Here is a 57,671-nt window from a genome sequence, read left to right as displayed (position 1 = left end):
CGCGCAGCTCGGCGCCCAGCGCCTCGAGCATGTGCGCGCGCTCGATCTTGACTGCCGACGGCACCTGGTCTCCGCGTGCGGCAGCCGGCGTGCCGCGTCGCGGGGAGTATCTGAACACATGCAGCTTCGAGAATCCGCACGTGCGCACAACATCGCAGGTCGACGCGAAATCCGCATCGGTTTCCCCGGGAAACCCCACGATGACGTCGGTGGAAAGCGCGATACCGGGAATCCGCGCGCGCAGGCGGTCGACGAGGCCCGCGAAGCGCTGCGCCGAATACGGCCGCGCCATCTGGCGAAGGATCCGCGTCGACCCCGACTGGAGCGGAAGGTGGAGATGGCGGCACACGCGGCCGCCCGACGTCGCCATCACCTCGATCAGCGCGTCATCCACGCTCTGAGGTTCGATGGACGAGATGCGCAGACGCGTTTCGGGCGCGCATGAGAGCAGGCGCTCGGCGAGCGTTGCGAGCCCCGCATCGCCGCATCGGTACCGACCGAGGTTGATGCCTGAAAGCACGATCTCGCGCACGCCCGCCGCCCCGAGCGCCGAGACCTCGCGCTCGACGGCCGCGGCGTCGCGGGAACGGGACCTCCCGCGCGCGACATGCACGATGCAGAACGTGCAGGCGTTGTCGCAGCCATCCTGGATCTTGACGGGAACGCGCGTCGAAAACGATCCTCCGACGCGCGCCGCCGCGGCATCGGAAAGCGCGAAGGACCGGTCGGCTTTCGCGGCGCATGAAGCGGGCTCGCGATCGCCTTGCGCGCCATGCGCGCCGATGCCTGTGAGATAGTCATGCAGGGAAAGCCTCGGCACGACATCGACGCGTTCGCCCATGGCTTCGTACGTTGCCGGATCGATCGCGGATGCGCACCCGGTCACGACGACGCGGGCGTCGTCGGATGCCCGTAGGGCATGGCGCACGGCCTTGCGGGTCTTTTTCTCGGCCTCGCCCGTCACCGTGCAGGTGTTCACGACGATGAGATCGGCCGAAGACGGATCGGCTTCGATGCCGCCCGAGCCAAGGAGCATGGACGCGACCTCGTCGCTTTCGACACGGTTGACCTTGCACCCCAGGTTGACGATCGAAAAGCGCAGGCCAGCCTCGAACGCGTCAGTTGAATGCATCGCGCAGCTTCTGCAGCGGCGTACGCGGGGCGGCGACGTCTTCGCCGAACTCCTGGGCCACCGACTCGAGCATCTCGCGCTGTTTGCGCGTCACCTTCTTGGGAATGGTGACCGAAACGTGCGCATACAGATCGCCGCGCATATCGCTGTTCAGGCGCGGCATGCCGGCGCTCTTCACGCGGATGACCTGATCGTTCTGGCATCCTTCGGGAATGCGGACCTTGACCTTCTCGCCTTCGAAGATGCCCGATATCTCGACATCGGCCCCGAGTATGGCCTGGATGAAGCTTGCGTTGATGCGCGCATGCAGGTTGTCGCCGTCGCGCTCGAAGAACTCGTGCGGCTGGATGCGGCAGGTCACGATAAGGTCGCCCGCCGCAGCGCCGCGGATGCCGGCCTCGCCGAACCCGCTCACACGCAGCTGCTGCCCTTCGCGGATCCCCGCAGGAACCTCGACGCTCACGTGCTGGCGGTCGGGCACGCGTCCCTGGCCGCCGCATTCCTCGCAGGGATTGTCGATGATGCGGCCCGTGCCGCCGCAGCGTCCGCAGGTCGTTTCCGTGCGCATGTCGCCGAGGAAGGTGCGCTGGACCGTGGTCACGCGCCCGCGGCCGTGGCAGTCGGGGCAGTCGACCTCGTGCGAACCCTCGGGACGGCCCGTGCCGCCGCAGGCATCGCAGGGCGCAAGGCGGTCGTAGACGATCTCCTTCTTGACGCCCGTCGCGACCTCCTCGAGCGTCAGGCGCAGGCCGACGCCCATGTCGCGTCCCTCGCGGCGCGTCGTCGTGCGTCCTCCCGCAGCGCCTCCGAAAAAGGTCGAGAAGATATCGCCCATGCCGAAGCCGCCGAACATGTCGTCGAAATCGACCGTGCCATAACCGCCCGTGCCCGAAGCGCCCGGAATGGTGCCGAAGCGGTCGTACTGGGCGCGCTTCTGCGCGTCGGATAACACGTCGTATGCCTCGTTCAGCTCTTTGAACTGCTCTTCCGCATTGGGTGCCTTGTTGACGTCGGGATGCAGCGTGCGCGCCTTGCGACGAAACGCCTTCTTGATCTCGTCGTCGGTGGCCCCCTTGGAGACACCGAGCACCTCGTACAGGTCTTTTGCCATGTCAGGCATACCTTTCTACAGATCTTGCAGGGCGCGCTTCGCGGAGCGAACGGCCTTGATCACATTCGAATAATTCATGCGCGTCGGCCCGATGACGGCGACGATGCCCTGCGAGGGGCCCGACCCGTACGGCGCGGCGACGACCGAGACGCCCGAGAACGCTTCGTCCCCGTTTTCCGACCCGATCGAAACGCTCACGTCATCGAGCGCGTCGGAACGGTCGAACAGCCTCATGAGGACGGTGTCGTCCTCGAGCACCTGGAGAAGCGGCAGGGCGAAGCTCGTCCGGCTGAACTCGGGCTTGCGCAAAAGGGACGACAGCCCCAGGCTATGCAGGCGCGCGGAATCCTCTTGATGGAGGCAGACGACGATCTCGTCGAGGATCGTCCGGCCGAGCGCCTCCGAAAGCACGCCCGACCCCGTCGGGGCCGATGCCTTCATATCGACGACCGACCGCCCCGCAATGGCGGCGTTGATGGCGTTCTGCACGGCGGCAAGGTCGCCCGCGTCCACGTCGGAAGCGAAATCGACCGAACGGTTGAAGACCTGCCCGTCGTCGGTCACCACGACGACGAGCGCGCAGCGGGCCGACATCGACACGAGCGACACCTGCTTGACGCGGGCACCGATCACGGACGGCGCGAGCACGACGGACAGCGAATCGGTCAGATGAGACAAAGCCTCGGACACTTTGTCCATAAGGCCGTCGGCCTCGGCGGCCGCATGCCGAAGCTCGTCGAAGACAGGCAAAAGCGCCTCTTCGCCGTATTCGCGCTTGAGAAGGTCGTCCACGAGGGCGCGATAGCCGATGTCGGTCGGGATCCGCCCGGAAGAGGTGTGGGGGGAGCGGAGATACCCCTCGCCTTCGAGGACCGAAAGCTCGTTTCTGACCGTTGCAGGAGAAACCCCCAGCTCGTAGCGGTCGACAAGCGTGCGCGAGCCGACGGGCTGGGCATACGCGACGTATTCCTCTATCAGGGCTTCGAGAACCCTCTGCCTTCTGCTCGACAGCATGCCTGCACCCCCCTTGCTCCGTACGGCGTCCGATGATACATCCGCGCATGGCGCCGATGCCGGCCCATGCGTGCATGGGTGATTCTAGCAGCCGAATGCCGTAAGTGCTAAAGAGAGCATCAAAAGTTACGGTTCCGACACCGATGCGCCACGTCATGCTCGAAAAGCCGCGCGAACCGGCCGTTCGGCCCCGAGGGGGCCGGCCTCTCCTCAGACGTCGCGATACGCCCGGTCTTCTTCCTCGATGCGCGCGGCATCGGCGAGCAGCTCGTCGAGCACGCGGTCGAAGTCGTCCACGGTGACGCAGGCGTTCAAAGCGGCCCGCGCGCGCGACGCGCCCGGCACGCCATGGAGATACCACATCACGTGCTTGCGCATGTACACGACCGTGTTGCCGAGCCGGGACGAGAGCAGGTGAATGTGCCTGCGCGCCATCTCGACGCGATCCTGCCGCGTCGGATCGGGCGCGGGCGGCATCCCGTCGAGCACCCGTCGGACGTCCGCGAAGATCCAGGGATTGCCTTGGGCGCCGCGGGCGATCATCACGCCGTCGCAGCCGGTCGCCCGGACCATATCCGCCGCCGAGGCGCCGGAGACGATGTCGCCGTTGCCGATGACGGGAACGGACAGGGCCGCTTTGACGCGCGAGACGCATTCCCACTCCGAAGGACCGCGATACATCTGGGCCGCCGTGCGCCCGTGCACGGTGACGGCGGCCGCCCCGGCGTCTTCCATGCGCAGGCCGAAATCGACCGCCGTTTCCTCCTCGGCGCCGAATCCGCGACGGAATTTGACGGTGACCGGGCACGATACGGCGCAGGCGACATCGCGGACGATCGAGGCGGCCAGGTCCGGATCGCGCATGAGGGCGGAACCGTCGCCCTTCTTGACGATCTTATGCGCCGGACATCCCATATTGATGTCGATGAGCGCGAGCGCGTCTCCGAGCTCGTCTTCCACCCAGGCCGCCTCGCGCGCCATGACCTCAGGCTCATGGCCGAAAAGCTGTATGGCGACGCGGCGCTCCCCTTCCGCGAGATCGAGCAGATGACGCGTCTTCTCGTTGGCGAAGGAAAGCGCCTTGGACGAGATCATCTCGGTATATGTGAGATCGCAGCCTTGCTCGAGGCAAAGCCGGCGAAACACGATGTCATTGACGCCCGCCATGGGCGCAAGGAGCGCAGGCGTGCGTCCTTCGAAGAGAAACCGCAGGCCGGGATGCAAGCGCGCGGATCTCGCCGCGCAGGCGTCAAGGTGCGAGCTCGTAGATTCGTCCATAGACTTCGTTTCCTAACAGCCACCCGCCGAGGGTCGGCCTGTATCGTCCTTCTTCCTTGCGTACGAGCCTGTCGCGCACGAGGGAATGGAACACCTCGAGCGCACGCGGCACCAGGAGCGCGGCGGCGCGCAGCTCTTCTTCCGACACGCCCTGGGCCATGCGCATGCGCATCATCAGATCCTCCACGACCATCTGGCGACGGTCGAGCTCGTCCACGACGGCGCCGTCCTGCACGCGCACGCGATGCGAGGCGTCCTGGTCCATCGTGACGGCGGACACCCCCAGTCCGAGATACGGCACGCCTGTCCAGTAGGCCTTGTTGTGCCGGCATTCGAACCCGTCGCGCGCGTAGCTCGCGACCTCGTAGCGATGGAAGCCCGCAGGCTCGAGCACGTTGGGCGCCATGCCCATCATGAGGGCCTCTTCATCCTGGTTCGCATCGCGCATGCGGCCCTCTTCGACGAGTCGGTCGAAGGGCGTGCCTTCCTCTATGGAAAGCGGATAGACGCTTACGTGCGCCACGCCCAGGCGCACGGCCTCGGAAACATCGGACAGGAACATATCGGGCGTCTGGCCGGGGATGCCGCACATGAGGTCGATCGACACGTTGTCGAACCGTTCGCGCGCCATGGCGACGGCCGCGCGGGCCGCCTGGCCGTCATGGACGCGGTCGACGGTGCGCAGGATGCCGTCGTCGAAGCTCTGCACGCCGATGGACAGGCGGTTCACGCCGAGCGCGTAGATATCGCGCACGAGCTCGGGCGTCAGGCTCTCGGGATTCGCTTCCATCGAGCATTCGACCTCGGTCGTCAGGTTCATGGACACGCCCAGCGTATAGAGCAGGTTCGACAGGTGCTTCGAGCCGACATGGCTCGGCGTGCCGCCGCCGATGTAGACCGTCTCGATGGAAGCGAGGTCGCCCGCCTTCGATGCGCGCCGGATGTCGAGGATGAGGCGCTCGATGTATTCCCCCACCTCGGCAGCGTCGCCCGGCACGGCTGACGTCGCGAAATCGCAGTACGCGCAGCGATGCGCGCAGAACGGTATATGGATGTAGAGCGCCCGATACGGATCGTGTTCGATCATTCGTCGACCTTCAGGATCGCCATGAACGCTTCCTGCGGGACCTCGACGTTGCCGATGGCCTTCATGCGCTTCTTGCCCGCCTTCTGCTTCTCGAGCAGCTTGCGCTTGCGCGAGATGTCGCCGCCGTAGCACTTCGCCAGCACGTCTTTGCGTTTCGCGCGGACCGTCTGGCGGGCGAGGATGCGGCCTCCGACGGCGGCCTGGATCGGCACCTCGAAGAGCTGGCGCGGGATGATGTCCTTCAGCTTCTCGCAGAGCACGCGCCCGCGGTCGTAGGCTTTGTCCTTATGGACGATGAACGACAGAGCGTCGATCGGCTTGCCGGACAAGAGGATGTCGAGCTTCTGCAGCGCCCCCGACTTGTATCCGGCGTATTCGTAATCCAGGCTCGCATAGCCTTTCGTGCGGCTCTTGAGCGTGTCGAAGAAGTCCATGATGAGCTCGGATGAAGGAATCTCCCAGGTCATCTGGACCGTGGTCTGAGAGAGGTATTCCATGGTCTTGAAGGTGCCTCGATGGTCGACCGTGAGGTCCATGACGGCGCCGACGTAATCGGGCGGCACCATGATCGTCGCGTTCAGGTAGGGTTCTTCCACGCGCTCGATCTCGGAAGGATCGGGCATGTCCTGCGGGGAGTGCAGGCTTTCCATCGTGCCGTTCGTCTTGTAGACGCGGTATTCCACGGAGGGAGCCGTGGCGATGAGGTCGAGCCCGAACTCACGCTCGAGGCGCTCCTTGATGACTTCCATATGGAGCAGCCCGAGGAACCCGACGCGGAAGCCGAAGCCGAGCGCGTGGCTGGTCTCGGGCTCCCAGATGAGCGCGGGATCGTTCAGGGCGAGCTTCTCGAGCGCCTCTTTGAGGGGCTCGTACTGGTCGCTGTCGATCGGGAACAGACCGGTATAGACCATGGGCTTGGCCTCGCGGTATCCCGGCAGGGCATCTGCCGCCGGGCGGGATGCGAGCGTCACCGTGTCGCCGACGCGCACCTGCGAGACATCCTTGAGGCCTGTGACCAGAAAACCCACCTCACCTGAGGAAAGCCCCGACATGGAAACCTCGGTCGGACGGCGCACGCCGATGTCCTCGACCAAGAAATCGAGCCCGTTGGCCATCAGGCGCACGCGATCGCCCTTCGCGATGGCGCCGTCCACGACGCGGATGAGCGCGACGACGCCGCGGTAGGCATCGAAATACGAATCGAAGATGAGCGCGCGCAGAGGCGCCTCGGCATCGCCCGTCGGCGCGGGGATGGATGCGACCACGGACTCCAGCAGGTCATGGACGCCTTCTCCGGTCTTTCCGCTCGCGAGGACGGCCTCGTCGGCCGGAATGGCCAGACCGTCTTCGATCTCGGCTTTCACGCGCTCGGGCTCGGCCGAGGGAAGATCGATCTTGTTGATGAGGGGGATGATCTCGAGCTCGGCGTTCATGGCCATCATGGCGTTCGCGACCGTCTGGGCCTCGACGCCCTGGGTGGCATCCACGACGAGCACCGCGCCTTCGCATGCGGCCAGGCTGCGGCTCACCTCGTAGGTGAAGTCGACATGCCCCGGCGTGTCGATGAGATTGAGCTGGTAGACGTTGCCGTCGTCGGCCTCGTAATCCACGCGCACGGCCTGGCTCTTGATCGTGATGCCGCGCTCGCGCTCGATCTCCATGCTGTCGAGCAGCTGCGCGGTCATGTCGCGCTTGGCGACGGTGCCGGTGAGTTCGAGGATGCGATCGGACAGCGTCGACTTGCCGTGGTCGATATGGGCGATGATGCTGAAGTTGCGGATGCGATCGGGATTCGTAGGCATTGATGCTCGCGTTTCTGGGATAGGGGCGGTCGTGGACGCATCGAAGCGGACGTGAGGATTATACGCGGTCAGAGCCGCCGCGAAGCCTTCTCGTCATGCACGGAGTCCTGCATGAGCGCCTTGAGGGCATCGATGCCCGTGCCCTTCTCCGACGAGCACGCGATGACGGGGATGTCGGCGCCGAGACCGAGCTGGCGGCGAAGGGCGGACACGGCGGAGAAGGCCTTGCTGCGGCTGAGCTTGTCGGCCTTCGTGAGCACGATGACGAACGGCAGGTCGTAACGGATGAGGAATTCGATCATCTGGACATCGAGCGCGGTGGCCGGGTGACGTATGTCGACGAGCGAGACCACGAGCGCGAAACGACGGTCGGATTCGAAATAGGCGCTCATGAGACGGCGCCAACGTGCGATCTCGGCCTTCGAGACCTTCGCGAAGCCGTAGCCCGGCAGATCGACGAAGTCGGCGTCTTCGGCGGTGAAGAAGTTGACCGCGGCCGTCTTGCCCGGCGTCTGGGATACCTTCGCAAGCCTCTTGCGATTGAACAGACGGTTGAGAAGCGACGATTTCCCCACGTTCGAACGCCCGGCGAAGACGATCTCGGGGCGAAGCGATAAGGGAATTTGATCAGGCGTGGCGTACGACGCCTTGAATTCGACCGTGTTGAAATTCATGGTATCCTCCGTCTATGCGCGGCGGGCGCCCGCCCTCGGGCTTCGGCCGCAGCGGAATCAGCATGCGCGTGTCCGATGGTGTCGATGTAGTGAATCGCGAATATCGGCGCACCTACCATAGCAAAGCATCTTCCCCTATGGTAGAATCGCTAGGTTTTCGCTGAGAGATTGTACTATTCATATATCGGAGGAATGAACTGTGGCGAATATCAAAAGTCAGAAAAAGCGTATCCTGACCAACGAGAAGGCTCGTATGCGCAACAAGGCCGTCAAGTCCGAGCTCAAGACCGCCGTGCGCGCCGCGCGCGAAGCCGTCGAGGCCAAGGACGGCGTTGCCGCATACAAGACCGCGCTGCATGCATGCCGCCTGCTCGACAAGGCCGCCAGCAAGGGCATCATTCACAAGAACCAGGCCGCCAACCGCAAGAGCGGCGTCATGAAGCTGGCGAACACGATCGTCACCGACGCCGATCGCGCCGCAGCCAACGACTAATTCCTCGCGCGCTTTCATTGAAAGCTCGGTTCGACGCACGCCGAACCGCATGGAAGATATGCTCGATACCTGAAAAGCCCCGCGTTCGCGGGGCTTTTTTCACGTTTCACGCGCAAAGAGCGTTCATCCTCGCCCGTATCGAATGCCTTACGATCCGACGATCGAGGATTCCACCCAGTCGAGGAACGCATCGTCCTGGTCGGCGCCCGACTTCATGGCCCTATCGGCATCACGGGCGGCGATAAGCGCTTCTTTCAGTTCTTCGGCGGTCCACAGGCGCGTCCACGAGGCATGGTTCTTGAGCTTCCACGCCGGCACGCCGAGACGCTGCACAAGATCGTTCGGCAACGATCCGCCTCGTGCCGCAAGCGCACGCCACATGATCAGTTCGCGCAGGCGCGCGACGCACCGCGCGAGCATGATGATAGGCGAATCGTCGAGATGCGCATAGAGGGCGAGGCATCGGGGCAGATCGCGCGAGGCGAAAGCGTCCACGAAATCCCAATATTTGGTCTTGGACGTATGGGCGACGAGCGCCTCGATCGCAGATGCGCCGATCGGGGCCTTGGAAGGATGCGCAAGGGCGATTTTATGCAGCTCGGCATCGAGGGCGACGGTATTCTCCCCCACAAGCTCGACGAGACGCGTCGCCGCTGCGAGGGAGATGGCGATTCCGTGCGTCGCGGCCATATCCCGCACGCGGGAAGGAAGCTCGCGCCTCTTCAGGGGGGCGCAATCGATGACCGCGCTCTTCCCCAGCTTGGAAGCGGCCTTGTAGAGCGCGGCGCTCTTGGGAATCTTCGCGCCTACGAGGGCCAGGACCGTCGACGGCGACGGGTTTCCCAGATACTCGACGAGAGCGGAGACCGACTGCTTCTTCATGGCATCCACGCCGCGCACGAGCACGAGGCGGACGCTGCTCGCGAACGGAAGGGTGTTGCACGCCGCGATGACGTCTGCGCCTTCGGCCGTAGATTCGAAGACGTCGAGGTTGAAGTCTATGTCGCCGCGCGCGGCGACGTTCGCCTGGAGACGTTCCAGAACGCGTTCGCGCTTGAGTTCGTCCTCGCCGACGATGAGATATGCAGGAAGCAGTTCAGCCATGCGCACAAGTCTATCGCATGCCCGACGCTTCGATGCCATCGCGCGTGAACCTGCATGAGACGTCCCCGTCCTCGTCGGTGCGCCAGACTTCGCATCCGATCGACGCGAGCGCCTCGAGCGCCTCGCGCGTCGGATGTCCGTATCGATTGCGCGCCCCGACGCTGATAAGCGCGTATTCAGGTTTCAGCTCGCGACAGAGCTCTTCCGTCGTACCGGCGCGGCTCCCATGATGGCCGACTTTCAGCACATCGATATCCCCAACCAATCCCCGATCGATCAGTCCTTCTATCTGAGGAGCCTCGGCATCGCCGGTCAGAAGCGCGCTCGCTTCGCATGTGCCGTCCCCCTCGGCATCGTATTCGACGAGCATGCAGACGCTGTCGGCGTTGCCTCCGCCATCCGTGAATTCCTGCGGACCGACGACCGTGCATCGGAACCGACCGACGCGCAGGACATCGCCCGGCTCCACCCCCTTGACGCCCCGGGAGCCGACGATGCCGCGCGCCGATTCTATAAGCGCCTTGTTCTTATCGTCGCGCTGCGTGAACGTATCTTCGGCCAGATACACCTCGCCGCGTGCCAAGACCGACGAGAGCATTGGAAGCGACCCGCAATGATCGTCGTCATGATGCGTGATGACAAGCGCGTCCAGATGGGAAACCCCGGCACGCCCCAACGATGCCGCAAGGAGGGAATCCTGGTTTCCCGTATCGACGAGCAACGCGCTTCCCTCGCTCTGCACGAGGATCGCATCGCCCTGCCCTACGTCGAGCGCGACGATGCGATCCCCTGCGAACCGACCGGGCACGAGGACGAGAAGGCAGCAGGCAAGCGCGATGCCGCCGCATATGCATGCATTCCTCCGAGTCGGGAGAGGCCAAAGCGTCCAGAGCGCGCAGAACGCGCCGATGCTCGCCGCGGCCGAAACGCCGAGAGGAACCGAGCAGAACACGCTCGCGTACGGCAGGTGCGAAAGCACGCGCATGCCGGAAACGAACAGCTCCGCCGCATACGAGAGGGCATGCAGCATCATATGCCCGAGACGAGGAAAGACGGCATCGACCGCAAGCGATGCCATTCCGCCTACGACCAGGAAAGCGAAGACGGGGGCCGCAACGACGTTCGAGAGCGGGGAGATCAGCGGCGCGCGATGGAACAGCGATGCGTTCGCCGGCATCACGAGGACGTTCGCGCATGCCGTGAGGGCGATGGCATCGGATGCGCCTTTGAACCGCCCCTGAAACACCGTATCGATCCACGAGGACGCGAGCGGCATGAGAACGATGATGCCGAGCGTGCTTGCCGCGGAAAGATAGAGGGACAGCGACGTCGCGCCGTAGGCGTCCGCCGCCAGCATGATGCAGATCGCCGCGGCGAGCGACGAGAGGGATGACGGACGCCTGCGGACCCAAACGGAGCTGCATCCGACGATCGCCATGAGTCCGGCGCGCACGACGCTCGGCTGCATGCCCGTGCACAACGCGTACGCGACGATGAAGAGCGCTATGAGAATCGGCATGCCGCGGCGCGAAACGCCGCATCGGAGGGCGATGCGGGACACGAGCGCCGAAACCACGGCAAGATGCGCGCCGGATACCGCAACCAGATGCGCAAGGCCCACGGCCTTCATGTCCTCGTATGCGCCGCATGCATCGAGCCTGGTCCGATCGCCGAGCACGACGGCAGAAAGCAGCGCCGATCCTTCCCCGCCCACGCATTCCAGCTCCTTTTGCGCCCAGGCGCGCAGCGAAAGAAGGATCCCGGGCACGCCCGTTCGTTCAAGGACGCTCACGTCGGATGCCTTGGCCTGGACGAATACGCCTTCTATTCCGAAACGCGACCTCTGATGGTCAGGAATTTCGGAAAACGAGAGGTGCGCTTCGATGCGATCGTGCGCGAGGACGCGGATATCCCCGTCATACAGAACGCGCACCTTGACGCCGCGGCCGTCCTCGCCCTCAAGGCGCATGATGCAGTGCGCGCCGAAATCGTTCGATGCCCCGTCCTGCAACGCGACGAGCCGACACGTTCCGCCATAGGCTTCGGCGAGGGCGTCCACGTCGGCAGATGCATGGTCGGCCGTCCACCATGCCCACGCCGCGAGGACGACCCAGGCGCAGAGCGCGACCCAGAGCGCAGGCGGGATGCTAGGGCGCACAGCCGTGGTCGAATCCGCCGCCGATTCTTCATCCGTCCGCCCGTCGATGCGGGATCCGCCGGCCGTCCATCCGTCGCGCAGCCAATCGATCGCATCCGCCGAGACGCCGGCTACACGCATAGGGAATCACGCATGCGTTCGAGCTTCTTCTTCCCTATCCCTTCGACGCGCGTGATGTCGTCGACTGAAGAGAACGGGCCGTTCTTCTCGCGTTCCTCCACGATTGCCCGAGCCGTCGCAGGGCCGACGCCCGGAATCCGATCGAGCGCCGCCTCGTCGGCGGTGTTGATGTTCACGGGACCCGATTGCGACGAAGCGGACGGTACGGCATCGGCGCCGGATGCCGATGCCGCAGACGGATTCGCCTGCGCCTCGCCCTGAGCGAGAACCCGGACCTGCTGGCCGTCCGTCAGAGCGCTCGCGAGATTCACGGAATCCTGGATCGCATCGTCGGAAAAGCCCGAGGCGGCGGCGATGGCATCGTTCACGCGCGCCGATGCGGGAAGCTCGTACATGCCGGGATCGACGACGGCGCCTGCCACGTGCACGTGAACGCGTGCGTCCGAAGACGTCTCGGCCGCATCCGTCGCGGATGGCGCCGGCGCAGCGTTCGCGGCATCCGAAGATGCGCCGCCCTCCTTCGGAACCGAGGCGCCGCCTTCGCGATCCTCGTCGCGCCCTTCGCTATCGGACGCATCTCCCGATCCAGCCTCCTGCGCGGACGCGTCCTCGAACGTGAACGACGGGACGGCGGCGCCGTAGGCCGAACGCAAAGCAAAGGAAAGCGTCAACGCGAGCAGAACCGCCGCACCTATGAGCGCAGGGCGCGGAACATGGGATAGATGGGCTTTGACGAGCAGCTTCTCGGCGGAATCATTGAATGCCATGCGATCACCTCGCCGTGCATTCTTGCAGCCGAGCCTTGCGCGGATCCAACCGGATCCTTCTCGGACGGACAATCGGTTCCTCCCGTATGCCAGACCGAACCCGGCCGCGTGCGCATCCGATTCTTACTGCATGCGCGGCTCATCCTGCTCGCCCGCGGCATCGGAAGCAATCGACGCGTTCCTGCGGAGCTTGGCGTACGACGAGGGACTGCGATACTCGTGAAGCTCCGCCTTGCCCAGGATCTCGTCGACCCAGGAATCGATCGGCAGCTCGGCCTCGGCGGCCAGCACGTCGGCGATCTTCGCATGCGTCTCGGGGCTGCGCGGCATGAAGAGCGTGCAGCAGTCGGGCGCGGGCGTGCTCGAAAGGTCGAAGGTACCGAGCTTCTGGGCGTCTGCGATGATCTCGAGCTTGTCGCTGCCGATAAGGGGACGGAAGACCTGCATGTCGACCGCGGAGCCCGTCGCGGCGAGGTTGTCGAGCGTCTGCGACGCCACCTGACCGAGGCTTTCACCCGTGACCAGTGCTTTTGCACCCTCTCGTCGCGCAATGGCCGCTGCGACGCGCATCATGAGGCGCCGATAGACGATGATGCGCAGACGTTGCGGCACCGTGCCGGCGATGGTCCGCTGATAATCGCCGAACGGAACCACGTACATGCGCGCGATGCCTCCGAAGCCTTCGATCGTATGCGCGATGTCGTCCACGATGAACTCGGAGGTCGCCTGGGTCTGGGGGCGGCCCGAGAAGTGAACGGCGACGCAGGTGGCTCCCCGGCGTGCCATCCGCCAGAGCGCCACAGGGGAGTCGATGCCCGACGACAGCAGGCAGACGACCTTTCCCGCCGTCCCGATAGGCAGGCCGCCCACGCCGGGAATGGAAAGCGCATACGCGTAGGCATGCCCTTGCACGACTTCGACGTGCACCTCGACGTCGGGGTCTTTCATGCGCACCTTCTTATCGGGAAATTCCCCGCATAGATATTCGCCGACGCGGCGCGCGATCTCCATCGAATCGATAGGGAAATCGGTATGGTTGCGCCGCCCTACGACCTTCCACGTCGTGAACGAAGGGACCTCGGCAAGCGCGTCCCGCGATGCCTCGAAGATGGCATCGAGATCGCGTTCGCATACATATCCGCAGCTCACTCGAGCAACACCCGGCACCTTGCACAGCGTATCCACCATACGCTCGCCCGCCTCGAGCGACGCTCCCTCGGAGAGCATGACCAGGATGCGGCCGGAGATGCGTATGACGCGCTCGACAGGCTCGCCGTCGAGCAGGCCCTCGATGTTATGGACGAGCCGCCGCTCGAACGTCGAGCGATTATGGCCCTTCAGCCCGAGCTCGTGATAGTGCACGAGGCAGATGCGTTGGAAGCGGGACATGCGTCCTCCTTCGTTCATACGATGAAAGGCCCGCACCAGGCGGGCCTTCAAGAGTCGATTCGATGCGCGGGCGCCTGGAAAGCGCGCCGGCCTAGTGAACGGTGGCGTCGATCGTCGCGGGATCGTAAGACACTTCGCCGCGGGCGATTTCCTCGAACGCCATGGATAGCGGCTTCTTATCGGACGCCTTGGCGATTTCGACGGCGCTCGACAGCTGGATGGCGCGATCGCGCTGGCCGCGCATCATGTCGTTGATGTCATGGGCGCGCTTGGACGCGAGCGAGCACAGCAGGAAGCGATCCTTGTCGGTTTCTGCCAGCAGGCCGTCGATACTCGGCTCGATGATGCTCATAGTCGGTCTTCTTCCTTCTTCTCGCTGAAACGCTCCACATAGGCGATGAGCGACGCAAGGCATGCATCGACATCGTCGTTCACGAAGCATTCGTCGTACTCTTCCTTGAGCCTGATCTCGCCTTCGGCGTTCGCCAGGCGAAGGCGTATCGATTCCTCCGAATCGGTGCCGCGGCCACGCAGCCTCCGCTCGAGCTCCTCCATAGAAGGAGGAGCGATGAAGACCAGATGGGCGGCGGGAAACTTCGAACGCACCTGAAGCGCGCCCTGCACGTCGATCTCAAGAAAGACCTGGTCGCCGGCAGCAATATGCCGTTCGACCAGGTCACGTGGCGTGCCATAGCGATGGTCATGGACCTGCGCCCATTCGAGCAGGCGATCCTGGGCAACCATCTCATCGAACCGATCGTCGCTTACGAAGAGGTACGACACCCCGTCGACCTCGCCTTCGCGCGGCGCGCGCGTCGTGGCGGAAACGGAAAGCCATGCCCCTTCGAGGCGCTTGAGAAGCAGTCCGATCAACGTGCCCTTGCCCGCTCCGGAAGGACCGGAAAGCACGAAGAGGTTTCCCGTGCGCACGGAAAGGCGCCTTTAGGCGAGGCGCTCGAGAAGGGCGGCTTCCTGACGCTCGCCAAGACCCTTGAGACGGCGGGATTCGGCGATCTTGAGCTCGGCCATGATCTTCTCGGACTTGGCCTTGCCGTAGCCCGGAAGGGTCTCGATGAGGGTGGAAACCTTCATGCGACCGACGATGGGGTCGTCCTTCATGCCGAGGACGTCCTTGAGCGTGAGCTTGCCGGACTTGAGGCTGTCGCGGATCTCCGCACGCTTGGTGCGGGCGGCCTTGGCCTTTTCGAGGGCGGCCTGACGCTCTGCGGCGGTCAACTGGGGAATAGCCATGTTTCACTCCTTCGGGATATGCTGCCCCTCTGGCAGCAACGCAGGATAGTACCACATCGGGAGCCAATTATCACATAAGAGCGAGAACTTGCCCATCAATGCTGCCATTTGGCACAAAAAAAAACTGTCCATCGCGTTGAAATGCGATTATGCGGTTCCCGCTCCTACTTTGCATATATCGGGGCCCCGCGTCAAGCGAACGAAGGCCGCAGCACGCCCCATCCGCTCAAGAATCCATGGATTCTGGGCAATTCCCCTAGTCGCACCTCGCCCTACAGATCACGTGCGATGGCTTCGAAGGCCGCGACGGGGTCGGCGGCCTTCGTGATCGGGCGGCCGATCACGATATGGGAGGCACCGGCGTCGAAGGCCTCCTTGGGCGTGGCGACGCGGTTCTGGTCGCCGCGATCCGCCCCGACAGGACGCACGCCCGGAGTCACGATATAGGCGTCGGGGCCCAGCTTCCGGCGCAACGTCGCCGCCTCGCGCGGGGATGCGACCACGCCCGAGAGCCCGGCCTCCTGCGCGCATGCCGCGAGCTCCGACACCTGTTCCTCCATGCCGCGACGCACGCCCGTACGTGCGAGCGTCGCTTCGTCCATGCTGGTAAGAACCGTGATCGCGAGCGTGGCGACATCGTCGTCCGTGTCGTCGACGGCGCTTTGGGCCGCCTCCATCATGGGAATGCCGCCGATGGCATGCATCGTCAGCATGTCGGCGCCGGCCTCGACCGCCGATGCCGCCGCGCCCTGGACCTGATGCGGGATGTCATGGAACTTCAGATCGAGGAAGACCTTGTAGCCGAGCAGCTTCAGGATCTCGACGATGGCGGGGCCTTCGGCGTAATACAGGGTCATGCCGACCTTCATCCAGGAAACCTTGCCCTGAAGCTCCTTCGCAAGGGAAAGCGCTTGGCATCTATCGCAGTCGAGCGCGACGATCACGCGGTCCTTGCGGGGAATCGCATCGAAGATGGTCAGCATACAAGTCCTCCGATCAGCTCGTTCACGTCCGTGACGCCGGCGTGTTCGCAGTATTCGGCGATGCCGTCGATGCAATCGGTCACGGCATGCGGGTTGGTGAAGCTCGCGGTCCCGACGGCAACGGCCGTCGCGCCGCAGAGCATGAATTCGACGGCATCCTCCCCCGTCGCGATGCCGCCCATGCCGAGGATCGGAATCTTGACGGCGTTATAGCATTGCCAGACCATGCGCAGGGCGACCGGCTTGACGGCAGGTCCCGACAGCCCCCCGACGACGCGCGCGAGCTCGGGGCGGCGCGTGCGGGCGTTCACGGCCATGCCGAGCAGCGTGTTGATGAGCGACAGAGCGTCGGCGCCCGACGCCTCGGCGGCCCGCGCGATCTCCGCGATGTCGGTGACGTTCGGCGAGAGCTTCACGATCATCGGCCGCGTGGCGACGGCGCGGCATGCCGCGACCACCGCCTCGACGCTCGGAACATGCGTGCCGAAGGTCATGCCGCCCGCGTCGACGTTCGGGCAGCTGATGTTGATCTCGTAGGCATCGGCCTGTCCGTCGGCCTCGAGGGCCTCGAGCACGGCGACGTATTCCTCGAGGCTGTGGCCCGAGACGTTCACGATGGAAGGAACGCCCTGCTCCTTGATCCACGGCAGGTCGACCGCGCACAGGTGCGCGACGCCGGGGTTCTGCAGCCCGATGGAATTGAGCATCCCGCTCGGCGTCTCGGCGATGCGGGGAGCGGGATTTCCTTCCCAGCCGTCGAGGGAGACGCCCTTGGTGGTCACGGCGCCCATGCGCGACACGTCGACCAGATCGGCGTATTCGCGGCCCGCGGCGAACGTGCCGGAGGCATCGGTCACGGGATTGGCCATTTCAAGGCCGCCCAGGTTCACGCGCAGATCGACGGTCATGCCCACACCACGTCCTTTGCATCGAAGACGGGACCGTCGACGCAGGAACGCCTCTTTCCCGCGGTCGTTTCCACGACGCAGGACAGGCAGGCCCCGACGCCGCAGGCCATGCGTTTCTCCTCGGAAACCCAGCAGGAGACGCCCGCATCGGACGCGATGCCCGCGACGAGCTTCATGAAGATATCGGGACCGCAGCAGTAGACCGAGGAATATGCGCCCGTGGCAAGCATCTCGCGCGCCGGCTCGGTCGCGAAGCCCGCGTAACCCAGGCTGCCGTCGTCGGTGGCGATGACGGGCTCTCGCCCGATGAGGGCGGCATAGCGTTCGCGGGCGACGTGATGGGCGGCGCTACGGGCACCTAAGACCACGTCGAACCCGACGCCCTCGCAGGCGAGGCGCTGCGCGAACATGAACAGAGGCGCGCTGCCCAGACCGCCGCATACGATAAGGACGCGCCCATCGCCCGCAGGCATGGGCCAGACGTTGCCCAGAGGCGCGATGAGCGAGCACGGATCGCCCGGGCGAAGATCGCCCATGAGCGCGCTTCCCTTCCCCACCACCTGGTAGAGCACGACCACGTTGCCGGCGTCGTCGATGCGGTACACCGAGAACGGGCGCCGGAGGATATGCTCCCTATGGGCATCGAGCAGCAGATGGACGAACTGGCCGGGACGGATGGCCGCGGCCGTGCGATCGGCTTTGAGCGCAAGCTCGAACAGGCCGGGGCCGACGCGGCGGTTGCCCGCCACGACGGCCACCTCCTCGAACTTACGGGAATCGACCTGGGTGCACACGTGGATCCTCCTAGTCGACGACCGCGCCGTCGATCATCGTCGCGACGCCGCCGACATAGACGTCGGTCGGCTTGCCGATGAGCTCGCGGCCGATGAAGCCGGAATTCGCAGACTTGGACTCGAAGAAGGATTCATCGACTGTCCATGTGGCTTCGGGATCGAAGACCGTGAGGTCGGCCACGCTGCCCGCAGCGATGCTCACCTGGTCGAGGCGCAGGATCGTGCGCGGATTGACGGCCATGAGCTCGACCATGCGGCCGTAGTCGATGATGCCCGGACGCACGAGGTTCGTGAGGATGAGCGCGAGGCTGGTCTCGAGCCCGGTCATGCCGAAGGGCGCGAGTTCGAATTCGCGCGCCTTCTCCCACGGCGCATGCGGCGCGTGGTCGGTGACGATCGCATCGATCGTGCCGTCGGCGACGCCGTCGATGAGGGCCTGCCTGTCGGCGGGCGTGCGCAACGGCGGGTTCACCTTGAGGAAGGTCTCGTAGGCGCCGGTGATGTCGTCTTCGGAAAGCACCAGATGATGCGGCGTGACCTCGCAGGTCACGTTCACGCCGCGCGCCTTCGCCTCGCGCACGATGTCGAGGCCGCGCGCCGACGTGATGTGCTGGATGTGCAGCGGGCAGCCGGTGAGTTCGGAAAGCGCCACGTCGCGGGCGATCTGGATTTCCTCGCCCGCAGCAGGCCAACCGAGAAGCCCGAGGCGCGTGGAAGCGATGCCTTCGTTGACCTGACCTGCTCCGACCAGGCTTTCATCCTGGCAATGGTCCATGATGGGCTTGTCGAACATCTTGCCGTAATCCATGATGCGACGCATCATGCCCGCATTCTGGACGCCGCGTCCGTCATCGGTGAAGGCGACGGCGCCGTGGGCGACCATATCGCCCATCTCGGCGAGAATCTCGCCTTCGAGGCCATGGCTGCAGGAACCGGCCGGGAAGACGCGGCATTTGCCCACTTTCGCCGCCTTCGAGGCGACATATTCCAGAACGGCGCCGGTGTCGGCGACGGGATCGGTATTGGCCATCGTGCAGACCGCGGTGAAGCCGCCATGCGCCGCGGCGCGGGTTCCGGTCTCGATGTCCTCTTTGTATTCGAAGCCCGGATCGCGGAAGTGGACGTGGATGTCGACAAGACCGGGAACCAGGTACTTGCCGGAAAGATCGCGGACCTCGGCGCCCTCGTGCGCCAAGCCGTGTCCGACTTCGGCGATGCGATCGTCCTCGACCTTCACGTCGATGACCTCGTCGATGCCGGCCGCAGGGTCGACGACGTGCGCGTTCTTAAGAATCAAGACCATTGTCGGAACCTCCCAGGAGCAGATAGAGCACGGCCATGCGGACGCAGATGCCGGCATACACTTGATCGAGGATGACCGAACGCCGGGGGTGGTCGGCCATGTAGCTGTCGAATTCGACGCCGCGGTTGATCGGACCGGGGTGGCAGACGATCGCATCGGGCTTCATGAGGCGCTCGCGGTCCTTCGTCAGGCCGTAAAGCGCATGGTATTCGCGCGTGCTGGGAAACGGCGCGCCTTCGAGACGCTCGCGCTGGACGCGCAGCATGTAGACGACGTCGAGCTCGGGCAATACCTCGTCGAGGTGCGGCGTGACGCGATCGACGCCGAGATTGGCGGGCGCGTCGGGCATGAGCGTCGCGGGACCGACGAGCGTGACGTGCGCGCCCATGGTCTTGAGCGCGGGTGCGAGGGATCCTACGACGCGCGAATGGCCCACGTCGCCCACGATGCCGACCTTCAGGTCGCGGATGCGGCCCTTGTGCTCGCGGATGGAATACAGGTCGAGCAGCGCCTGGGTTGGATGCTGATGCTTGCCGTCACCCGCGTCGATCACGACGGCAGGCGTGTGCTGCGAGATGATGTGCGGAGCCCCCGCATGCTTGTCGCGCACGACGATCGCATCGATCTTGTAGGCGTTCAGCGTCTCGACGGTGTCTATGAGGCTTTCGCCCTTGACCGACGAGGTGGACGACCCGCCGAAGTTCAGCGTGTCGGCCGAAAGGCGCTTTTCGGCGAGCTCGAACGAGCTGCGGGTGCGTGTGGACGGCTCGTTGAACATGTTCACGATCGTGAGCCCCCTAAGCGTGGGGACTTTCTTGATCTTGCGATCGTTGACCGCGGAGAACGCTTTCGCGGTATCGAGGATGAGGGCGATATCCTCTTCGGAGTATTCCCTGATATCGATCAGATGCCTGTGGTCGAATGCCATGCTACTCGCCTCCCAGAGGGGCGGAGCCGGCACGTCCGCCAGGTTGGATGTCCATGATCTCGACCGCGCTTATGCCGTCGGATTCCTCGAGGAAGAGGCGCACGTTCTCGTCATGCGACGAGGGCACGTTCTTGCCGACGAAATCGGCGCGGATAGGAAGCTCGCGATGACCGCGGTCGACGAGGACGGCCAGCTGGATGGAGCTCGGGCGGCCGAGATCCATGAGCGCATCGAGCGCCGCACGGATCGTGCGGCCGGTGTACAGCACGTCGTCGACGAGGACGATCGTGCGACCGGTCACATCGAAGGGGATATGGGTGGAATGGACTTCGGGAGCGAGGGATGTCAGATAGTCGTCGCGATAGAAGCTGATGTCGAGGCTTCCCTGGGCGACGTCCACCCCCTCTATCTCCTTGATCTTCGCCGCCAGACGCTGCGCCAGCAGATCGCCTCGCGTGACGATGCCGACCAGCGCCACATCGGTCGCGCCGTGGTTCGTCTCGAGAATCTGGTGGGCGATGCGCGTCAGCGATCGCTCGATTTCCGCGGCGTCCATAACCACGGATTTCACGTGCCCGTCGTCTCTCATACACACTCCTTCTCATGTCGAGTATGCACAGGGATCGACCGAAGCAACGGTCCGCGATGCGCACGATTCGCCGGCCCGTGCGGGCAAAAAAATAGCCCGGCGCGCGGCCAAGGCTCGTCAGGTTGCGTCTTACCCTGCCCGCTGCAGCGTGACGCATCGTGGTGCCTTGCCGGTCTCTCTGTACCGCCTTAAAGGACGCGCCCATTGTACGCCGCGACGGGCGCGGGCGCAACGGAAAAGAAACGGCAGGCCTTGAAAACACATAGCGGGGAGCGGCCGCAGACCCGCTCCCCGCTTCTTCTCTCGATCCGCTCTTTACTTCTCGTCCTTCGCTTCGATCGGGTCGGATTCATAGATGAACTTGACCGAGCCCGCATGCTCTTCGTCGATGCCGGAGAAGTTCTTGTACGACTGCCCCGCCTCGACCATCGCGTTCACGCGGTCTTTAAGATCCTTCAGGTCGCCCTTGAAGAAATCGGTGATCTTTGAGATGCCCTGTTCATCGAATTGGACCAGACCGTCGGAAAGCGTCTGCGAACCTTCGAGCGCGGAATCCAGGCCGCGCGCGAGCTCGTTCGCGCCGTCCGCCGCGTCCGAGGCGCCGGATGCGAGCTGGCGTGCGCCCGAAGAGGCGGACGTCGCAGCCGAGGACAGCCGGCCCGCGCCGTCGGAAAGCTGGGCGATGCCCGCGACGAGCGCAGGAGAGCTCGCAGCGAGCCGCTGCATGCCGCCATCGAGCGTGGCGCTGCCGCTCGAAAGCGCCTGAACGCCCGCGACCAGCTGCGGAGTCGCCTGCGCGAGCGCGCCGGTGCCGGCGGACAGCTTCGCCGCGCCGTTCATGACCGTTCCCTCGGTTGCATCGTCGCCCAGATTCGCAACGAGCCTGTCGCCGCCGCCCATCAGCTGGAACGCTCCATTGATCAACGTGTTGCCGGTATCTTTGTCGCCCAGCGCAGCCAGTGCGCCGGTAAGTCCCGCGCTCGTCTTGCCCGAAGGCGTCGTGCCGCCGTCGCGCAGCGCGACAAGACCGTCTTTCAGCGCGGAAGAGCCTGCGGACAGCTGGTTGACGCCGCCGATGAGCGTTACCGAGGACGAATCGTCCGCGGATCCGATGGATGCGGATGCGGAGCCAAGGCCGTCCGCCACCTTGCCGGCGCCGGCGGAAAGCCGACGGGCCGCGCCCGATGCGGCAGGGAGCCCGGAGTCGACGCTGGACAGGCTCGATCCAAGTGCGGAAAGCCCGCCGGACACGCCGTTCACGCCGCCCATGATCGTGCCTGAATCAGGCGTGCTCGACTCGGAGCCGATGGATGCGGTCGCACCGGATACCTGGCCGGCGACCGCGGAGATCTGCGAAAGATCGTCGTTGAGCTTGGTCGTATCGGGCGTCTTGGGCAGGGAGCCTTTGGCGGAGGCGACGTTCGAAGAAGCGGCCTGGAGCGCCGAGAGCTGCTCGGGCGTGAGGTTCGAGGTGTCCCCGCCCAGCACGGCGGAGATGTTCGCCTGCGCGTCGTTCAGCGACGCCTCGGACGCGTCGGAAGACACGGCGCCGGATAGAGCGGCCGCCTGGGCCTGCGCATCGGACGAGAGGGTCGTCAGCGCCCCGCCGGCATCCCCGAGGTTCGACGAGAGCGACGAGAGACCGTCTTTGACCTGGCCGTTCGCACCTTGCATCTGGCCGATGCCGTCCTGCGCGGCGGTGGCGGCGGAATCGAGAGAATCGGCGAGCTGCGACGCGCCGTCGCGCACCTGGACCGCGCCCGCCTGCGCGGCAGGAAGGCCGGCCGCGGGATCGTTCAGCGCGACGAGGCCGTCTTTGACCTGGCCGAGACCGGCCGTGATGGCATTCGTGCCGCCGAGAAGCGTGGTCGGGGCGCTGTCGGATTCGGATCCGATGGCGGCAACGGCATCGGCCAGGCCCGCCTGGTCCTTGGATCCGTTGCGCAGCAGATCGAGACCCTGATACAGGCGCTTGGCGCCGCTCGACAGACTGGATGCGCCGTCGCTTACCTGCGTCAACCCGCCATGAAGCTTCTCTGCTCCGTCGGCCAGGGCCTTGGTGGACTCAGGCAGCACGGCGGACTGATCCTTCATGCGGGAAAGCCCCTCACGAATCTGAGAAGTGCCGTCGGCCAGGGCGGCGGTGGATGCGGGAAGCGTCGCCGTCTGATCTTTGAGCTGGCCGGCGCCCGCATCGAGCGTGCCGGCGCCCGCATCGAGCTCGCCCAGGCCGTTCGCAAGCGTCTGCGTTCCGCTCGAGAGCGTGGACAGGCCTCCCGAGAGCGTGCCCGCGCCGGCATCGAGCCTGCCCAGGCCGTCGGTCAGGGTCTTCGATCCGTCGATGAGCTGCGACATGGCGCTGTCGAGCTGATCGAGCGAATCCTCGAGATCGTCCGCGCCGAATTCCGACACGTCGACGTCGTCGAACATATCGGCGCTCACCATCGTGAGCATATTGCCGAGCCTGAAGTCCTTGGCATCCGCCGTGATCTCGACCGACGACGGAATCTTGTAGTCGTCCTCATCGACGCCGAGCGTGTCCTGCATGCCCGGCAGCGCGAAGCCGATCACCACGGTGCGCTCGCCGTCGTTGACGATCTTGCCGTTATCGACCTCGACGTTGGTGAAGGTGTCGTTCGGCAGGATGACGCCCGTCATCGCGACGAACGGCGTGTAGATCCTCGTCTCCTTGCCGCCGATCATGCGGGTCTCGTAGCTGTCGTTCACGTAGTCGATATGGATGGTCACCTTGCCCGATGCGCCCACCAGGTCGGCAGGCTTCACGTCCTTGCCGTCGAGCTTGTAGGAGACCTTCATCTTGACCGGGGCCTCGGCCTGCGTGGTGCCCTTGTAATAGACGTCCTTGCCGCCGGCATCCCATGCCATGGACGATGCGCCGCCGGATTGCACGGCATCTCCCTCGGTGACCTCGATGTTATCGAGGTTCGACGCGTCATGGATCCGATCGAGGGCTTCGGGGTTGCGCATCCAATCGGAAACGTCGGTGTTCTTCACGGAACCTGACGCGTCGGTGAATACGTAGACGGTCTCGTTCTTCGTGATGGAGGTCTGGTCGCCTGCGTGCGTCTGCGTGGCGGACGTGCCCGACGCGCCCGTCGAGGAGCCCTGCGCAGGCGCGGCGGCGAAGGCCGGCGAGACGGACATGCCCGCAAGCGCGAACGTGGTCAGCACGTATCCGGCCGAAGCGAAGAGTCTGTTCGTTTTCATAGGTTCTTAAGCCTCCTTGAGCTTGCGGGGCGACGCGGAGAAGCCCTTGCTGGTCTTGACTATAGCTTTATCACAAATCATGAACGCTGCGGGCAGGATAACCAGAACCGAGAGCGTCGAGATGAACGCGCCGCGCGCCATGAGGCCGGTAAGCTGGCTGATCATACCGATATTCGAATAGATGGCGACCGCGATCGTCGCGCCGAAGAACGTGAGCCCGCTCGTGACGACCGCCGGGAACGAGCGTGCGAGCGCCGTCTCGATGGCGTCTACCTTCGCACGGCCGCCCGCACGTTCCTTGCGGTAGCGCGTCGTGAGTAGGATGGCGTAGTTCACGGTGGAGCCGAGCTGGATCGTCGAGATGGTGACGGGCGCGATGAAGTTCATCTCGGTGCCCGTGAAAAACGGGATGCCGAGGTTGAGCATGACCGCGAACTCGATGACGAGCACGAGCAGGAACGGGAGCGTCGCGCTGCGGAACACGACGAACAGGATGCCGAGGATGGCGACGATCGCGACCGCGTCCACGACGAGGAAGTCATGGTTCGTGACCTCGATGAGGTCCTTGGTCGCCGGTGCCTCGCCGATGAGCATGGCATCGGGGTCGTATTCCTTGATGATGTCGTTGATGGCATCGATCTGGGCGTTGACCTCGTCGGTTGAGGGCTGGTACTCGGAGTTGACGAGCATCAGCTGGTACCCGCCGTTCTTGAGGGCGTCCTTGAGATCGCCGGGGACCATCTGGTCGGGAAGCCGCCCGCCGACGAGGGAATCGTAGCCGAGCGCGTAGACGACGCCGTCGACCTCGCCGATCCGGTCGAGCATCTCCTTGGCCTCGGCATGAGGCAGGTCGGATTTCGCAAGGATCATCTCGGTCGTGGATACGTCGAAGTGCTCCTTGACCTTCTGGTCGGCGGTATGGAACGGCGTGTCCTCTTCGGAAAGCGAGCTGTCCGATCCGGTGAGGATGTTCGTGAAGTCGTAGTACATGGGTTTATTGATGAAACCGTAGAGCGCAGGGGCGAGCATGAGCAGGAACACGGCGACGAAGACCCCGAATCGCTTCGTCACGAAGGCGGCCAGGCGGTCGGCCTTCGGGATGAGCGAACGATGGTGCGTCGCCATGAGCGGCTTGTCGAACGCCAGCAGCAGCGACGGCAGGACGGTGATCGAGGCGATGAGGCCGAGGACGCACCCTTTCGCCATGACGATGCCGAGGTCGGTGCCCAGCGTATAGGACATGAAGCACATCGCGAGGAAGCCCGCGCAGGCCGTCATCGCGCTGGAGAAGATGGCCGTCAGCGTGTCGCCGATGGCTTCCCCCATCGCATAGGCGCGATCGTCGGGATAGGTCTCGCGCTTCTCCATGTAGCTGTTCCAAAGGAAGATCGAGTAATCCATCGTGACCGCGAGCTGCAGAATCGCCGCCAATGCCTTGGTGATGTAGGAGATCTCGCCGAACAGGATGTTCGACCCCAGGTTATAGAGGATGGCCATGCCGATGCTCACGAGGAAGAGCACCGGGGCGAAGAAGGAATCCACGAGCAGCAGCAAGACGACGAGCGAGACGGCGACCGCGAGGATCACGTACTTCGCCTCTTCGCGCTCGGCGATGTTCTTGAGGTCGTTGACGAAAGCCGTCATGCCCGAAACGTAGACCTGGTCGTCGGCAAGGCCCCGGATCTCCTCGACCGCGTTCATCGTATCGTCCGACGACGTGCCCGAATCGAAGAACACGGCGATCATCTGGGCATCCCCATCCTTGAAATCCTTGATGAGGTCTTCGGGAACCAGCTCGTCGGGGATGTTCGGATTATAGACGGCGCCGTACGACAGCGCGTCGGCCACGTGATCGACGCCCTTGATCTCGTCGGTCAGATCGCCGACGGCCGCATCGTCCATGCCCTCGGTGACGATGAGCGAGAAGGCCCCTTTGCCGAAATCGTCCTTCAGGATGTTCTGTCCGGTGACCGTATCCATGTCGGAGGGCAGATAGTCGAGCATATCGTAGTTGATGCGCGTGCTCATGTATCCGAAGATCGAAGGGATGAGCAGGAGCACCGAAACGATGAGAATAGGTATACGCAGCTTGACCACTGCGTGTCCGAAGGTATGCATATACGCCTCGCAGATCGCGTTCTTCCCTTGGCGGAGCGCCTCTTTCGTATCCCTCCGCACGAGGGAGACGGAAGACCATCGCCGCCAGCCGACGTGGTTATGCTACGTTCGGCATCGGATCGAAGAAATAAGCAATGGAGCTTGATTGCCTATTTTCTGGGCATTCACGCCATGTTGCCTAACTGCAGCAAAAGCGGACATTCGTGCGCAGCCATGCGGTGTTTCCTTAGACTAACATGAGTATACGCCTCTTATCAGGGAGTTCGCTCGGCAATTCTCGAGAGCGCCCTATTCCGAGGCGAAGCGGGCCGCAGAACGCTCGAGCGCCTGTCGGAACGATCCTTCGAACAGACGCGACAGCGTGGTCACGTACTGGGCGGCATCGTCTTTCATGCCGTCGCTGATCCAACGGTTCAAGAGGCCCTCGAGGACGATCGTTCCGAAGGTGACGATATCCGCGCGATCGGACGGGTCGACCGCAAGACCTTCCGCCTGGCGATCGATGTAGCGCGACACGGTGAGCGCCGCGACCTCGTCGACATAGCGCTCGAGGATCTCGTGGTGCGACGACTCGTAGATATGGAAGACGAACGCGCGGTGCTCGGACAGGAAATGCGTGCCTGCTTCGATGAACGAATCCCATGTCAGGTCATCGGCGCCGCCCGACGCCTCCATGACCTTGCGCAGCTCCGAATCGATGAGGGATTCGAGCAAGTCGTATACATCGTGATAATGGTAGTAGAAGGTATTGCGGTTGATGCCGCAGCGCTGGGCGATATCGGCGACGGTCACCTTGTCCAGAGGCTTTTCGACAAGCAGTTCGAAGAAGGCGTCCATGATGGCGCGCTCGGTGAATCGGGTCATGGGCGCTCCTACGGCACGAGCCCCGCGAGCGCAGGATTCAAGAAGAGGTTGTAGTAGGTGGCAACGATAAGCGCGACGGCGCCGACGATGACCGAAACGGCCGCCCAGATGCGCTGGCGGCGCAGATAGGCCTCCTTAGAGACGCCGAGGCTGAGAGCGCGTCGGAGCGCGAACGGCTGCGAGACGACGGCGAAGGCGGCGGTGAGCGCGGTCATGAGCACGAAGACGAGCACGCCGACGACTATCGCGAGCGGCGTGCGATGCTGCAGCGCGTTCACGAACGCCGTGTCGGCAAGGATCCACAGCGGATAGAAGACGATGGTCGCCCAGATCCCATGCGCGGGACCCCAGATGGGCGGCATGAGGAATGCAGCCACGTTGAAGCGCGGCACGCCTTCGAGAAGCTTTTCCTCGGCGGCGATCTGCTCGTCGGTCAGCCTGGCGGCACGCGTGCTTCTCTGCGTCTGCGTCATAGCCATGTCACTCCTGGATACGGCGTCCGTCCCTCGCGAAGAGGGTTCCGTCCGCACGTCGAATCTCAACATTGCGGGAAACGAGCTCGGCGAGCACGGCATCGCGCAAGATCGGCCGCGCCGCGGCGACCGGTTCGGTCAACCCTTCGCACAAAGACGAGGGACTCGCGTTTTCAACCTGCACGCCGAAACAGACGCCCTCAGCCTCGAAGCCGAGCAGGACGGCGGAGTGCAGCAAATCGACGAGGCGTAGCTCATGCAGCGACTGCATGGCGCCCGCGCGGCCGGCGATGTCTTCGGGCGCGAACTTGAGCACGGTTCCTGCCGGCTCCTCCGTGCCGTCCATGGCATCGACCGCGATGACGACGTCGAAATCCCGCACGACGTGCAGCAGGTCGAGCGACATGCAGGCTGCATCGAAGAGCGCGACATGCGCGGGAAAGCGGTAGTCGCGCACGAGCTCGTCGTAGATGAGGGGCGCGACCCCGTCATCGAGCATGAGACGGTTTCCGACGAATATGACGGCGATGGTTTCCATGGCGACGATTATAGGCAAGGGCGGCACATCCCATGCGGCGAGCGCCGCCAATCCACACGAAGGGCGCTCCGAACAGGATGCGCGGCGAGGCATGGACGCACGCAAGGCATGCGGGCCGCAGGATCGGGACGCACGACGAGACCGGATCGGAAGCGGGCGTTCGGCCGCCTCCCTTCCCTTTCGATCGGGCTTAGAACAGGCCGCAGGAGAAGACGAAGTCGAGCGCCTTCGATCGCCCTCCCAGATGGGCGCGCGTCCACGTCTGGCACAGGTGAAGCACGTCGAAGGATATGCGGCGTTCGACGTGCCGAGCCTCGATGTCGTCGAAGGTCGACATCAGCAGGAAGCGCGCCCACCCGAGGGTTTCAGCCGAAAGGCGCACCGCATCGGAGAAGCGCCCGCAGGAATCGCAGAGCACTCCCCCGTCGAAGGCCGAAAACGCGAGCAGGGAGCGCTCCTGCCGGGCCGCATCGACGTCCAGACGACGCCCGCAGGAGACGCAGGCGTCGAACGAAGGACGGAACCCCGTGAAGGAATAGACCTTGAGCAGGGCCGCAGCGCCGATGGCAAGCGCGTCGCCCGCCTCCGCGTCATCCATCGCGTCGAGCGCGGCGACGGCGCAGGCGTACGATCTCGGATTCGGAAGGTCGGGCTGGGCCGCCTTCGCGATGCACTCGATAAGCGGGGCCGCGGCCGCGGCGCGCAGCAGATCGAGCCTCACGCCCGCATGGGCATCCACGAGCCGCGCCTCCTTGACGATGTCGAGGGAACGCCCCTGAGCGAGCAGGACGTCGACGACCGAGAAGACCTCGAGACGCGAGGAGAACGGAGACGTCGGCTTGCGCGCGCCTTTCGCCACGGCCTTCACGAGACGCCCGTCATCGGCGATGAGATGCACGATGCGGTCGGTCTCGCCGAGCTTGACCTTGCGCACGACGAGCGCGCGTGCGGAATACGTCGCCTGCGGCATGATCCCCTCCTTCGTCGAAACGGCGCACGGCCCATGAAAACGGGGCCGCTTGAATGCGGCCCCGTGCAAGCTCTCGGATATGCGGCGGCGCCTAGTTCGACGCGGAGCGGGAGCGGCCATCGCCTACCGGCGTGGCGCAGTAGGGGCAGACCGTCCACGAGGGATCGAGCGCGTGTCCGCAGGTGCCGCACTGGTTCTTCAGACGCTGATGGCACTTGGGGCAGATCACGTAGTCGGCTTCCACGGGATAGCCGCAACTCGCGCATTCGCCGTACTGGAGCAGCTGCCGCTGCTTGAGCGCGACTTCGAGCTCCTGCTCGTCGCGATCGAGCTGCAGCAGAGGCGGGCGAAGCATCGAATAGGCCACGACGCCCAGAATGGGAACGAGGGCCACGACCGCCCAGATGTACCAGACGGTACCGCGCAGATAGGCATCGCGGACCACCCAGATGATGGACAAGACGTACAGCACGACCAGAAAGGCGATGGCAGCCGTCAAGGCCATCTGCATCTCAGGCGTCCAGAGCTCGGAGAGAATCTCGCTCATGTGACCTTCCTTCATGTTCTTTTTCGACAGTGGGATGAAGGCGCGGATGCACGCAGCCGCTCCCCCGACCCATGCATTGTAGCAAAAGTCGTCCGGATCTTCCGTCCCCGCGCGCGGCCTGCACGGATCGAGCGCTTGGGCCGCGTCGCGAAGGGAGGCGGCGCCGAGCCGTCCTCCTCGCACGCGACGGATGCGGACATGCACGACGGGCGCAAGCGAGGAGCGCCGCCTCGATTCCGCGACACGTCCGATGCAGCGCCTCCGGACGTCTTACGGCAGATCGGCGATCTGGGCTTCGATGAGCTCGGCTTTGGCTTTGAGCTCGGCGAGGCGGGCGCGATCCTTCTCGATGATCTCCGGAGCAGCCTTCGCGAGGAAGCCGGGATTGGAGAGCTTCTTCTCGAACTTGGCCACATCCTTCGCACAGACGGCCGCATCCTTCTCAAGCCGGGCGCGCTCGGCATCGAAATCGATGAGGCCCGAAAGCCCGCAGTAGACTTCGCACCCGCCGCCGACGACGGCCGAGCTCTCGGCCGGGCGCGAGGCGTCGGCGGAGATGGAAAGCTCGGTTACGCGCGCGAGCGACGTGATGAGCTCGGATTGCGCGATGAGCGCCCGGACGTCCTGCTCGGAAGCCTTCACGGTGACGGGCACGTCGGCCTTGGGAGAAAGCTTGTAGCGCGCCCGCGTGGAGCGGACGGCGCCCACGACCGCGCACAGAAGCGACACGGAGCGTTCGGCGTCCTCGTCGATCCACTGCGCGAAGTCGGAGGCTTCGGGCCACTGCGCCACGATCAGCGCCGGCGCATCGCCCGCATGCGGCATCTTCTCCCAGATGGCCTCGGTCACGAACGGCATGGCCGGATGCAGCAGGCGCAGCGCGTTGTCGAGCACGAACACGAGGTTGCGCTGGGCGGCCAGGCGCTCGTCGGGAGCGCCTTTGAGGCTCACGCGCGAAAGCTCGATGTACCAGTCGCAGAATTCGTTCCAGAAGAACTCGTACAGGTCATGCGCCACATCGCCGAAGCGGTATTCCTCGATGCCCGAGGTCACGGAGCGGACGAGCTTGGCCAGACGCGAGAACATCCAGGCATCGGCCGAGGTGCGGATCTCGGGAGCGCCGGGCGTGAAGCCTTCGAGGTTCATCTGGACGAAACGGCTCGCGTTCCAGATCTTGGTCACGAAGCCGCGGGCGGCCTCGGTGCGCGGGCTTTCGAAGGTGCCGTCCTCGAGCTTTTCGGCGTCGAAGCGCACATCCTGGGTGCCCGTGACGAGCGTGAGCAAGTTGAAGCGCATCGCGTCGGCGCCGTAGGTCTCGATGAGCTGCATGGGATCGACGCCGTTGCCCTTCGACTTGGACATGCGGCTGCCGTCCTTGGCAAGGATGGTGGCATAGATGAAGACGTCTTCGAAGGGGATCTCGTCCGTGAAGTACAGCGAGCTCATGATCATGCGGGCGACCCATAGCGCGATGATGTCGCGCGCCGTGACGAGCACCTTGGTCGGATGATGCCCCTGCATCAAGGACGGATCGTCAGGCCAGCCCTGCGTCGCGAACGTCCAGAGCTGGCTCGAGAACCAGGTGTCGAGCACGTCTTCGTCCTGGCGCACCTCGGCGCCGCAATGCGGGCACGCATCGACGTCTTCGAGCGAGGCGTCTTCCCAACCGCATGCGTCGCAGTAGAACACGGGGATGCGATGGCCCCACCACAGCTGGCGCGAGATGCACCAGTCCTTGAGGTTTTCCATCCAGGTCATGTAGGACTGCTTCCAGCGATCGGGATGGAACGCGATCCGGCCGTCGGCGACGACCTGCGTGGCCGGCCCCTTGAGCTTGTCCACGGCGACGAACCACTGCTCGGACAGCCATGGCTCGAGCGCTGAATCGCAGCGGTAGCAGTGCATGACGGAGTGGTTCAGATCCTCGACGCGATCGAGCAGGCCGTGCTCCTCGAACCAAGCGACGACGGCGGCGCGCGCCTCGTCCCGGTTCAAGCCCGTGAACGCTCCGTAGCCTTCCACGACGACGGCGTGCTCGTCGAAGATGTTGATCTGTTCGAGGCCGTGCGCCTGGCCCATCGCGTAGTCGTTCGGATCGTGCGCAGGCGTGACCTTGACGAACCCCGTGCCGAAGCCCGCATCGACATGCCAGTCGGAGAAAATGGGGATCTCGCGGTCCACGATAGGCAGCATGACGGTCTTGCCGACGAGCGCAGCCTTGTCTTCGTCGGAAGGAGACACCGCGATGCCCGTGTCGCCGAGCATGGTCTCGGGGCGCGTCGTGGCGACGACGATGTATTCCCGCCCATCGACGGGCTCTTTGAGCGGATAACGCAGATGCCACAGGTGCGAATCCTCGTCGCGGTATTCCGCCTCGTCGTCGGAGATGGCGGTCGTGCAGCTCGGGCACCAGTTGACGATGCGCTTGCCGCGATAGACCAATCCGTCGTGATACCAGTCCACGAACACCTTGCGCACGGCCTTGGCGTACTCGGGCGACATCGTGAACTTCTCATCGTCGAAATCGACCGAGCAACCCATGCGCTTGATCTGCTCGACGATGATGCCGCCGTATTCACGCCGCCAATCCCAACAGGCCTCGAGGAACTTCTCACGACCTATTTCAAGGCGCGAGACGCCCTCTTCCTTGAGCTTTTTGTCGACCTTGGTCTGGGTGGCGATGCCGGCATGGTCGGTGCCGAGAATCCAGCGCGTGGAATAGCCCTTCATGCGGCAGAAGCGGACGAAGGTGTCCTGGATGGTGTCGTCGAGCGCATGGCCCATATGGAGCATGCCCGTGACGTTCGGAGGCGGAATGACGACGGTGCGGTCCTCGTTGCCTTTGGAACGGCCGTAGCATGCGCCGTCCAGCCATTTCGCAAGCATGCGCTCCTCGACGCCGCGGGCGTCGTATGCCTTTGGAAGCTCTTCCATGTAAGCCGGCTCCTTGATGAATCGTGTCTCTCGCAAAACCATCGGCGGCGGGAACCCCCGCAGATTGCAAGAGGATACCGCAAAAAGCGGCGCCCCGCCCGCAGGCGCGACGCCGCTTGAGAAAAACCCCTGATACGCGCAGGCGACGCAGACGTCCGCCCGAACGGGATCGGCGCTTTTACGCCTCTTCGGCAGAAAGGCCGTCGTCCGAGGCGACGGATACGACCTCGGGCGTCGTCGTACCCTCGATGTCGGTCGCGTCGACCGTGACCGCGGTCGCCCCCTCGTGTTCGGGAAGATCGAACATGATGTCCTGCAGGACGCGCTCGCAGATCGAGCGCAGCCCACGGGCGCCGGTGGAGCGCTCCTTCGCCTCATGCGCGATCGCACGCAGGGCATCGGGCGTGAACGTCAGCTTCGAATCCTCGAAGTCGAACATGCGCACGTACTGTTTGACCAGCGCGTTCTTCGGTTCGGTCAGAATGCGCACCAGATCGTCTTCGGTCAGCTCGTCAAGAGAGCACACCACGGGGATGCGCCCGACGAATTCGGGGATCATGCCGAACTTGTTGAGATCTTCGGGCAGCACCTGGGCCAGAAGCTCGGCCTCTTCGTGCTTCTTGCTTTCGGGCAGATCGCTCGTGAACCCGATGCCCGTCTTGCCGACGCGCTGGCCGATGATGTCGGCAAGCCCGACGAACGCGCCTCCGAGGATGAAGAGGATGTTCGTCGTGTCGAGATGGATGAGCTCCTGCTGCGGATGCTTGCGCCCGCCCTGGGGCGGCACGGAGGCTTCGGTCCCCTCGACGATTTTGAGAAGCGCCTGCTGGACTCCCTCGCCCGACACATCGCGCGTGATGGAGAGGTTCTCGGCCTTGCGGGCGATCTTGTCGATCTCGTCGATGTAGACGATGCCGATCTCGGCGCGCTCGATATCGAAGTCGGCGGCCGTGATGAGCTTGAGCAGGATGTTCTCGACATCCTCGCCGACATAGCCGGCTTCGGTGAGCGTCGTGGCGTCGGCGATCGCGAAGGGGACGCGCAGCGCGCGGGCCAGCGTCTGGGCGAGAAGCGTCTTGCCCGAACCCGTGGGACCGAGCAGAAGCACATTGCTCTTGGCGAGTTCCACATCGTCGGCATCGACGTCCTGGCCGAGGCTGATGCGCTTGTAGTGGTTGTACACCGCGACGGACAGCGCCCGTTTGGCGGCATCCTGCCCGACCACGTGCTGGGAGAGCAGGTCGTAGAGCTCGCGCGGCTTAGGCAGCGTGCCGAGGACCTCGGCGGCGCTCGGCGCGTCGTCGTCTGCGGCGGGCCGGGCGTCCATCGCGAGCCTCTGCGGCGGCATCGTGCCCGACGCGTCCATGTAGCCGTGGCTTGCAAGGACGTCCGAACAGAGCGAGACGCATTCGTCGCAGATGAAAATCCCGTCGGGACCCTGCACGAGACCGCCTACCTGGTCTGCGGTCTTGCCGCAGAACGTGCAGCGGACGTCTTCGGGGCCGGTCGTGTCTGTACGCCTATCCTTCATCGACATGCCCTTTACGCGTTCGCGCCCGCCGCGGCGCGGGAGGTGATGATGTCGTCGACCAGGCCGTAGGCCTTCGCCTCCTCGGCGGTCAGCCAGTGATCGCGCTCGGAGTCGGCATGGATCTGCTCGACGGTCTTGCCCGTGTGCGTGGCGAGCAGGCCTTCGAGGCGATCGCGCGTCTTGCGCATCTCGTTGGCGAGGATGTCGAAATCGGTCTGCTGGGTGCGCTCGCCCGAGCCGCCCATCGGCTGATGGATCATGATCTGGGAATTCGGAGTGACGAAGCGCTTGCCGGGAGCGCCGGCCGCCGTGAGGACGGAGGCCATGGAAGCCGCCATGCCGAGGCAGACGGTCGAGACGTCGCAACGGATGAACTGCATGGCATCGTAGATGGCCAAGCCCGCCGAAACGCTTCCTCCCGGAGAGTTGATGTACAGCGAGATATCCTTCTCGGGATCGGAGCTCTCCAGGTGGAGCAGCTGGGCGACGACGATGTTCGCGACGCCGTCGTCGATGGCGTCGCCGAGGAAGACGATACGGTCGTTAAGCAGGCGGGAGTAGATGTCGTAGGACCTTTCCCCCCGAGGCGACTGCTCGATGACGTACGGAATGGTGTACGCGCCGATGTGTGCGCTCATGCGAATCGCGGTCCTTTCTATGTCTGTGATATCGATCGTGCATCTGCGTGCAAGGGACGATGATACAGCTCTGGCCCGCTTCCGTTGGAAACGAGCCAGCAACGACAGGCCATCTCCTTGAGCGGACAGGGAGACGGCCATAGGTTCTTATTCGGCGGCAGGCGCTTCGGCCTCGTCCTTCTTGGCCGCGGTCTTCTTGGCGGCAGGCTTCTTGGCAGGAGCCTTTGCGGCGGCCGCAGGCTTCTTGGCGGCAGAGGCTTTCTTGGCAGGGGCCTTCTTGGCGGCAGGCTTCTTCTCCTCGGCCGCATCGGCAGGCGCCTCGTCCTTCTTGGCGGATGACGCCCCGATCTTCTTGGAAGCGGTCTTCCTGGTCGTCGTCGTCTTCTTCTTGGCGGCAGGCTTCTTCTCTTCCTTGGGAGCAGCAGGATCGGCCGCAGGAGCGGAAGGCTCCTCGACCTCGGTCACCTTCGCGCCGTTCACGATTTCCTCGAGCGCCTTGCCGCGCAGGATGCCCTCGCGCACGATGTGCAGGCGTCCGTGCTTCTTGAAGTCGGCGTACATGGCCTCGAAGTCTTCCTGGCCGCTGTTCTTGAATTCGTCGCGCACCTCGTCGTCGGTGACGGAGATGCCGGCGTGGCGGGCATAGGCGTCGAGCGCGAGGTTCTGCACGACCGTGTCCTTGGCCTGCTTCTTGACGTCCTCGCGGAAGGCGTCGACGGTCAGCCCGTTGTTGGCCAGGTACTGATCGAAGGTGACGCCGTTGCGCTGCAGGCTGTCCCAGAAGGTGCGGTACAGATCGTCGGTGGCTTCGGCGATCATGCCCTCGGGAGCTTCGCCCTCAAGGCGGCCGCCGAGCTCGAAGAGCGCATTGGTTTCGAGAATACGGGGAATGACCTGAGATTTCTGCTTATCGATTTCGGTCTTGAGCGCCCCGCGCAGCTCGGGGACGTCGGACATGCCGAAGTGCCCGCTGACCCACTCGTCGGTGACCTCGGGGACGACCTTGGTCTTCACGCAGTCGACGTCGACCTCGAAGGTCGCCTGCTTGGCGTTCTTCTCGATCAGGCGGCTCATCATGCAGGGGTTCTCGGCCACTTCGAGGGTGAGGGAGACATGGTCGCCCTTCTTCTTGCCGATCAGGGCGTCGTCGAGCGCCTTGGGATACAGGCCGCGGCCGAGCTCGTAGAGACGCTTCTCGGCGGCGAGCGTCGTGAGCTCTTCGCCAGCCTCGTTCATGACCTTCATGGTCATGTCCAGGCTGCCGCCCTCTTCGATGGCGGCGTCGTCGGCGGCGTCCTCGTAGTCGTAGTAACCCTGGCGAAGGGCCTCGAGCTGGTCGTCGATCTCCTTCTCGGTGGCTTCCTTGAAGGGAATCTCGATGGAAACCGGATCGTAGCTGGACAGCTCGAAGACAGGCTTGACGGAAAGCGTCATGTCATAGGTGAAATCCTGGCCTTCGACGACGAATTCTGAGACCTCGCCGAACGAAGGCTCGCCGAAGTAGCAGAGGTCGGCCTCGTCGATGGCGATCGGATAGGTTTCGTTCAGGAGGTCGTTGGTCACTTCGTTGCGGACGGCTTCGCGGCCGAGGTTCGCATCGATGACCGGACGCGGCACGTGACCCTTGCGAAAGCCGGGGAACCGGTACTGGTTCCCGAAATCCTTGTACTTCTTGGCGATGCGGCGCTTGATGTCGTCTGCGTCGATGGTGACCGTAAGCTTGGTCTCGCCGGACTCAAGCACCTCAACCTTAGTGTTCACTGATTCCTCCATCTGGGTCTTCCGTTCGTGGACGCCGAAAGGGGCGTCCGGGGCCATGCTCGGCCGCGATCCATGCCGCCGACGCGGGACATGTGGTGCGGGCGAAAGGACTTGAACCTTCACGGGTTGCCCCACCAGAACCTAAATCTGGCGCGTCTGCCGATTCCGCCACGCCCGCATTCATGCGCACGACGACCTGAACATGCGATTGACCATGATAGCAAAACTTGCGCGGAGCCATGGCAGGACACAGAAAACGCTTCGCCGCGGCACGGCTAGATGAACCCGTCTTGATCGAGCTGCATGACGCGGACGTTGTCGCGCAGGCGCTGAGCTGTCTGGCGGCTGATGAGGCCGTCGTCGTACATCGCCTGGATATGGTGGAGCTCCCGTTCGAGCCCTTCGAGGCGGACCTCGTCGATCGCATCGTCGACCCGCGTCGCCGTGGCGATGCCCGGCGCCGCATGGTCGGCGCGGCGCAGGCGTCGGATGGATTTCTGCATCTCGAGCAGAATCTCGGCCGCATCCTCGGACGGCGTGCCCTCGTCGGACAGGCGCGCGCGCAGCTTCCCGACGGCATGCGTGAGCGCGTCCGCATGCAGCTCGCGGGGAGCCTTCTCCTGTTCGAACGCCTGGCGGAACAGACGGCGATCGGCAATGATCCCTGCAATGAGCTGATTGAACGAGATGACGCGCTTTCGCGCGAGAAACACGAAGCGCGGCACTCCCCTCTTTCCGAGGGCCGCCTTCGCCCGCGCATAGCGGGACAGGAGCCTGTGCCCGGCCAGCATGAGCGACGCGTCCTCATGCATGCGCTCCGTCACATAGGCCTCCTGCCATCCGATGACCTCGATGCGCAGCGCGACGTTGTCGACGCGGTCGAAGGCGTCGGAGCGCTGCTTGATATGCGCGATGCGGTCGTTGTACTGGCGGATGACCGATTGCACGGCGCGGCGGTTGCCGGGCGTCTGCATCGCATCGAGATCGGCGATCACCGCGCGCAGCACCTCGACGAGCGCCTCCTGGTCGCTCGAGGGCGGGGCCGCATCCTGTATGGGCGACAGCACGGGAAGCAGGAAGTTCGCGAGCAGAAGCGTGATCAGGATGACGCCCGACGCGAGGAACAGCAGCAGATCGCGCGATGCGAAATCGATGCTTCCCACGACGTAAGGCAGCGTGAACATGATGGAAAGCGAGATCGCGCCTTTGGGGCCGGCGAGCGCCATGACGAGCGAATCGCGCAGGATGCCGGAGCGCAGCCAGAGGCGCGCCTCGCCCCGCATGGGGCTCGCCGGATCGAATCCTTCCGCGCGCGAGGCGCCGGAGCGCATCGGCACGGTCGGCCCCGAAGGATAGGCGCATGCGGAAGCGGATGCACCCGCCGCAACGCGCTCGGCGCGCGCGTCCGCGATGCGCCGGTACAGGTCCATGGCCAGGAACCAGAGCATGCGCACGGCCACGACCACCGCGCTCACGAGCACCACGAGCCCGATGAGCTTCGCATCGGCGATGCCGGCGTCGTGCCACGAATCGCTCATGGCGTTCGGAAGCTGCATGCCCAGAAGCACGAACACGATGCCGTTGAGCGCGAACGTCAGCACCTGCCAGACGCTCGAGGAGACGATGTTCATGCGTGCGACGGAAGGCCCGATGCGCCGATCGAGAAACGAATACGAAAGGCCTGCGGCGACGACCGCGAGAATGCCTGAGACATGCAGGGACTCGGCGGCGAGGAAGACGACGAACGGCGTGGCCAGATCGAAAAGCACATGAAACGTCGTGTCGTCGACGCCCAGGGCGCGCACGGTGCGCATGACGGACGAAATCACGATCTCGAGCGCGATGCCGACCAGGATGCCGCCGAAGAAGCTCAGAGCGAACGACGCGCCGGCCCCGAGAAGCGAGAACGATCCGGTCGTCAGCGCGGCGATGGCGAACTGGAACGACACGACGCCCGACGCGTCGTTGATGAGCGATTCGCCCGAAAGCAGGACTTCCTGCTTGGGAGTCAGGGATGCGCGTTTGGAAAGCGACGAGACGGCCACCGCGTCGGTGGGTCCGAGCGCGGCGCCCAGGGCGAAGGCGGCGGCGAGCGGGATGGACGGCTCGATCGCATGCGCGAAGAAGCCGACGATGAGCGCAACGGCGACCACGAGCCCGATGGCCAGAGACGCCACGGGGCGGCGGTTCGACCAAAGCGCGACCTTGTCGACGCCGCGTGCTTCCTGAAACAGCAGAGGGGCGATGAACAGCACGAGGAAGAGCTCGGAATCCGCCTGGAAATGGTACATGGACACGCCGCCGAGCAAGGCGATGGCGGCGCCGAGGCCGATCTGCACGAGCGGCATGGAGACGCGGCTCACGACCTGGTGGACGACCGCGGATGCGAGCACCGCGAAGCAAAGGACGAGGACGAAGGAGAAGGTCGTCATGCGGCCATCATCGCCGAGCGAACAGGACGGAAAGCGCCGCAGGCTCGATCTGAACGCGATAGCGCGGCGATTCGATGCGCTCCCCGTCGATCTGGGCGGGAGGCGACGGATCGAAGGCGACGTCGAGCGCGCGGACGCGATGGAACGTCATCTTGCGCGAACCGACATGGTTGCCGCCCTTCGCCCGCAAGAAGAGCAGCAACGCCGGGACGAGCCCGAGCGGGGCCGAGGCATAGCAGATATCGAGCATGCCGTCCGAAGGCTCGGCCTCGGGACAGATATCGAAGCCGCCGCCGTAGGTGCGGCCGTTCTGCACCGCGAACATCATCATGCGCCCGCGTTCGGCCATACCGTCGAAGGCCGCCTCGAACGCGTATTCGTCGCGATGGTGGAGCAGCTGCTCGATGCCTTCCGACACGAACAGCGACGTGCCCGTCTGCCCGGTGCGCGCGCGACGGTCGTGCGTGCCCAGCGCGATGGCCGCATCCAAACCGAACGACAGCGTCTGCATGAAGGGGACGCCGTTGCACAGGCCGACGTCCAGCGGCCGCTCCTCGGCGGCAAGCAGCACGGGGAACGCCTGCGCCACGCCGACGGGCATGCCGAGCGTGCGCGCGAAATCGTTGCCGTTGCCGCACGGGATGACGCCGAGGCTCGCGCGATCGGCGGGCGGACGCTCCATAAGGCCCGAAACGACCTCGTGGATGGTGCCGTCGCCTCCGACGGCGACGACGAGGTCGGCCTCGACGGCCCGCGCGCGCGCAGCGGCATCGCCCGGACCCGCGGTCCGTATGAATTCGAGCGACGAGAACGACGCCGCGCTCGCCTGCGCGAGCGATTCAAGGGCGGCGATGTCTGCGGCGCCGGCCCCGTTGTTCGCGGCGGGGTTGCCTATGAAGACCGTTCTTCCGAAAGCCACGCCTCGGCACCTCCCACAGAATCGCGGCTGGCATGGACGCGGCTAGCGCGTCGAATGCGCTGCGGACGCCCAGCTCGCCCTGAAATCGTCCGTGCTCTTGTACGGGCAGCGGCAGACGTCGAGCCCGTCGGTCACTTCGACCCAGAACCCCGTCTTGCCGAAACGGCGCTCGAGAGGCGTCACGTCATACGTCTTGCCGGGTTCGAGCCCGAGGCTGTTGACGAGCATGCGCCGACCGGTGAAGACCATGGTCTTGGTTTCGCCCAAAGGGATCGCCCCCTTCCTGAGACGCCGGTGCGCGGCGAAGGCTTGCCTGGCGCCGCGCAATGCGAACGCGCCGAGACGACCCGGCGCGTTGAGAATACGACTGGTGCCCTCAGAAGGATTCGAATCTCCGTTTCCGACCTGAGAAGCCGGCGTCCTTGGCCGCTAGACGATGAGGGCGATTTAGCATTATATCCAATGCGCGCCCTGAGCCGCCCGCATGCTCCTCTCCCACCAAATTTTCGCAACGAGAAGCACGGGGCGGCGCAAGGACGACGCGAAGCGACCTGCGCGCCAAGCGCGGCCGGGCGGCTTCAGGCATGCTCGAGATCGAAGCGACCCGGAGATGCTATGCGCCGAGCGCGACGCGGGCGGCGCGGATGAAGGCGTCGATGTCCTCGTCCGTATGGGCTGCCGACAGGAAGATGGCCTCGAACTGGCTCGGAGCTATGAGGAAGCCCTGATCGAGCATCGATTGGAAATAGCGCGCGAACGCCGGCTGATCGCAGACGGACGCCGTGTCCCAATCGCGCACCGGCTCAGGCGAGAAGAAGACGGTCGCGAGCGAGCCGAACCGGTTCACCGTCGCCGCGACGCGCGCGTCGGCGATGGCGCCGCGCAGGCCGCGCGCCAGGCGCCGCCCCGCCTCGTCGAGCCGCTCGTAGAGCCCCTCGGTTTGCTGCAGCTTCGTGACCTGGGCAAGGCCCGCTTCCATCGCGACGGGATTGCCTGAAAGCGTACCCGCCTGATAGACCGGGCCCGCCGGAGCGAGCGCGTCCATGATGCGCGCCGCGCCGCCGACGCATCCCACGGGAAAGCCTCCGCCGATGATCTTGCCGAAGGTCACGAGGTCCGCACGGATGCCGAAGCGCTCCTGCGCGCCGCCGAGCGCCACGCGGAAGCCGGTGATGACCTCGTCGAAGATGAGCACTGCCCCGAATTCGTCGCACAGCGCGCGCAACCCTTCGAGAAAACCCCGATCGGGCGCGACGACGCCCATGTTGCCGGACACGGGCTCCACGATGACGGCCGCGACGTCGCCCGGATTCGCCTCGAAGGACGCGCGCACCGATGCGAGGTCGTTGTAGCCGGCCACGAGCGTGTCGCTCGCCGTTTTCGCCGTCACGCCCGGGGTATCGGGGATGCCGAGCGTCGCGACGCCCGAGCCGGCGCTCACGAGCAGCGAGTCGCTATGCCCATGGTAGTTGCCCGCGAACTTGATGAACTTGTCGCGCCCGGTGAATCCGCGTGCGAGACGGATGGCCGTCATGGTCGCCTCGGTGCCCGACGACACCATGCGGACTTCCTCGACGTTCGGCACGACCTCGCAGATCTTATCGGCGAGCTTGAGCTCGGCCTCGCACGGGGCGCCGTAGGACACGCCGCGCTCGAGCTGGGCGCGCACGGCGGACAGCACGTCGGCATCGCCGTGCCCGAAGATCATCGGCCCCCATGAGCAGATGAAATCGCGGTATTCGTTGCCGTCGACGTCCCACACGCGGCTCCCCTGCGCATGGTCGTAGAAGACCGGGTCGCACGCGACCTTGTGGAAGGCGCGGACCGGAGAGTTCACGCCTCCGGGAATGACGGTTTTCGCGTGCGCGAAATCGCGCGACGAGCGCTCTCTGCCGATGGTCATGATCACTCCTCGAAATAGCGCATGGATGCCTTCTTGAACTCGCGCGTCGTCGTGAGCGATTCCATGCCCCTCGCCTCGACGCCCGCCTTGACAAGCATAGCCTTCAGCTCTTCGATATGCGAGGACAGTTCTTCGGCGGTTCGCGCGTGCGTCATGGCGTAGAGGTTTCCCGGCCAGGATCGCGCGCGGGGACGCGCGTAGCAGTGCGACACGAACGGGGCCTTCGCGAAGACCTCGCCCGCCGCATCGGCCTTCTCGTCCGGAATATCCCAGACGGTCATGGAATTGCAGGCGTAGCCCACCTTATGGTGGCGCACCATGGCGCCGAAACGGCGGATGGTCCCGTCGGCCTTGAAATCACGAATGCGGGCGATGACCTCGGCTTCCGAGACCTTGCGTCCGATGCGCGCGGATATGCGGCGCGCACCCTGCGCATACGGGTCGTCGAACAGCTGGCAGGCGCCGATGGCGGCCGCCGCCTCGTCCATGGCGGCGTCGGAGGCGAAGGCGCCGGGCAGAGAGCCTGCGGCAAGCCCGCCGGGATGTCCGACCGGATGCCCTGCGCCCTGAAGCCCGCGCGAGCCATGAGGATGCTCCGCCGGGGCGCCCGAGGAATGCATGCCGGGATGCCCCGAGGGGTGCCCCGCGACGCCCGACGATGCGCCCGCATGACCGTGCCTCACCGCGACCTCGGAGATGGCCGAGCCATGGGCGCACCCCTGGGCGGGCTGCATGCGCTTCGATGCGCCGGAGATGCCGTCGATGCCCGCATCCTCGGACAATCCGAGCCGCGCATACGGAGCGGAGAAATCGAGGCCCGCGGACGTCACGTCGTCCTGCGCCCAGCGCACGAGCTCGACATCGAAGGGATCGCCCGCGTCGAAGGGGCGCACGCACGCAGGGTCCGGAAGCGCCCCGGCCGCGGCGTCGAGCGCTTCGCGCGCCTCGAGGCGCGCATCCGCGGATGCGGCGCCGGTCGCGAAGTCGACGCGGATCTTGTAGGTCCTCGTCGCCTGCATGCACAGGACGTCCGAAACGCCCGTGCGCATGCGGATCTCGTCGAGGATGCGGGCGCGCTCCCCTTCCGAGCGCGTGATGAGCGTGAACCAGAGATTGTAGCGGTTGTCGCGCCCGTAATTATGCGTGACTTGGGAATACGATCCGACGATCGCAGCGGCGGCCTCGAGCGCCGCGGCATCTCCCGGCACTGCCATGGCGCAGAGCGCCGAGGAATAGCCGAGCTTGCGCGAATCGAACGAGGCGCCGATGCGGCGCACCGCCTTCGTGCGGAAGAGCGACCAGGCGGCGTCTTTCACCGCATCGCGCGTGAATCCGAGCGCATCGGCGAGCACGCCGTACGGGTCGGCCGCGAGCGGGAAGCGGGCCTGGACGACATCGAGCACCGCGTCCTGCGCATAGCCGCGCGGCACGTAGGCGCAGTACGGCTCCTCCTGCAGATAGTCGCCTGTAAGCGAGAGGGCGCGCGCACGGCACCCACCGCAGACGCCCTTGTATTCGCAGGCGCCGCACTTGCCCTTCAGGCGGTCGTAATGACGCAGGTCGTCGAAGACCGGGGAATTCGTCCAAATCTCGGAGAACGGCGTCTCCTTGACGTTGCCGAGCTGCATGTCGAAGTAGCCGCAGGGCTGCACGTCTCCCGTATGGCTGATGAAGACGAAGGTGATGCCGCCCAGGCATCCGCGCGTCATGGCCTGCATGCCGTGGGTCTGCGGCGTGATCTTGATGCCCTGCTTGGCGGCCTCCTGGCGCATGATGCGGTAGTACTGGGGCGCATCGGTGGGCTTGAAGCTCATCGGGGAGGTTTCCTGACGCTTGAAAGCCCAGGTCAAAACCTCTTCGTATTCGTCAGGCGTCAGCTCGACGTCCACGAGGTCCTCCCCGCGGCCGGTCGGCACGAGCAGGAACGGATGGAAGGCCGCCGCGCCCAGATCCTCGGACAGGTCGTGCAGATCGTCCACCATATCGTTGTTCATCTTGGTGACGGTGGAATTCACCTGCACGCCGACCCCGTACTTCTCAAGGTTGCGGATGCCCGTCACCGTGTCTTCGAAGGCGCCGCTGGCGCCGCGGAACGCATCCTGGCCCTCGACGGTCGGGAAGTCGAGCGACACCGAGACGCGCGGGATGCCGTGCTCGGCGATCTTCTTCGCGATCTCGTCGGTGATGAGCGTGCCGTTGGTGCCGATGACCGGATGCAGCCCCACCTCGAAGGCGTAGTCGATGATCTCCCAGATGTCAGGACGCATGAGGGGCTCGCCGCCCGTGACGATGAGGATCGGGTCGGTGATCGAGGCGATGTCGTCCATGACGGCCTTGCACTCGTCGAGCGACAGCTCGCCCGGATACGCCTCGCAATGCGCCGCCGCGCGGCAGTGCGCGCAGGCCAGGTTGCAGCTGCGGGTTATCTCCCATGCGACGATCTTGGGCGGTTGGATGCCGGTGCGCGCCTGATAGGCCTGGGCGGCGGCACCTGCGCCGGGGCGGTACGAGGAACGCCCGCGCGCGCCCGTGGCGCCCGACACCTGCAGGCCGCCCTCATGCGCGGACGGATGCGTTCCCGGATGCACGGCTGCGCCGGGCGCCGGAGCATGCGAGCCTGGAGCGACGGCGAAGGATTCGGACGTTTCGACTATTCCAGGCATGAGGCCTCCTCGGCAAGCCAACGAGCGGCCTCCTTGGCGTGATAGGTGATGATCATGTCGGCGCCGGCGCGCTTGATGGAGGTCAGAAGCTCGAGGACGACGCGACGCTCGTCGATCCAGCCGTTCGCGGCCGCGGCCTTGACCATCGAATACTCGCCGGACACGTTGTAGGCGACCGTCGGGAAGCGCAGCTCGGTCTTGACGCGCGAAAGCACATCGAGATACGGCAGCGCGGGCTTGACCATGACCATGTCGGCGCCTTCGGCGATGTCGAGCGCGGATTCACGCACGCCTTCCTCGGCATTGGCGGGATCCATCTGGTAGGAACGGCGGTCGCCGAAGGACGGCGCCGAATCGGCGGCGTCGCGGAAGGGACCATAGAAGCCGCTTGCGTACTTGGTCGAATACGACATGATGCCGACGTTCGCGAAGCCCGCCGCATCGAGCGCGGCGCGGATGAAGCCTACGCGCCCGTCCATCATGTCGGAGGGGGCGACCATGTGCGCGCCTGCCTTCGCATGGCTGACGGCCTCGGCGGCCAGCCACTCGAGCGTCGCATCGTTGTCGACGTCGCCGTTCCCGTCGAGCTTGCCGCAGTGCCCATGGCTCGTGTACTCGCACATGCAGACGTCGGTAATGACGGTCATCGCCGGAGCTTTCGCGCGGATCGCGCGGACGGCCTCCTGCACGATGCCATGGTCGTCGTAGGCCTCGCTTCCGCATTCGTCCTTGTGCGACGGGATGCCGAAGAGCAGGACCGACATCACGCCCAGACCTGCAAGCTCGCGCATCTCGGCTTCAAGCATGTCGATAGACACCTGGTAGACGCCCGGCATCGAGGGAATCTCGTCGCGCAGGCCGCTGCCCGGCTTCACGAAGAGCGGATAGATGAAATCCTTGGCAGACAGCTCGGTTTCGCGGATGTAGCGGCGCATCGTCTCGGTCGCGCGCATGCGGCGCGGGCGATATGCCGGGAACTTCCCGTATTCCATGATGATGGACCCCCTGAAATCAACGGATGGTTCGAAGGATGCGGCCCTACGCGATGGCCGCGGCGGCGACGTCGTCCTCGACGGGCGCCTCGACGATAGGCGCAGGTTCGTCGCCCGTGCGCGCGATCTCCTCGTCGGTCAGATAGCACGCCGGATCGCTCGCCCACAGATCGCCCGTGGCCGCTTCGGCGCGGACGCGGAAGTTGCCGCCGCACACATCGAGCCAGCGGCAGTCATGGCAGCGGCCCTTGACCCAGGGACGCTTGTCCTTGAGACGGTACATGAGCTCGGAAGCCTCGGTCGAGCGCGAGACGTCGGACCAGATCTCGGAGAACGGGCGGTCCTTGACGTTGCCGAAGCTGTAATGGCGCCAGAACTGGTCGGCATAGACGTCGCCGTCCCAGTTGATCGATGCGATGCCGTTGCCCGAGGAGTTGCCCTGGTTCCACTGGAGCAGCTGCATGACCTTCTCGGCGCGCTCGGGATCTTCCTTCAGAAGCTCCATGTAGACGAACGGGGCATCGGCATGGTTGTCGACCGTGAGGATCTCGGGCGTGCCGCCCTCGTCGAACCACTGCTTCGTGCGGTCCATGATCAGGCGGACGGCCTTGCGCGTCTGCTCGTGGGTCAGGTCCTCTTCGATCATCTCGGAACCGCGGCCGGCATAGACCAGGTGGTAGAAGCACGCGCGGTTGATGCCGTTTGCCTGCATGAGGTCGAAGATGTCGTTGATCTCTTCCCAGTTGTGCTTGTTGATCGTGAAGCGCAGGCCGACCTTGATGCCCGCATCCTGGGCGTTCTTGAGGCCTTGGAGCGCCGCGTCGAAGGAGCCCTCCACGCCGCGGAAGCGGTCGTGGGTTTCGGGATCTCCGTCGAAGGAGACGCCGACGTAGGACAGGCCGACCTCGGCGAAGCGGCGTGCGAGCTCGGGCGTGATCAGAGTACCGTTGGTGGAGATGACGACGCGCATGCCGCGGTCCTTCGCATGCTGCATGAGCTCGACCAGATCGGGGCGCACGCACGGCTCGCCGCCCGAGAACAGAAGCACCGGCGCGCCGAAATCCGCCAGATCGTCGATCATGGCCTTGGCCTCCTCGGTGGAAAGCTGGTCGTAGCGTTTCGCGTCGGAAAGCGCGTAGCAATGCTCGCACTTGAGGTTGCAGGTACGCGTGCAGTTCCAGACGACGACGGGCTTCTTGTCCTTGGAGAACTGGAGCAGGCCGCTCGGGAGCTCCTTGGACATGCGTCGATAGCGCAAGACGTCGGCGGGCTCGACGGCGCCGCAGTACAGCTTGGAGATTCCGATCATCGGTGGTCCTTTCGTGGGAAAGCGGTCTCATCCGGGGAAGCGAAGGCCTCGAGCAGCGTGTCGACGAGGCCCGGGATGGTGTAGGAGGATGCGGTCGAGGCGGGCGGGAAGCCCAGGCGCTCGAGGGTGGCCGTGGTGATGGGCCCGATGGAGAACAGGCGCGCGTCCGCAAGCAGCGCGGGTGCATCTTCGCCGAGCAGAGCGACGAGGTTTTCCGCGGTGGACGACGAGGTGAACGTCACCGCATCGACGCCGTCGGCAAGCGCCGCCCTCGCCGCATCGGCGCTCGTGCCGGGAACGACGGTTCGATAGGCGGGCGCGACGGTGACCGCGCACCCGATGCCGGCAAGCATCTCGGGCAGCGCCTCGCGTGCGACCTGGGCGCGCGGGATGAGCACCGCATCGTCCGCATCGAGCCCGCGCTCGCGCATCGCATCGAAGACGGCCTCGGCGCGATACTCGTGCGGAACCGCATCGGCCTCGATGCCGTGCGCGCGCAGGGCATCGGCAGTCGCCGGGCCGATGGCGGCTATGCGGGCATGCGCGAGCGCGCGGGCGTCGTACGGCGGCGCGGTGCGGCGGCGCAGGCGCTCGAAGAACGCCTCGACGCCGTTCGCGCTCGTGAAGACGACCCACGAGAACCCATCGAGGGCGTTCAAGGACGCATCGAGGGCATCGAACGACTCAGGCGGCGCGATGTCGATCGTCGGAACCTCGACGACCTGCGCGCCGAGCGCCTCGAGCCTGCGCGTGAAAACGGAAGCCTGCGTGCGCGAGCGCGTGACGAGGATGCGCCTGCCGAAAAGCGGCGCGTCTTCGAACCAGGAGAGATCTTCGCGCAGGCGCGCGACCTGCCCCACGACCGTCATGACGGGGGCCGTGAAGCCGGCCTCTTCGGCACGACGGGCGGCATCGGACAAAGGCGCGACGAGCGTGCGCTGCTCGCGCGTGGTTCCCCAGCGCACGAGCGCGCAGGGGCAGTCCGCCTCGACACCCTGGGCCGCAAGGTGTCCGGCGATCGAAGAAAGGTTGCGCATGCCCATATAGAAGCAGAGCGTCCCGCCCGCCTTCACCATGCCCGCGAGCGACTCCCAATCGAGTGCCGTCTCGTCCTTGGTCGGATCCTCGTTGCCGGTCACGAACGTGACCGACGACGCGACGCCGCGATGCGTGACGGGAATGCCCGCGTAAGCCGGTGCGGCGATGCCGCTCGTGATGCCGGGAACGACGGAAAACGGGATGCCCGCCTCACGCAGCGCGAGGGCCTCTTCCCCGCCGCGCCCGAACACGAACGGATCGCCGCCCTTGAGACGCACGAGCAGAGGGGCCCGGATTCCCGACTCGGCGCGCGCGGCGTCGGCCGGACGGGATGCGAGACGCGCCTTGAAGGCCGCGTCCAGTTCGCGCGCAAGATCGATCAGGATATCGTTGATCTCGGGCTGGGTGATATGCCCCGAGAAGCCCTTCTTCCCCACGTACACGAGACGCGCGTCCGCGCGTGCGCGCCCGAGCAGGCGCGGATTGGAGAGGTAGTCGTAGACGATAATATCCGCGGATTCGATGAGGCGCGCACCTTCGCAGGTCAAAAGCCCCTCATCACCTGGACCGGCACCGACGAGCGCGACATGGGTGGAAACGCTCATCGGCCCGCCTCCTGCGCGCGGATCTCTTCGAGAATGACATCGGCGCCTTGGGCCGAAAGCTCGGCGAGCACGCGCCTGGCGACGTCGGCCGGAGTCGCATCGGATGCGGGCACGCGAAGCGCAACGCGCGCGACGCGCGATCCGTCGACGGAGGCGACGACGGCATCGGCCGCGATGTCGCCGCCATCGAAACGCATATAGGCGCCCATGGGAACCTGGCAGCCGCCCTCGAGAGCGCAGAGCACGATACGCTCGGCTTCGACGCAGACGCGCGTGGCCGCATCGTCGATGCGAGCGCAGAGTTCGCAGACGCGCTCGTCGCCGAGACGCGCCTCGATCCCCACGGCTCCCTGGCCGACGGCCGGAACGATCTCGCTTACGGGGATATAGGCCGCGATACGGTCGGCCAGGCCCATGCGCGTCACGCCGGCCGCCGCAAGCACGGCGCCTTCGTATTCCTCGCCGCACGCCTTCGCGATGCGCGTGTCCACGTTGCCGCGGATGGGCGTCGGAACGATACCGGGAAAGCCCGCCCGAATCTGAGCGACGCGGCGTAGCGAGCCGGTCCCGAGACGCGATCCGGCGGGAACGTCCGCGAGGCATTCCGCCTGGATGCGGGGACCGCAGACGATCACGTCGCGCGCATCGGCACGCTCGAGCATGGCCGTGATGCCGCAGCCGTTTGCGAGCTCGGTCGGGACGTCTTTCATGGAATGGACGCAGATATCCACCTCCCCGGCGACAAGGGCCGCCTCGAGATCTTTAGTGAACAGGCCCTTGTCGCCGATTTCGGCAAGCGGCGTGGCGAGGTTGCGGTCGCCTGTCGTTTTGATGACGCGGATCTCGCAGGAGACGTCGGGGCGCGACGCCTCGATCGCGCGCTTCACGGCATGGGCCTGCCAGAGCGCGAGCGCGCTTCCCCGCGTCCCGATGACGCACGTATCGTTATGCATGTGCAATCCCCCTCGAGCTGCAGACTTCCCGATGACTCTCGTCGACGCCCACCGGACACGGCAATCCCGACCTGCATGCGGTGCCGCAGGCGTGATGGTGCGTGCCGAGAGGGAACGTTTCGATGCCGAACAGGTAGCGTGCGGCCCCCGTGTAGTAGTACGAATCGGCCGAGAACGATTCCTTGCGAAGGCGAATCGTCGGGCCGTGCAGGATCTTCTTCATGATCGAGCTGCCGAAGGCCTCGAGCACGGCACGCTCGTCGTCCGAGACCTCCTCGCCGCGCACCGAGGTGAGACTGCGCATGGCGCGCGAAAGCTCGGCATCGACCGCGGCTTCGCCCTTCGCGTAGATCGCCTTGATCGTCGGCACGACGTTGCGCTGCTGCATCCAGGCGAAGAACGATTCCTCGGCCTCGGCGATGAGCCGTTCCACGTCGCCGACCGAAGCGACGCGCTCGGCCATGCCTTCGTCGACGATGGAGGCGAGCGCCTCGAGGTTGTACAGGCGCACGCCGTCGATGTCGGCGCAGGCGTCCTCGACGTCGCGCGGGACGGCTTCATCGATGATCACGCACGCCCGTCCCTGCATGCCCGCACGATCGCGCGCAGCCGAAAGCTCATCGGCGCAGATGACGCATTCGCGCGACGAAGTCATGGAGAAGACGACGTCGGCGCAGGCCAACTCTTCGTAAAAAGAGCCGTCCGCGCAGACGCGCCCGCCGCAGGCCTCGACGAGGGCCCGTGCGTGTTCGCGGGAGCGGGAGGACACGACGATGTCGTTCACGCCTGCCTCCGTCAGATACGTCGAGGCAAGACGGGCCATCTCGCCCGCACCGACGAACATGACGCGGCGATCGGGCAGGTCGGGAAACGCCCGGCGCGCCACATTGAAGGCCGTCGTCGAAAGCGATACGGAATCCTGGCCGATGGCGGTTTCCGCACGGGCGCGCTTGCCGAGATGCAGCGCATCCTTGAACAGATGCATGAGCACATCGGTGCAGGTGTCGGCCGCTACGGCATCCTCGAAGGCGCCGCGCGTCTGCCCGAGGATCTGGGCTTCGCCCAAAACCTGAGAATCAAGCGAACAGACGACGCGGAACAAGTGCGTCGCGGCGGCCATGCCGCGCTCGAGGAAGAAGGCGCCCTCGGGCAGGGGCACGCCCGCACGCCGTTCGTAAAACGCCGTCAGCGCGTCGATGCCCATGCGGTCGGTCTTGGCGTCGACGTATGCCTCGATGCGGTTGCAGGTCGAAAGGATCAGGCATTCCTTGATGCCGCTGCCGTCCGCCAGCTCGGCAAGGGCGGCGGGGATGTCCTCATGCGCGAGAGCGATGCGCTCGCGCACGGCGATCGGAGCGGTCTTATAGCTCGCCCCCATGCAGACCAAGCTCATCGCATGCCTCCCTCGAGCAGGGGCATGACGACGGCGGCGTAGACATCCTCGGCTTCGGGACGCTCTCCTGCGGCAATGCGTTCGAGCAGGTCGCTCGCGGCGACGGCCTCGTAAAGCGGGCGCCTCGCAGACGCGGGGCCTTCGACCCGCTGCTTCACGAGCATGCGGACATCGCCGAGAAGGTCGATGTAGTCGGCCCAATAGGCGGGATAGGCCTCTTCGAGGCCGAGGCGGATATCGCGCGCGATCGTCGGCGCGGCGCCTGCGGACGAAACCGCGATCTGCAGCCGGCCGCGGCGCATGATGGACGGCACGATGCAGGTGCAGAGCTCGGGAACGTCCACGATGTTCACGAGCTGGTGCGCCTCGCACGCATCGTCGAAGACGAGGCGGTTGACCGCTTCGTCGGATGTCGACCCGATGACGAGCAGCGCCCCCGCAAGGTCGCCCGTGCGGTATCCGCGCTCATGCCAGCGGATGCGCTCGTCCGCAGCCCAGCGCTTCACCTCGTCGGTGGCATCGGGGGCCACGACGGTGACGGACGCGCCTCGTTCGAGAAGCGTTGCGATCTTGCGTTCGGCAACGGCGCCCGCGCCGACGACGACGACCGGCTGGCCGTCAAGGTATAGGTAGAGAGGATAGGGCGCAATGCGGCGATCGTGCGGCGCGCCCTGCGCCGAGGACGCATGCCCCGCGGCAACTTCAGCAGTCGTCGAATTCAACGTCTTTTCAGCGAGACGGCGCACGCGCGCGCCTCGCTTCCCCCTTCCGATCGAACGGCCCCTTGCCCGCCGCGCGCTTCGCGCACGCAGGCATCGACGAAACGATACTAGGCAAGACGTGCGTTCTCTTCACCTGACGGGATGCACGGTTTTCGTCCATGTGCGGCATAAAAACGCCCAACAGACTTATCAGGTGTCATGTGAGCTGGGTGTTTTCGAATTAAAAGTTACCCGAGGCTGCATGCGCTCCACACGATGCGCATGGCTGCGGGGCGCGTTACGCGTTGCGGGATGCGGCGATGAGATCGGCGTTGGCAAGTTCGATGAGCTCGTGGCGCGAATGGATGTCGAGCTTGCGATAGACGTTCTGCTGATGGAAGCGCACCGTGCTCGCGGAGATGACGAGCTTATCGGCGATATAGGTGGAGGTGAACCCCTGCGCGGTGAGCATGGCGATCTCGCGTTCGCGCGGCGTGAGCCCGAATTGGGCGGACAAATCGTCGAAGTGCGATTCGAGCGTCTCGGCGAAGGCCGCGACGGGATCGGCCGGTTCGCCCGCAGAGGCTTCCTCGGCATCCGTGTCCGCGCTGCCGGAGAAGGCGGCCGCAATGCCGCCCTTCGTAGAAAGAATCCGCGCAAGGCCAGCCGCGATGCCGAAGGAGACCACGACGAGAAGCGTCATGACGCCCGCTACGCCGTTGACGTTGAAGACGCTTTCGGGAAGAGAACGTCCCACGCTTTCGCCGAGACGGTACATGAAGAAGCCGTTGGTCAGCACCAGCACGATGCCGGCCGCAAAAGAGCGCGGAAGCCGCAGGTCGGACAGCATGCCGGCGAAGACGGGCCAGCGCAGGAAGAAGTAGCCGAACATCGTGGCCATCATGAGCGCGACGGCGAGCCGAATGGCGTCGGTCGTCATAAAGCACGAGAAGAGCAAGGCGATGAAGAGCATCACGAGCGTGGGAATCCAGACGGACTGCGTCCAATCCTTCGCGAGCGTCATGAGCATGTAGGTGATCATGATATCGGCGAGCGTCGTGGTCGCGAACAGCGCATAGGTAAGCGAGCCGTTCGTGGCGGGAAACACGATGCTCACGGTGCCGAAGAGCGCCGATGCGAGCATCGTGCACAGGATCGTGACGCACACGGAAAACCACGGGACACGTGCGATCTGGGAGCGGTCGAATCCGCCGTCGGGCGCGCAGGAAGCACAGGAGGCGTCTTCGTGCAGAAACGCGAATGCCGAGACGAACGTGAGAACGGCATAGAGCGCGGCCTGCATCGTGCGATCGAGATGCGGGGCGGCGACGAAGGAAGCCCAGGCCACGAGAAAGCCGATGAGGGTCGCGAAGACGATCTCCTCGCGATGCCGCGAAGAAAGGAGCATGAACCAGGCATAGAGCAGCACGCCTTCGCCCGCCCCTTCGAGCGCGCCGGCCACGATGGAAAGCGGGACCGAAGGCACAAGGGACACGCCGATGCCGCCGGCAGCGGCGGCGACGGCAGCGCCGATGACAAGAGGCATGCGAACCGCATGGCGGCCCGCAAGGCCCAGCACGGCGATCAGAGCGATGGCGCCGAGGCGCAGGCACATGGCGGCAGGGGTCGACACGTCGCCGAAAGACGAGACCGGACCGAAGTAGCCTCCCGCGCCGAACATGGCGGCGCCCGTCGCGCCGAACAGGCAGCCGAACCCGAGCCCCAGCATGAGCAGACGCCTGACGTCGAAGGCGGCCTCCTGCGTTTCCAGCGTGTCTCCCATGTGCTCCATGATTCTCTTCGAACGACGCTTTGACATGAATGCTTGAACCACCGAACTATACATGAAGCGGGCGCGCGCCGAAGCCCGCACCCGCCTATTGCATCGTAAAACTATGTCCGCGATCTATGCGATTTTGACGACCCAGCCCTCGGGACCTGCAAGCTCGCCGCTCTGGATAGCGGTCAGGGTAGCGCGCAGCTTCTTCATGACGGGACCGGACGTTTCCGCGCCGTCGGGGAAGACCGCATCGACGCCGTCGGCCTTGATGCGGCCCACGGGCGAGATGACGGCAGCGGTTCCGCACAGCCCGCATTCGACGAAATCGCCATTGAGCACTTCGGCGAACGCGACCGGTCGCTCCTCGACCGTCATGCCGAGCATGTCGGCGGCCACGGTCACGAGCGAGCGGCGCGTGATCGAAGGCAAGATGGAATTCGTCGCCGACTGCGGCACGACGAGCGTGCCGTCCTTGCTCACGAACAGCACGTTGGCGCCGCCGGTCTCTTCGACGTAGGTGCGCGTCGCTGAATCGAGGTAGAGGTTCTCGGAATAGCCGTTTCTATGCGCCTCTTCATACGGATAGAGGCTCATCGCGTAATTCAGGCCCGCCTTGATACCGCCGGTGCCATGCGGCGCCGCGCGGTCGTATCGGGCGACCGTGATCGTGATGGCCTCGTCGCCCCCCTTGAAATAGGGGCCGACCGGCGTGACGAGGATGCGGAACTGATATTCGTCCGCCGGCTTCACGCCGATGACCTCGCCCGTGGCGAACATGAACGGACGGACGTAGAGCGTGGCGCCCGAACCGTACGGCGGAACCCAAGCGGCATTGGCCGAAACGACCTGCTTGACGGCGTCGATGAAACGACCTTCGGGGAACGGAGGCATAACCAGGCGTTCAGCGGAAGAGCGCATGCGGGCGGCATTCAGGTCGGGACGGAAGCAGACGATGTCGCCGTTCTTGGTGGTGTAGGCTTTGAGGCCTTCGAAGACCTCCTGGCAGTAATGCAGGATGCCGGAGCATTCGCTGAGCGTCACCGTATGGTCGCGCGTGAGCCTTCCCTCGCCCCAAGCTCCGTCCTTGTAATCGCAAACGTAGCTGAAGTCGGTCTTCATATAGCCGAACCCCAGGTTGCCCCAATCCAGATCCTTCTTGTCCATAGATACCATCGCTTTTCCTCGCTTCGGGCGCGGCACATCAGGCGCGCATCTCGCATTGCGCGAGATTGTACTCCCCCTTTTATTGTGAACAGGTTAATTCCGCAGCGAATCCGCCATCGCGCCTCAAAGGCACACGGCGGGATGCTGCTTGAGATCAAGGTGATGGGGCGACGCGAAGGCATCGATGCGCATATGGTTTCAACCGAACGTCGGGAATGCTTACGTGACAATAGCGGATCAACCAACTCGTTCGTGAAGCCAGACACGAAACCCGCAACATCGGAACCTCCCCGACGACATCCTACTCACAGGAATGCTTCTCTCACGCTTTGAAAGTTACCATGCATGAAGTCAACCACTCTACGTTCATTACCTGCAAGCGGAATCTTCTCCGCAGCATAGGGCGAACACAGCAAGACCGACGAAGCGCAGAGAGCAAGTAGCTCGATGTCGTGAGTGATGACGATGACCGGGCAATCCACGGATTTCTCGCATATCATCGATGCAAGATCATTCATTCTTTGATAATCGAGACCAGCCGACGGCTCATCCAAGATCAGCAGCTCACGTTCATGCATGCAAGCAACCGCGACAGAAAGCCGCTGCATCTCGCCGACGGAAAGTTCATGCGGGTTGCTTTGCCTTCGATCCCAAAGGTCCATCTGCTTGAGATACCGAGCTGCTTTATCCATCGATTCTTCGTCCAATCCATCTGCTAGCAGCTCCTTCTCCACGGTTTCGAAGAACAGCTGAGCATCAGGATTCTGCATCGTGTAATAAACCTTCCTGAGCCTTCCTTTCTTGCCCTTCGCGTAGTTCACGCTCCCCTTGCGGATGGAAGCCAAACCGCAAAGCTGCTCTGCAAGAGTCGTTTTCCCTATGCCGTTGGCTCCGACGACTCCCATGACCTCCCCTTTTAAAAGACGAAAATCGACTGAAGGCATAAGAACCCTTTGACCCACAGCCACTTCGATTTTCAAAGCGGAGATCTGCTCCCTGCCGCAGGGAGCAGGACGGCAGGATTCCAACTCGTTTTCATCAAGGCATCTCAGATGGAGCGACCGAACGTTGAGGTTTTCACATTCATCCGAGGTGTACATGCGATCTATGCGACCGTCGTCCATAAGCACAAGTCTATCGAAGACGCCCTTCAGATAGAAAAGACGGTGTTCGGATATCAAGACGGTCTTTCCCATATTCTTCAAATCCATAATCGCATCTCTGAGAAGAAGCGTCGAGGCGTAGTCGAGGTTAGCAGAAGGTTCATCCAGCAAGATGATATCGCAGTCGTACAACAGCGCAGAGGCTATAGCCACCCGTTGCTTCTGCCCCCCGGAAAGTTCATGCAAGCTTTTTTTCAATAGCCCCGCAACGTTTGCCTGCGCAGCTGCCTTCGGGACATTCTCGATAAGATCTTCATAAGACATTCCGAGGTTCTCGCCGACCAAGGCTATCTCGTCCTCGACGATCGACGAGAAGAACTGGCTGCGGGGATCCTGGAAGACATTTCCGATATGCCTCGCAAGCTCACCAGGAGCAAAGGAATCAATAGGAAAGCCCAGCACGCTTATGTCGCCCGTGCGTCTTCCCTCGAAGAAATCGGGGGCGAGCCTGTTGATGGTCCGTAGAACCGTCGTCTTGCCGCAACCTGACCGTCCCGCAAGCAGGACGCATTCGCCCTTCGCCACTTCTAGGCTGACATCCTTGATAGACCATTCGCTCGATAGTTCATATTTAAAGCTCACGTTCTCCAATGCGACAGCTGCACCTTGATCATTCCTCCCGTTCACTTCACCCTCCATAACAGTCGCTTACGATCCGAATGCAAATCGAGACAGAAAAAGCAGCAAGTAAACCGTAAGAACGATAACATCCAACGCACCGGGCCTGAAAAGATACAGCGATGTTTTGGCAGCCTCGAATTCTATGCCCTTGCTTATGATGGCAGCAGTAAGGTCATCCGACGCCCTCAGAGACCGATGAATCAATGGGACTATCAGTAGTTCGAAGGAGCGAACCGGATGAAGCGGAGAGAGTCGAAATCCACGCACTTTCGCCGCCTTCGATATCTGGATGAGCTGCATGCGCACATCAGGCAGATAGCGCAAAGCTACCGCGATTCCGATAAGACCCGTCTCTGGAATGCGAAGGGTCCTAAGAGCCTGCATGATTGCACCCGAAGGAATAGAGACAAGCACCGCACCAATGATGAAGGTCGGTATGAGCGATGCGATCGCCCAAATCAATATGCCGAATGCAAGCACGGCTCCAAAAAGCCCGGAAGCGTTGATGGCCGCAACGATCCCCTGGAGCGAAACGGCCATCACCAACCACGTAAGCGGCAGGCTTTTCTTGAACAGATAGTAGACGAGCGAAGAGACGATCAGGAGAACCCAGACGGCAAGCCTGCCGGCAACGAAAGGAACTATGCTTCCGACAATCAAAAGAACCATGAGCGTTCTCGGGTCAAGCGGATACCCGATCCGTTCAAACGCCGCGATACGGCCTGACTCTCCCTCGGATTCGGTCGACGGGCAGACGCGCCTGGCTCCTTCTATAGGCGCCATTTTGCCACATCCTGCCTCAACTTGATGAACCGTGCATAAATGCCCGACTGGCAGATCAATTGATCGTGGGTGCCTCGCTGGACGATACGGCCGTCATCGATGACGAATATCTGATCGGCATGACGCACGGTATTCAATCTATGGGCTATCATGATGCACGTTTTGCTTCGGGTAAGCTCTCCGATCGCCTGCATGATGGCAAACTCGTTCTCCGGATCAACGCTAGCCGTCGCCTCATCGAGAATGACGATGGGAGCATCCTTCAAAAGCGCTCGCGCAATCGATATGCGCTGGCGCTCGCCACCGGAAAGCGATGAGCCTCCCTTGCCTACTATCGTGTCGTAGCCTTGAGGAAGCTTGATGATGAAATCATGGCAGCATGCCCGCTTGGCCGCTTCGATCACATCCTCGCGCGTCGCATCGACGCGACCGAAACGAATGTTGGCCTCCACCGTGTCGTTGAAGAGATAGACGTCTTGGAACACCATGGATACCTGTGAAAGCAGCGTATCGTACGTGTAATCGCGGATATCGATGCCGCCAAGCGTGATGCGACCCTCATCCACATCCCAAAAACGGGGGATGAGACGGGCAAGCGTCGACTTGCCTGATCCGGAGCGGCCGACAAGAGCTACGGTTGTCCCGTTCTCGATGGAAGCCGTGATGCCCTTGATAAGTCCATCTGCCTCCTCGGCCGTCTGCCCGTAATCGAATTCCACGTTCTCGAACGCAATCCCATGACTGGCAGGCGCCTCCTTCACATCA

Annotated in this window: 48 protein-coding genes and 2 tRNA genes (2 of these 50 only partly in view); 1 reads left to right on the top strand and 49 read right to left on the bottom strand. The window is 64.4% G+C overall.

Annotation, left to right across the window (positions count from 1 at the left end; genetic code table 11):
• From mtaB to yihA, 7 genes are all read right to left on the bottom strand, one after another.
• Window positions 1-1,132: the 5' portion of a tRNA (N(6)-L-threonylcarbamoyladenosine(37)-C(2))-methylthiotransferase MtaB gene (mtaB, locus tag HMPREF1155_RS05780; RefSeq protein WP_009078493.1), read on the bottom strand. The gene continues 140 nt to the left of window position 1, outside the view; 1,132 of the gene's 1,272 nt are visible here — the first part of the coding sequence; the start codon lies at window positions 1,130-1,132; its stop codon lies off the left edge, out of view.
• Entirely contained in the window at window positions 1,119-2,243 is a 1,125-nt protein-coding gene (gene dnaJ / locus HMPREF1155_RS05775; RefSeq protein ID WP_009078439.1) for a molecular chaperone DnaJ, read from the bottom strand. The genes mtaB and dnaJ overlap by 14 nt, the downstream gene beginning before the upstream one ends.
• 15 nt (window positions 2,244-2,258) lie before the next feature.
• On the bottom strand, window positions 2,259-3,257 hold the full coding sequence (gene hrcA / locus HMPREF1155_RS05770; RefSeq protein ID WP_009078218.1) for a heat-inducible transcriptional repressor HrcA: 999 nt from the start codon (window positions 3,255-3,257) through the stop codon (window positions 2,259-2,261).
• A 210-nt stretch (window positions 3,258-3,467) separates the two neighbouring features.
• Window positions 3,468-4,535: a tRNA dihydrouridine synthase DusB gene (gene dusB / locus HMPREF1155_RS05765; RefSeq protein ID WP_009078632.1), complete on the bottom strand. Its 1,068-nt coding sequence runs from the start codon at window positions 4,533-4,535 to the stop codon at window positions 3,468-3,470.
• Entirely contained in the window at window positions 4,507-5,622 is a 1,116-nt protein-coding gene (gene hemW / locus HMPREF1155_RS05760; RefSeq protein WP_009078165.1) for a radical SAM family heme chaperone HemW, read from the bottom strand. Before hemW ends, dusB begins: the two co-directional genes overlap by 29 nt.
• Entirely contained in the window at window positions 5,619-7,424 is a 1,806-nt protein-coding gene (lepA, locus tag HMPREF1155_RS05755; protein WP_009078310.1) for a translation elongation factor 4, read from the bottom strand. The genes hemW and lepA overlap by 4 nt, the downstream gene beginning before the upstream one ends.
• Before the next feature lie 68 nt (window positions 7,425-7,492).
• A complete protein-coding gene (yihA, locus tag HMPREF1155_RS05750; protein WP_009078420.1) occupies window positions 7,493-8,098 on the bottom strand; it encodes a ribosome biogenesis GTP-binding protein YihA/YsxC in 606 nt (201 codons plus the stop codon).
• Between the two features lie 199 nt (window positions 8,099-8,297).
• Between yihA and rpsT the strand changes: the two genes are divergently transcribed.
• Window positions 8,298-8,591, top strand: coding sequence for a 30S ribosomal protein S20 (gene rpsT, locus HMPREF1155_RS05745; RefSeq protein ID WP_006361525.1), 294 nt, complete (start codon window positions 8,298-8,300; stop codon window positions 8,589-8,591).
• Between the two features lie 147 nt (window positions 8,592-8,738).
• Here rpsT and holA read toward each other — a convergent pair whose 3' ends face one another.
• The 42 genes from holA to HMPREF1155_RS05535 form a co-directional block, all read right to left on the bottom strand.
• Window positions 8,739-9,695 carry a DNA polymerase III subunit delta gene (gene holA, locus HMPREF1155_RS05740; RefSeq protein WP_009078708.1) on the bottom strand — a complete coding sequence of 319 codons (957 nt, stop codon included), beginning with the start codon at window positions 9,693-9,695 and terminating at the stop codon, window positions 8,739-8,741.
• A gap of 10 nt (window positions 9,696-9,705) precedes the next feature.
• Window positions 9,706-11,973 (bottom strand): DNA internalization-related competence protein ComEC/Rec2, encoded by a 2,268-nt coding sequence (locus tag HMPREF1155_RS05735; protein ID WP_009078379.1) that lies wholly within the window; start codon window positions 11,971-11,973, stop codon window positions 9,706-9,708.
• The gene (locus HMPREF1155_RS05730; RefSeq protein WP_009078671.1) at window positions 11,964-12,740 is read right to left on the bottom strand and encodes a ComEA family DNA-binding protein; all 777 of its coding nucleotides are present in this window, start codon (window positions 12,738-12,740) and stop codon (window positions 11,964-11,966) included. The genes HMPREF1155_RS05735 and HMPREF1155_RS05730 overlap by 10 nt, the downstream gene beginning before the upstream one ends.
• Before the next feature lie 123 nt (window positions 12,741-12,863).
• Window positions 12,864-14,129, bottom strand: a complete 1,266-nt coding sequence (thiI, locus tag HMPREF1155_RS05725) for a tRNA uracil 4-sulfurtransferase ThiI (protein WP_009078149.1) — start codon at window positions 14,127-14,129, stop codon at window positions 12,864-12,866.
• 91 nt (window positions 14,130-14,220) lie between these two features.
• Complete coding sequence (locus HMPREF1155_RS05720; protein WP_006361530.1) at window positions 14,221-14,481, bottom strand: DNA-directed RNA polymerase subunit omega; 261 nt, start codon at window positions 14,479-14,481, stop codon at window positions 14,221-14,223.
• Window positions 14,478-15,059 carry a guanylate kinase gene (gmk, locus tag HMPREF1155_RS05715; RefSeq protein ID WP_006361531.1) on the bottom strand — a complete coding sequence of 194 codons (582 nt, stop codon included), beginning with the start codon at window positions 15,057-15,059 and terminating at the stop codon, window positions 14,478-14,480. The genes HMPREF1155_RS05720 and gmk overlap by 4 nt, the downstream gene beginning before the upstream one ends.
• A 12-nt stretch (window positions 15,060-15,071) precedes the next feature.
• The gene (gene mihF, locus HMPREF1155_RS05710) at window positions 15,072-15,380 is read right to left on the bottom strand and encodes an integration host factor, actinobacterial type (protein WP_006361532.1); all 309 of its coding nucleotides are present in this window, start codon (window positions 15,378-15,380) and stop codon (window positions 15,072-15,074) included.
• A gap of 272 nt (window positions 15,381-15,652) precedes the next feature.
• Window positions 15,653-16,363, bottom strand: coding sequence for an orotidine-5'-phosphate decarboxylase (pyrF, locus tag HMPREF1155_RS05705; protein ID WP_006361533.1), 711 nt, complete (start codon window positions 16,361-16,363; stop codon window positions 15,653-15,655).
• Entirely contained in the window at window positions 16,357-17,271 is a 915-nt protein-coding gene (locus HMPREF1155_RS05700; protein ID WP_006361534.1) for a dihydroorotate dehydrogenase, read from the bottom strand. The genes pyrF and HMPREF1155_RS05700 overlap by 7 nt, the downstream gene beginning before the upstream one ends.
• Window positions 17,268-18,065 carry a dihydroorotate dehydrogenase electron transfer subunit gene (locus tag HMPREF1155_RS05695; RefSeq protein ID WP_006361535.1) on the bottom strand — a complete coding sequence of 266 codons (798 nt, stop codon included), beginning with the start codon at window positions 18,063-18,065 and terminating at the stop codon, window positions 17,268-17,270. Before HMPREF1155_RS05695 ends, HMPREF1155_RS05700 begins: the two co-directional genes overlap by 4 nt.
• Before the next feature lie 10 nt (window positions 18,066-18,075).
• Complete coding sequence (locus HMPREF1155_RS05690) at window positions 18,076-19,368, bottom strand: dihydroorotase (protein ID WP_009078688.1); 1,293 nt, start codon at window positions 19,366-19,368, stop codon at window positions 18,076-18,078.
• Complete coding sequence (locus HMPREF1155_RS05685; protein ID WP_009078651.1) at window positions 19,352-20,296, bottom strand: aspartate carbamoyltransferase catalytic subunit; 945 nt, start codon at window positions 20,294-20,296, stop codon at window positions 19,352-19,354. Before HMPREF1155_RS05685 ends, HMPREF1155_RS05690 begins: the two co-directional genes overlap by 17 nt.
• A 1-nt stretch (window position 20,297) precedes the next feature.
• On the bottom strand, window positions 20,298-20,885 hold the full coding sequence (gene pyrR / locus HMPREF1155_RS05680) for a bifunctional pyr operon transcriptional regulator/uracil phosphoribosyltransferase PyrR (RefSeq protein WP_006361538.1): 588 nt from the start codon (window positions 20,883-20,885) through the stop codon (window positions 20,298-20,300).
• A gap of 315 nt (window positions 20,886-21,200) precedes the next feature.
• Complete coding sequence (locus HMPREF1155_RS05675; protein WP_009078298.1) at window positions 21,201-24,113, bottom strand: hypothetical protein; 2,913 nt, start codon at window positions 24,111-24,113, stop codon at window positions 21,201-21,203.
• Between the two features lie 6 nt (window positions 24,114-24,119).
• The gene (locus tag HMPREF1155_RS05670) at window positions 24,120-26,231 is read right to left on the bottom strand and encodes an RND family transporter (protein ID WP_238319126.1); all 2,112 of its coding nucleotides are present in this window, start codon (window positions 26,229-26,231) and stop codon (window positions 24,120-24,122) included.
• Window positions 26,232-26,519: 288 nt separating this feature from the next.
• Window positions 26,520-27,095 (bottom strand): TetR/AcrR family transcriptional regulator, encoded by a 576-nt coding sequence (locus tag HMPREF1155_RS05665; RefSeq protein WP_006361541.1) that lies wholly within the window; start codon window positions 27,093-27,095, stop codon window positions 26,520-26,522.
• 8 nt (window positions 27,096-27,103) lie between these two features.
• A complete protein-coding gene (locus HMPREF1155_RS05660; RefSeq protein ID WP_081501530.1) occupies window positions 27,104-27,574 on the bottom strand; it encodes a DUF2628 domain-containing protein in 471 nt (156 codons plus the stop codon).
• Between the two features lies 1 nt (window position 27,575).
• Window positions 27,576-28,133, bottom strand: coding sequence for a hydrogenase maturation protease (locus HMPREF1155_RS05655; protein ID WP_369791717.1), 558 nt, complete (start codon window positions 28,131-28,133; stop codon window positions 27,576-27,578).
• Between the two features lie 163 nt (window positions 28,134-28,296).
• On the bottom strand, window positions 28,297-29,076 hold the full coding sequence (recO, locus tag HMPREF1155_RS05650) for a DNA repair protein RecO (RefSeq protein ID WP_006361544.1): 780 nt from the start codon (window positions 29,074-29,076) through the stop codon (window positions 28,297-28,299).
• Window positions 29,077-29,167: 91 nt separating this feature from the next.
• On the bottom strand, window positions 29,168-29,623 hold the full coding sequence (locus HMPREF1155_RS05645) for a zinc ribbon domain-containing protein (RefSeq protein WP_009078596.1): 456 nt from the start codon (window positions 29,621-29,623) through the stop codon (window positions 29,168-29,170).
• Window positions 29,624-29,893: 270 nt separating this feature from the next.
• A complete protein-coding gene (locus tag HMPREF1155_RS05640; RefSeq protein ID WP_009078518.1) occupies window positions 29,894-32,557 on the bottom strand; it encodes a valine--tRNA ligase in 2,664 nt (887 codons plus the stop codon).
• 178 nt (window positions 32,558-32,735) lie between these two features.
• A complete protein-coding gene (clpX, locus tag HMPREF1155_RS05635) occupies window positions 32,736-34,094 on the bottom strand; it encodes an ATP-dependent Clp protease ATP-binding subunit ClpX (protein ID WP_009078320.1) in 1,359 nt (452 codons plus the stop codon).
• Between the two features lie 5 nt (window positions 34,095-34,099).
• Window positions 34,100-34,726 (bottom strand): ATP-dependent Clp protease proteolytic subunit, encoded by a 627-nt coding sequence (locus tag HMPREF1155_RS05630; RefSeq protein WP_009078239.1) that lies wholly within the window; start codon window positions 34,724-34,726, stop codon window positions 34,100-34,102.
• 147 nt (window positions 34,727-34,873) lie between these two features.
• Window positions 34,874-36,487 carry a trigger factor gene (gene tig, locus HMPREF1155_RS05625; RefSeq protein ID WP_238319122.1) on the bottom strand — a complete coding sequence of 538 codons (1,614 nt, stop codon included), beginning with the start codon at window positions 36,485-36,487 and terminating at the stop codon, window positions 34,874-34,876.
• A gap of 93 nt (window positions 36,488-36,580) precedes the next feature.
• A tRNA-Leu gene (locus HMPREF1155_RS05620) sits at window positions 36,581-36,665 on the bottom strand.
• 97 nt (window positions 36,666-36,762) lie between these two features.
• Window positions 36,763-38,919, bottom strand: a complete 2,157-nt coding sequence (locus HMPREF1155_RS05615; protein WP_006361550.1) for a sodium:proton antiporter — start codon at window positions 38,917-38,919, stop codon at window positions 36,763-36,765.
• 7 nt (window positions 38,920-38,926) lie between these two features.
• Window positions 38,927-39,838 carry a diacylglycerol kinase family protein gene (locus tag HMPREF1155_RS05610; RefSeq protein WP_009078565.1) on the bottom strand — a complete coding sequence of 304 codons (912 nt, stop codon included), beginning with the start codon at window positions 39,836-39,838 and terminating at the stop codon, window positions 38,927-38,929.
• Between the two features lie 42 nt (window positions 39,839-39,880).
• Window positions 39,881-40,105 (bottom strand): hypothetical protein, encoded by a 225-nt coding sequence (locus HMPREF1155_RS05605; RefSeq protein ID WP_009078695.1) that lies wholly within the window; start codon window positions 40,103-40,105, stop codon window positions 39,881-39,883.
• Between the two features lie 101 nt (window positions 40,106-40,206).
• Window positions 40,207-40,282, bottom strand: a tRNA-Glu gene (locus HMPREF1155_RS05600).
• Window positions 40,283-40,451: 169 nt separating this feature from the next.
• Window positions 40,452-41,741 carry a glutamate-1-semialdehyde 2,1-aminomutase gene (hemL, locus tag HMPREF1155_RS05595; protein ID WP_009078741.1) on the bottom strand — a complete coding sequence of 430 codons (1,290 nt, stop codon included), beginning with the start codon at window positions 41,739-41,741 and terminating at the stop codon, window positions 40,452-40,454.
• Between the two features lie 2 nt (window positions 41,742-41,743).
• Window positions 41,744-44,404, bottom strand: a complete 2,661-nt coding sequence (locus tag HMPREF1155_RS05590) for a radical SAM protein (protein ID WP_009078543.1) — start codon at window positions 44,402-44,404, stop codon at window positions 41,744-41,746.
• On the bottom strand, window positions 44,392-45,396 hold the full coding sequence (hemB, locus tag HMPREF1155_RS05585; protein WP_009078733.1) for a porphobilinogen synthase: 1,005 nt from the start codon (window positions 45,394-45,396) through the stop codon (window positions 44,392-44,394). Before hemB ends, HMPREF1155_RS05590 begins: the two co-directional genes overlap by 13 nt.
• A gap of 46 nt (window positions 45,397-45,442) precedes the next feature.
• Window positions 45,443-46,705 (bottom strand): 12,18-didecarboxysiroheme deacetylase, encoded by a 1,263-nt coding sequence (gene ahbC / locus HMPREF1155_RS05580; RefSeq protein WP_009078498.1) that lies wholly within the window; start codon window positions 46,703-46,705, stop codon window positions 45,443-45,445.
• Complete coding sequence (locus HMPREF1155_RS05575; RefSeq protein ID WP_009078421.1) at window positions 46,702-48,348, bottom strand: bifunctional uroporphyrinogen-III C-methyltransferase/uroporphyrinogen-III synthase; 1,647 nt, start codon at window positions 48,346-48,348, stop codon at window positions 46,702-46,704. The genes ahbC and HMPREF1155_RS05575 overlap by 4 nt, the downstream gene beginning before the upstream one ends.
• Window positions 48,345-49,301 (bottom strand): hydroxymethylbilane synthase, encoded by a 957-nt coding sequence (gene hemC, locus HMPREF1155_RS05570; RefSeq protein ID WP_009078283.1) that lies wholly within the window; start codon window positions 49,299-49,301, stop codon window positions 48,345-48,347. Before hemC ends, HMPREF1155_RS05575 begins: the two co-directional genes overlap by 4 nt.
• Window positions 49,294-50,694, bottom strand: coding sequence for a glutamyl-tRNA reductase (hemA, locus tag HMPREF1155_RS05565; RefSeq protein WP_009078663.1), 1,401 nt, complete (start codon window positions 50,692-50,694; stop codon window positions 49,294-49,296). The genes hemC and hemA overlap by 8 nt, the downstream gene beginning before the upstream one ends.
• Window positions 50,691-51,440, bottom strand: coding sequence for a bifunctional precorrin-2 dehydrogenase/sirohydrochlorin ferrochelatase (locus HMPREF1155_RS05560; RefSeq protein WP_009078442.1), 750 nt, complete (start codon window positions 51,438-51,440; stop codon window positions 50,691-50,693). Before HMPREF1155_RS05560 ends, hemA begins: the two co-directional genes overlap by 4 nt.
• A gap of 253 nt (window positions 51,441-51,693) precedes the next feature.
• On the bottom strand, window positions 51,694-53,187 hold the full coding sequence (locus tag HMPREF1155_RS05555; protein ID WP_009078158.1) for a response regulator transcription factor: 1,494 nt from the start codon (window positions 53,185-53,187) through the stop codon (window positions 51,694-51,696).
• A 114-nt stretch (window positions 53,188-53,301) separates the two neighbouring features.
• Window positions 53,302-54,348 carry a branched-chain amino acid aminotransferase gene (locus tag HMPREF1155_RS05550; RefSeq protein ID WP_009078731.1) on the bottom strand — a complete coding sequence of 349 codons (1,047 nt, stop codon included), beginning with the start codon at window positions 54,346-54,348 and terminating at the stop codon, window positions 53,302-53,304.
• Window positions 54,349-54,644: 296 nt separating this feature from the next.
• Window positions 54,645-56,141: an ABC transporter ATP-binding protein gene (locus tag HMPREF1155_RS05545; protein WP_039993434.1), complete on the bottom strand. Its 1,497-nt coding sequence runs from the start codon at window positions 56,139-56,141 to the stop codon at window positions 54,645-54,647.
• A 9-nt stretch (window positions 56,142-56,150) separates the two neighbouring features.
• A complete protein-coding gene (locus HMPREF1155_RS05540) occupies window positions 56,151-56,906 on the bottom strand; it encodes an energy-coupling factor transporter transmembrane protein EcfT (protein WP_009078200.1) in 756 nt (251 codons plus the stop codon).
• A protein-coding gene (locus tag HMPREF1155_RS05535) for an ABC transporter ATP-binding protein (protein WP_009078610.1) crosses the window boundary here: on the bottom strand, window positions 56,894-57,671 show its end. Its footprint extends 968 nt past the window's final position; only the last 778 of its 1,746 coding nucleotides appear in the window; the start codon falls outside the window, past its right edge — the gene reads right to left on this strand; its stop codon occupies window positions 56,894-56,896. Before HMPREF1155_RS05535 ends, HMPREF1155_RS05540 begins: the two co-directional genes overlap by 13 nt.

The sequence above is a fragment of the Slackia sp. CM382 genome, from assembly GCF_000293015.1.
Lineage (GTDB): Bacteria > Actinomycetota > Coriobacteriia > Coriobacteriales > Eggerthellaceae > Slackia > Slackia exigua.
The sequence above is the reverse complement of the archived record's forward strand: the minus strand, read 5'-3'. Positions and strand labels throughout refer to the sequence as shown.

Excerpts from the sequence above, each read along its gene's own strand:
- dnaJ (WP_009078439.1), bottom strand. The coding sequence starts at position 2,243 with ATGGCAAAAGACCTGTACGAGGTGCTCGGTGTCTCCAAGGGGGCCACC.
- hrcA (WP_009078218.1), bottom strand. The coding sequence starts at position 3,257 with ATGCTGTCGAGCAGAAGGCAGAGGGTTCTCGAAGCCCTGATAGAGGAA.
- dusB (WP_009078632.1), bottom strand. The coding sequence starts at position 4,535 with ATGGACGAATCTACGAGCTCGCACCTTGACGCCTGCGCGGCGAGATCC.
- hemW (WP_009078165.1), bottom strand. The coding sequence starts at position 5,622 with ATGATCGAACACGATCCGTATCGGGCGCTCTACATCCATATACCGTTC.
- lepA (WP_009078310.1), bottom strand. The coding sequence starts at position 7,424 with ATGCCTACGAATCCCGATCGCATCCGCAACTTCAGCATCATCGCCCAT.
- yihA (WP_009078420.1), bottom strand. The coding sequence starts at position 8,098 with ATGAATTTCAACACGGTCGAATTCAAGGCGTCGTACGCCACGCCTGAT.
- holA (WP_009078708.1), bottom strand. The coding sequence starts at position 9,695 with ATGGCTGAACTGCTTCCTGCATATCTCATCGTCGGCGAGGACGAACTC.
- HMPREF1155_RS05735 (WP_009078379.1), bottom strand. The coding sequence starts at position 11,973 with ATGCGTGTAGCCGGCGTCTCGGCGGATGCGATCGATTGGCTGCGCGAC.
- HMPREF1155_RS05730 (WP_009078671.1), bottom strand. The coding sequence starts at position 12,740 with ATGGCATTCAATGATTCCGCCGAGAAGCTGCTCGTCAAAGCCCATCTA.
- thiI (WP_009078149.1), bottom strand. The coding sequence starts at position 14,129 with ATGTCCCGCTTCCAACGCATCTGCCTCGTGCACTATCACGAGCTCGGG.
- HMPREF1155_RS05720 (WP_006361530.1), bottom strand. The coding sequence starts at position 14,481 with ATGAGCATCATCGAGCCGAGTATCGACGGCCTGCTGGCAGAAACCGAC.
- mihF (WP_006361532.1), bottom strand. The coding sequence starts at position 15,380 with ATGGCTATTCCCCAGTTGACCGCCGCAGAGCGTCAGGCCGCCCTCGAA.
- pyrF (WP_006361533.1), bottom strand. The coding sequence starts at position 16,363 with ATGCTGACCATCTTCGATGCGATTCCCCGCAAGGACCGCGTGATCGTC.
- HMPREF1155_RS05700 (WP_006361534.1), bottom strand. The coding sequence starts at position 17,271 with ATGACCGTCGATCTGCGCGTGAACCTGGGCGGCCTTGAAATGGCCAAT.
- HMPREF1155_RS05690 (WP_009078688.1), bottom strand. The coding sequence starts at position 19,368 with ATGGTCTTGATTCTTAAGAACGCGCACGTCGTCGACCCTGCGGCCGGC.
- HMPREF1155_RS05685 (WP_009078651.1), bottom strand. The coding sequence starts at position 20,296 with ATGGCATTCGACCACAGGCATCTGATCGATATCAGGGAATACTCCGAA.
- pyrR (WP_006361538.1), bottom strand. The coding sequence starts at position 20,885 with ATGAGAGACGACGGGCACGTGAAATCCGTGGTTATGGACGCCGCGGAA.
- HMPREF1155_RS05675 (WP_009078298.1), bottom strand. The coding sequence starts at position 24,113 with ATGAAAACGAACAGACTCTTCGCTTCGGCCGGATACGTGCTGACCACG.
- HMPREF1155_RS05670 (WP_238319126.1), bottom strand. The coding sequence starts at position 26,231 with ATGCATACCTTCGGACACGCAGTGGTCAAGCTGCGTATACCTATTCTC.
- HMPREF1155_RS05665 (WP_006361541.1), bottom strand. The coding sequence starts at position 27,095 with ATGACCCGATTCACCGAGCGCGCCATCATGGACGCCTTCTTCGAACTG.
- HMPREF1155_RS05660 (WP_081501530.1), bottom strand. The coding sequence starts at position 27,574 with ATGGCTATGACGCAGACGCAGAGAAGCACGCGTGCCGCCAGGCTGACC.
- recO (WP_006361544.1), bottom strand. The coding sequence starts at position 29,076 with ATGCCGCAGGCGACGTATTCCGCACGCGCGCTCGTCGTGCGCAAGGTC.
- HMPREF1155_RS05645 (WP_009078596.1), bottom strand. The coding sequence starts at position 29,623 with ATGAGCGAGATTCTCTCCGAGCTCTGGACGCCTGAGATGCAGATGGCC.
- HMPREF1155_RS05640 (WP_009078518.1), bottom strand. The coding sequence starts at position 32,557 with ATGGAAGAGCTTCCAAAGGCATACGACGCCCGCGGCGTCGAGGAGCGC.
- clpX (WP_009078320.1), bottom strand. The coding sequence starts at position 34,094 with ATGTCGATGAAGGATAGGCGTACAGACACGACCGGCCCCGAAGACGTC.
- HMPREF1155_RS05630 (WP_009078239.1), bottom strand. The coding sequence starts at position 34,726 with ATGAGCGCACACATCGGCGCGTACACCATTCCGTACGTCATCGAGCAG.
- HMPREF1155_RS05615 (WP_006361550.1), bottom strand. The coding sequence starts at position 38,919 with ATGACGACCTTCTCCTTCGTCCTCGTCCTTTGCTTCGCGGTGCTCGCA.
- hemL (WP_009078741.1), bottom strand. The coding sequence starts at position 41,741 with ATGACCATCGGCAGAGAGCGCTCGTCGCGCGATTTCGCGCACGCGAAA.
- HMPREF1155_RS05590 (WP_009078543.1), bottom strand. The coding sequence starts at position 44,404 with ATGCCTGGAATAGTCGAAACGTCCGAATCCTTCGCCGTCGCTCCAGGC.
- hemB (WP_009078733.1), bottom strand. The coding sequence starts at position 45,396 with ATGGAATACGGGAAGTTCCCGGCATATCGCCCGCGCCGCATGCGCGCG.
- ahbC (WP_009078498.1), bottom strand. The coding sequence starts at position 46,705 with ATGATCGGAATCTCCAAGCTGTACTGCGGCGCCGTCGAGCCCGCCGAC.
- HMPREF1155_RS05575 (WP_009078421.1), bottom strand. The coding sequence starts at position 48,348 with ATGAGCGTTTCCACCCATGTCGCGCTCGTCGGTGCCGGTCCAGGTGAT.
- hemC (WP_009078283.1), bottom strand. The coding sequence starts at position 49,301 with ATGCATAACGATACGTGCGTCATCGGGACGCGGGGAAGCGCGCTCGCG.
- hemA (WP_009078663.1), bottom strand. The coding sequence starts at position 50,694 with ATGAGCTTGGTCTGCATGGGGGCGAGCTATAAGACCGCTCCGATCGCC.
- HMPREF1155_RS05555 (WP_009078158.1), bottom strand. The coding sequence starts at position 53,187 with ATGGAGCACATGGGAGACACGCTGGAAACGCAGGAGGCCGCCTTCGAC.
- HMPREF1155_RS05550 (WP_009078731.1), bottom strand. The coding sequence starts at position 54,348 with ATGGTATCTATGGACAAGAAGGATCTGGATTGGGGCAACCTGGGGTTC.
- HMPREF1155_RS05545 (WP_039993434.1), bottom strand. The coding sequence starts at position 56,141 with ATGGAGGGTGAAGTGAACGGGAGGAATGATCAAGGTGCAGCTGTCGCA.
- HMPREF1155_RS05540 (WP_009078200.1), bottom strand. The coding sequence starts at position 56,906 with ATGGCGCCTATAGAAGGAGCCAGGCGCGTCTGCCCGTCGACCGAATCC.